The organism is Pinirhizobacter soli (assembly GCF_015905305.1).
GTDB lineage: Bacteria > Pseudomonadota > Gammaproteobacteria > Xanthomonadales > Rhodanobacteraceae > Pinirhizobacter > Pinirhizobacter soli.
In genome coordinates, this window is sequence record NZ_JADZLQ010000002.1 from 565,518 (window position 1) to 623,063 (window position 57,546).

Here is a 57,546-nt window from a genome sequence, read left to right on the forward strand (position 1 = left end):
TGATACGGCCACCCGGGGACAGGTTCTGGGTACCGGTGCCATCGACGAGGACGCCCGTGCCGTTGCTGACATGCACTAGTCCGCTGTTGGCCAGCGTGCCGCCGGCCTGCACCATCACGCCCGTGGCCCCGGCACCAGAAAGGTCGACCGTGCCGCTATTGATGAAACTGCCCAGGTTCCGTGCGATGAACCCGGTGGTGCCGGCACCGGCGCCGGTCACCGACGACTGGTTGGTCAGCATGGTCGCTACGGGCGTCCCGACGCTTGCACCGGTCAGGTCCGTCAACTGCCCGTCCACGATGCCTCCCAGCGACGCTGGCCCCGATAACAGCACCGACGACCCGGCGGCCAGCGTCGCCGCGGCGCCGCCGCGCGCCTCCACCGCGGCCGCGCCGTTGCCGGTGACCGTGATCGCGGAGTTGGCAAGGGTGACATTGGTGCCCGTGCCCGATGCAACCAGGGCGCGCGAGGCGTCGCCGGATGCCGTGAGCGTGGAGGCTGCCGACTGGGTAAGCGCGGCGCCATCATCGAGCCGGTAGATGGTGCTGCGCGCGGTGTTGGCGTCAAGCGTCGAAAGCGCGCTGTTGATCATCGAGCCCGCCCCCGCGCCATGGAAGGCGATCTGGTCGGTGTTGCCAAAGGTTGGCGCAACACCGGCAGCCACGTTCAACGTGCCCCCGGCCGCCTCGGCGCCAATCGCGCCCTGGCCGGTCATCTGCAGGGTCGAGCCGGTGTTGAGGTTGACCACGGCCCGCGCGCCCTGGGCAACGGCGCCACGCGTGCGTGCCGCAGTGGAGCCGCCGGCGATGGTGATCTGCCCGGTGTTGTTGGCGGTGGTCGCCGCCGTGGCCCCCGTGGCGTCGGCGCGGATACCGGTGCCACCGTCGGTCACGGAGATATTCCCGCCATTGGTCGCCGTGGCGCCGGTCTGTACCAGGATGCCGGTACTGCCTGCACCGCTGAAGGCGATGTTGCCACTATTGGTGAGCTTGCCGCTGTTGCGTGCGATGTAGCCGGTGAGGCTGGGCGCTGCGGAATTGAGCGCGGCAAGCGTGGTCAGGGTGGTGCTCGCCACGGGCGTGCCTGTGTTCTTGCCGAACAGGTCGTGCTTCTGGCCATCGACGATCGCGGCGACGGCGCCCGTGCCGGTGAGATTCATGGTGGTGGCGGCATCGATGGTGCCGATCGCCCCGCCTTCGACCAGGACACCCGTCGCTCCGGCGCCGTCGACGTTGACGACGGCGTCGCGCGTGTTGACCGTGGTACCCGATGCACCGGTGCCCAGCACCGCGATGCTGTTGGCGCCAGAAGCGCGCACGGTAAGCCCCGTGCCATCGAACGTGGCCCCATTCTCAAGCCGGAAAAGATTCGAGCGCGTCGTGGTGACGTCCAGCAAGGCGCCCGGAGCGACATTGATATGCGCATTGGGACCATAGGCAAAGAAACCGATCTCGTCGGTGCCGGCAAAGGTCGGCACCGACGTGGCGGCCACGTTGACCGTGGCACGCCCGCGCGCATGGATACCGATGGCGCCCGTGCCCAGCAAGTTCACCGCGCCCCCGACACTGGCGGTGGAGGTCCCCGTGCCCTGGCCCTCGGCCCATACGCCGTAATTCCGCGTGCCGCTCCCCGGGTCGGCGCCACCGGCCACGTTGATGGTCCCTGCCGACGATGCGGCCGAAGACGCCACCCCGGTGCTTAGCACCTGGATGCCGATGCCATTGACGCCATTGAGGTTGATCGTGCCGCCATTGGCGATGTCGCCACCGCTACCCGCGCCTGCGTTCGTCACCAGCATGCCCACGTTGAGCCGGGGCACGGTGGCTGCCTTGCCGTTGACGTCGATCACGCCGTCGTTGTGGACGACCGCGGTCGGCGCACCGCTGACGTTCATTGCCGCGGCATTCTGCGTGAGCGTGCCGATGACGATGCGCCCGGCATTGGTGGCATGGGCGTTGGCGTTGACGGTGATTCCGGTGGAGAGCGATTGCTGGTTCAGCGCGATATCCGCGGCAGCGGCGCCTGCGGTGAATTGCGGGGCACGGCCCAGGTAGATCAGCCCGCTGGCCTGGTTGGTAAACGAGCTGGTGGCGTCGTCGATGCGCACGCCCGTCAACGAGCCGTTGGAGCGCGAACCGGTCACGCCAAGGTTCATCGTTCCGCTGTTGGTGGCGCTCGATCCACCGGACACGCGTACGCCGACCGCCGCGCCCGCCCCGTTGGTCGTGCCAAGAGCCAGGTTGAGGACACCCGTATTGGAAAAATCGCTCGCGCCGCTCAAGTCGACGCCGAACCCACTGAAGGAACTGCCCACGGGGGCTGCCGAGCCATTGCGGAACAACCCGTTGTTGAGCACGCCGTTGTTGACGGCATGGCTGGCTGAGGTCACCAGCATCGTGGTGCCGTCGCCTGTGGTGTGCGTAGTGGACAACGCGCCATTGTTGGTAATGGTGGCGCCCTGCTCGGCGCGCATGGCGCCGCCATTGGAATTGACCACTTCCAGCTGTGCGGGCGCCGCGACGATACCGCGGGCCTGAGCGCCCACGGCATGCACGACCACGCGCAGGCCTATGGGCTGGAACACCTCATCGGTGCTGCCGGTGGCCGTGATGCCGTAGTCGATGTTCTGCGTGGTGGAAGATACCGCCTTGTTGAATTCGGTGTTGTAGTTGGCTGGATCCAGGTTACCCGTCTGCAACTGGGCGATCAGGAAGTTGTTATAGGCCTGCAACTGGGTGGCGTTGGTCACCGTATGCGAGGTGGTCGCGCCATCGACGGTCGTTACGTTGAAGGTGCCGCCGTAGGTCACCACGTTGGTCACGGCGAACAGCCGGTCGGCGTCGTTGGGCGTCGCCGCCGTGCCGCCGAAGGTGATGCGATTTATCGAGTTCCAGTTGATCGTACTGGCATTGCCTGCCGTTCCGTCTGCATAGAACATCGACGTCTGCTTGGCGTTGATGGTCCAGCCGTTGGCTGCGGCGGTCGGTCCACTGCTCGTCGTGCCAATGCCCACGTTCATGGTGCCGCCGCCGGATGTGACGGTACCCACCCGCATATTGATGTACTGCCCGCCATTGACCAGCACCACGTCCGGCACGGTCGTGTTGTAGTCCACCGGGGCGATGTTCACCAGGTTCGCGGTGGCAAAGGTCGACACCACGCGATTACCACCGGTGATGGGATCGGGAACGGTCACCCCGAACGACTGTGGCCCGGGGGACAACCGCGCCGCGCCAATCCACTGCGATCCGGAAATGATGCGCCCCGCGTCGCGCAATGTCGCCAGCGTGGCCGATACGCTGCCGTCGGTACCGGCGGCGAAGCGTTGGGGCCCGGACAGGTTTACCGTGGCACCAGCGGCAACGATGGTCGCGCCCACGAGGTTGTCGTTGACCTGCGGATCGTAAGGACCAAGGGTAACGGTCTGCGCCTGCACGACGCCCATGAAACAAAGCGCCACGGCAACGGCCAGGGCGCGACGGGACAGGTAGCGTTCGTTCACGATGAAAACTCCCCACGTGGCATTCACTACCAACCCCGGCCGGCAAGCTGGCCTGTAGGCGAATGTCCCCTGTGGTAAAGCCGGCGGTGAGCGGGCGCCGTGGAGCGAGCGTGATCTGGAAAGAGTGAACTGGATGTGTTTGCAAGTATTTTCTGCGAGGAATGGCAATGCTGCCGATATACTTCGGCCGATGAAGCCCAAGGTCCTGCTGCAATACATCCTTCCCCACCGCGCCCTGTCCCGCATCGTGTACTGGGCGACCCGCTGGACATGGCGTCCGTGGAAGGATTTCCTCATCGGCCGGATCGTCCAGGCCTACCAGGTGGACATGCACGAGGCGGCCCAGCCCGATCCGGGTGCCTACCAGCACTTCAATGCCTTCTTTACCCGCAAGCTGCGCGCCGATGCCCGCTCGGCCGACCCGGACCCCCTGGCCATCCTGAGCCCCGCCGACGGCAGGGTCAGCCAGGCCGGCCGCATCGAGGACGGGCGTATCTTCCAGGCCAAGGGCCAGTCGTATACCGCCGCCGAGCTCCTGGGCGACGAGGCCGCCGCCGAGCCTTATCGCAACGGCAGCTTCGTCACCGTGTACCTGTCGCCACGCGACTACCATCGGGTGCACATGCCCTTCGGCGGCAAGCTTGAGCGCACCGTCCACATCCCCGGCCGCATCTTCAGCGTGGCCCCTTTCGCGGTGCAGGCCATCCCGCGCCTGTTCGCGCGCAACGAGCGACTGGTCTGCCAATTCACCGGCGAGCGCGGCCCCTTCGCTTCGGTGATGGTCGGCGCCATCCTGGTCTCAAGCGTTGCCACTGTATGGGACGGCCTGACCATCCCGCCCTATGCCCACGCGATCAAGGTTCGTGACTGCAAGGGCCGCGGCATCCATCTGGAACGATTCGCCGAGATGGCCCGCTTCAACATGGGCTCCACGGTGATCCTGCTGTTCCCCGAAGGAGTGACGCTGGACAACCTCAATCCGGACCAAGTGCTCCGGGTCGGCCAGCGGATCGGCGGTTATTAAGTAGTGCAATTCCCCAAAACGGGGCAAACGCGTGAAATATGTGACCCGGCTGGTCATCTTGTGACCAATTAGGCGTGCATTTGCCGAAGATGATTGTTATTCTCCGGTTCAGTTAAGTCTCACGCGTACTCGGGGAGCCAAGATGCGACTGATGAACCGGTTGGTAGCCTTCAACCGTGCCATGCGTTTGCGCAGGCAGTTGACGGAAATCCAGAAGCTGATCGACGGCCTGCCACCACGCATGCAGCCTCAGCTGGCCATCCTGGTTCGTCGCGAGCTCGACCTTGCCGGGAAGTGCGAATCCCCCGTCCTCTACGGCACGCCGGAAGACCACCCGCCCGGCGACTTCGGCACCGGTTCGGATGTCGGTCTGGTTCGCGCACGGTCGGAAAGCATGCAGGCCCGGATGCGCGGCATCGCTTTGTGGATCGCCGTGGTGTTCCACGAAAGCCGCGGCTCGAAGGACCCGCAGATGCTCACCCTGCATCGCGGCATCATCACGGTGCTGCGCCAGTTTCGCGAGGTGGAGCAGCCCACCGACGCCACCGTCGCCTGGATGGGCAACGGCAACAGCGTGTCGGTGAACTAAAAAAACGTCGCCGCTTAGCGGCAGGCCGGTACTTTCAGGGTCTGGCCCGGGCTCAGGTGATGGCCCGAAATCCCGTTCATTTTCGCCACTTCTTCCACGTTGGTGCAGTCGAGCTTGCGCACGATGCCGGCAAGCGTGTCGCCGCGGCGCACCTTGTAGCTGCGCGTGCCGTGCGGACGCGAAGCCACCACGGGAGCCGCTGCAGGCGGGTCGATCACCACGGGCTTCACCGCCGTGTGCAGGTCGGTGGCCAGGATCGGCCACGGCCCTGACGTGCAACTGGCCGCATAGGCCTTTTCCAGCGCCACAGGTACCGCCAGGCGCGAGCCGGTGGGCTGGGGCACCTGCGGATCCAGCCGTGGATTGAGGTTGCGCAGGGTGCGGAACCAGCCCTCGTTCATGCCGCCGGCGCCCCCAAGGCAAACCGTCAGCTCGCTGATCGACGCCGGCCGCTGCAGGGTGATGGACCCTGGTACGCCATCGACCTTGGGGAAATTCAGGTGGTAACTCTCCGGGTGCAGGAACAGCCACGCCGCTGCCAGCACCATGGGCACGTATTCGCGCGTTTCAGGCGAGAGCTGGTTGTAGATCTGCGGATCGTAGAAGTCCGCCGAGGGGTATTGCTGGGCCAGCCGGCGCATGCGCCCCTCGCCCGCGTTGTAGGCGCCCAGGGTGAGTTCGAGGTTGTTGTTGAACTGGGCCAGCTGCTCGTCGAGGTAGGCAGCGTTCGCGCGTGCCGCCAGCTGCGGGTCGAAACGCTGGTCGAAACCGTCGGCACTGGAAAGCCCGAAGCGGATACCGGTGGCGTACATGAACTGCAATGGCCCGGACGCACCCGACCGCGATACCGCGTGCACCTTGCCGCCGGATTCCTTGGCCATGATGCCGAAGAGCACGGCCTCGGGAAGGCCAGCCTTCTGGTATTCCGGCCACATCTGGGCGCGCAGGTACTGGTAGTTGACATAGGCATCCATCAATTGTGGGCGCCACTGGGTAAGCCACATCTCCAGCGCCGCCTTCACCGGCCCGTTCATGGCCACCAGGTCCGAAAGCTTTTGCCCGCGCAGCATGGTGACGCTGCGCTGCACCTGCGGAATCGCCGTACTGATCGGCGAGTTACCAAGCCCTGTTTGCGTATCAGGGGTCTCGGCGATGGTGTCGTCTTCCTCCCCGGCGATGAAATTGGCATCTTTCAGGCGCAACAGGCGATCGTAGACGCTGAGCACTCGCTGCGGATCGCAAGCAGATGCCGGCGTGCAGCGCGCGGCGATGTCCTTGAGCGCATTCATCGAGGCGTCCAGGGTGCGCGCGGAGCCCGCGTTGTCGCCCTGGCGGGATTGCTCGATGGCTGTCTCGTAGCCCTTGCTGGCCTGGTCGAGCTGGGCGTAAAGCGCATCGACGGCGGCTGGCGCGCCAGCCTTGGGTGCCGGGCTGCCCGCGCAACCGGCCAGGACAACGATGGCCGCGGCGAGCGGCAGCAGGGAAAGCGAACTCAACGACTTCGACGGCACAAGCACAACCCGCGGCAAGGATGCGGGCACCTTACGCGCCTGCACGGCTAGAATCCACCGCAGCCACGGGAGAAATGCCATGTCGGGAATATTCATCGGCCGCAACGCCACCGCCAGCATCGCGCTGGACCCCCGCTATGGCAATCGCCACGGCATGATCGCCGGGGCCACCGGCACCGGCAAATCGGTCAGCCTGATGCTGATGGCCGAGGGATTCTCCAAACTGGGCGTGCCCTGCTTCCTGGCCGACGCCAAGGGCGACCTTGCGGGGCTCTCGCAGGCAGCGGCGCCCGCGGGCGACAAGCTCAAGGCGCGCCTGGACAAGCTCGACCTGGCCGGCTGGCAGCCGGGCGCGAACCCGGTGGTGTTCTGGGACCTCTTCGGCAAGCTCGGCCACCCGGTGCGGGCCACCGTGTCGGAGATGGGCCCTACCCTGCTCGGCCGCATCCTGGAACTGAACGACACCCAGCAAGGCGTGCTGGAGATCGCCTTCCGCCTGGCCGACGAACAGGGCCTGTTGCTGCTGGACATGGACGACCTGCGCGCGCTGCTCGGATTCACGGCAGAGCACGCGGCGGAGATCTCCACCAAGTACGGGTTGGTGAGCAAGCAGAGCGTGGGTGCCATCACACGGTCGCTGCTCAAGCTCGAGCAAGCCGGCGCCAATCATTTCTTCGGTGAACCGGCGCTGGAACTGGCCGACCTGATGCGCCAGGACATGAGCGGCCGCGGCGTGATCAACGTGCTGGCCGCGCAAGACCTGATCCTTAACCCCAAGCTTTATTCCACCTTCCTGCTGTGGCTGTTGTCCGAACTCTTCGAAGCGCTGCCGGAAGCCGGCGACCTGGACAAGCCCAAGCTGGTGTTCTTTTTCGACGAAGCACACCTGCTGTTCGATGACGCGCCGCCAGCGCTGCGTCAAAGGGTGGAACAAGTGGTGCGTCTGATCCGTTCGAAGGGCGTGGGCGTGTACTTCTGTTCGCAGAACCCCGATGACGTGCCCGGCGACATCCTCGGCCAGCTTGGCAACCGAGTGCAGCATGCGCTGCGCGCCTTTACCCCGCGCGACCAGAAAGCGGTGAAGGCCGCGGCGGAGACTTTCGTTGCCAACCCGAAGCTCGATGTCGTGGCAGCTATCGGCGGGCTGGGCGTGGGCGAGGCGCTGGCCTCGACACTCGGCGAAGGCGGCGTACCCTGCCCGGTGCAGCAGATCCTGGTGAGCACGCCCACCTGCCGCATCGGCGCGATCACCGACGACGAACGCGCCCAGGTGAAGTCGCGCTCGCCGGTAAGCGGGAAGTACGACACCACGGTGAACCGCGATTCGGCCTCCGAAATGCTCGCCCGCCGGGCCAGTGAAAAGGCCGCCGAGGCACCGCCGGTGGCGGCGCCTTCCGGCAAGGCGGGCGCGCCAGCGCAAGGGGGAAGCGACTGGGGCGGCATGATCCGCGATGCGATGCTCGGTACCGGCCGCCGCCAGGGCATGATCGAAACCATGGCCAAATCGGTGGTGCGCACGGCGGGCTCGAAGGTGGGGCAGCAGATCGTCCGCGGCATCCTGGGCGGCATCTTCGGCGGCAAGCGCTGATGCCGGTCCAGCCGACGATCGAAGCGGGCGCACGGTTCTCCGAACGCTTCCCCGCCGCCTTCGCCTATCCGTTGCAACCGGCCGCGCTCACCACCGTGGTGGCGGTGGCCTTCGCCCAATACCTCACCTTGCTCCCGGTGTTTGGCCTGGTGTTCTCGCTGCTGTGCTGGGGGGCGCTGTACAAGTATTCCTTCGCCTGCCTTCGCCATACCGCCGACGGTTATGCCCTGCCCCCGGAATTTGCCGGCGATGCCGGGGGCGGCGCGGCGGCGGTGCTGATCGGCGTGCAAGTGGTGACAGTGCTTTACCTGCTGATGATGCCCACGTTCTGGGGCCCCGGCGCCCTGGTGCTGGGCGTGGTGCTGGTGTTCTTCCTGCCGGCGATCTCGATGTCGCTCGCCTTCGGCGACGGCGCGCTGTCGGCGTTGAACCCATTGCAATGGCTGGCTACGGTGAACCGTTTCGGCGCGCCGTATTTCCTGATGGCGGGGATCTATCTGGCCATCGCCGCGATACAGGTGATGTTGCAGCTCACGGTGGTGGGGATCTTGCCAAAGATTGTCTCGATCCTTCCGTTTTACCTGGTGGCCAACTACGCCACGGTGCTCAACTTCCACCTGATGGGCGCGTTGATGTACGCGCACGCCGATCGCCTGGGACATTCGCCGCAAGCGGATGTGTTGAACCGGGCCATGGGCAAGGGTGCCGACGAGGAACTGCTAGATCGCGCCGATACGCTGGCCTCGACCGACCTCGCCGCGGCCACGGGCATGCTTACCGAACGCATCCAGGAAGGCGGCGCACCGACCTTCCTGCACACGCGTTACCGCGAGTTCCTGGGCCGGGCTGGACGCCGCCCGGAGTTGATGGTGCATGGGCAGATCTGGATAGCCCAGTTGATTGCCGCAGGCGACCTCACCAAGGCCCTGGGCGTGGTGCAGGATTGCCAGGCGGTGGATCCTTCATTTATGCCGGACGATCCGCGTACCGCCGGCCCGCTGGCCGACAAGGCTGGCCAGCTGGGCATGCCTCGCCTTGCCCGCCAGCTGGCGATGGGCTACGTGCGCCTGTGGCCGAAAGATTACGAAGCACCGTGGTATGCCCTGTTGGCTGCCAGGATGATGTTGCGCCTGGAAGAAACCTCCACCGCGCGCGGCCTGTTGCTGCGCACCCGCGCCGAATGGCCCGACCACCCGATGCTGCCGCAGGTGGATGAACTGCTTGCCGACATCGACGGCCTGCCTGCCCTGCCCCGGGGCGACAAGGCATGACGCGTTGGCGACCGCCTGCCCCGCGCTCCACGGCCATCATCACGCGCGAAGGTTTCGAACGGCTCAAAAGCGAACTCGACCACCTGTGGCATACGGTGCGACCAGAAGTGGTCAAGGCCCTGGCCGCAGCTGCAGCCGAGGGCGACCGGTCGGAGAACGCCGAGTACATCTACCGGAAAAAGCAGCTCGGTGAGATCGACCGTCGGGCGCGATATTTGTCCAAGCGCATACCGGTGTTGCAAGTGGCCGAAAGCGGTCCGACCGACCGCAGTGCCGTGTTCTTCGGCGCCACGGTGACGCTGGAGAACGAGGCCACCGGCGAGATGGTCGTGTATCGCATCGTCGGCCCGGATGAAACCGATGCCAAGCGCGGCTGGATCAGCGTGGATTCGCCGATGGCCACGGCACTTTTGAAAAAACACGTCGACGACGACTTCGAGGCGCAACTGCCGGCCGGTCCCACGCGCTTTTGCGTGGTATCCATCGGCTACTCGTAGGCCAACGCCAGGGCCGGTGGATAGATCCTTTCAGCGCGCCGGGGCTGGAAGCATGGCGTGACGCGGTAGAAGTCGGCGGCATCGCCGTCGTCATGCCAACCCGGCAATCCGCTGAGCGGGAAAGGCCGCAATTCCTGTGGATCGTCGAGCGCATGACCGCCGTCGATCGCGGAGGCGCATGCATCGAGGGCGTCGCCCGAATCGCCAAGAAACACCATGGCCTTGCCCACCAGCAGCTTGGCCGGCGTGAGCGCGTGTTCAAGCAAGGCGTGGCCGAACACGTGCACCGTGGCATCGCCGTCAAGCCACGCTTGGCGATGACCACGGAACAGCGTTTCCCAATCGTGCGCATTCCAGGCGCCGATCATCGCAGCGTCACGCAAGCGAACCACGATGCCTGCCTCATCGAAATGGGTGAGCGCGCATTGCGGCCGCGAGCGCTCGCGGCGCCCCATCACCGCGATCTCGGCGACCTGCCGCAGGTTCAATGCCTGCTTGATGGCCGGGTAGCGCATCCATACCAGGGCATTGAACAGATCGTGCCAATTGCACTCGCGCGTGGCGATGGCGCCGGTGGTGGCGATGCGCTCTTCATAATGCAGGCCATCAGCCAGGAGCTGAGGAGTCTGCGCCACGAAGCGCTGCGACATCGACTTAGGACGATGCGCATTGAGTACCTCGATCGAGGGCCAGGAGGCACCTCCGAGGAAACCGTAGGCCTGCGACCAGGTATCGAGCGGATGACGCCCAAGCGCGCGCGCATCGAGTGCTTCGCGCGTGGGCGCCACGTAACGCATCGGCTAGGCGAGATGACCGAAGAGGTCGTGTTCGTCGGCGTCGTCGATGACCACATCGACGAACTGCCCGGCCTTCAGGCGGCTCCCGTCTTCGATGCGAACCGTGCCGTCGATCTCCGGTGCATCGGCCGCCGAGCGCGCCACCGCGCCATCGGCGTCGGCGCTGTCCACCAGCACCTTGAGCGTGCGGCCGATCTTTCGCTGCAGCTTGGCGGCCGAGATTTCAGCCTGCACCGCCATGAACTGCTCCAGGCGGTCTTCCTTCAATTCTTCCGAAACCGGATTGGGCAACTCGTTGGCGCGCGCACCGTCCACCGGGGAATAGGCGAATGCGCCGACGCGATCGAGTTCGGCCTCACGCAGGAAATCCAGGAGTTCATTGAACTCGGCATCTGTTTCGCCGGGGAAGCCGACGATGAAGGTGCTGCGGATGGTGAGGTCGGGACAGAGCTTGCGCCAGTTGTTGATGCGCTCGAGCGTGCGGTCGACGTTGCCTGGGCGTTTCATCAGTTTCAGGATGCGGGGGCTTGCATGCTGGAAAGGGATATCCAGGTAGGGCAGCACCTTGCCCGCCGCCATCAGCGGCATCACTTCGTCCACGTGCGGATACGGGTACACGTAGTGCAGCCGCGTCCAGGCGTCGAGTTCGGACAGGCCCTCGCACAGTTCCGTCATGCGCGTGCGGTACGACTTGCCGCGCCATTCGCGCTCGGCGTAACGTACATCCACGCCGTAGGCGCTGGTGTCCTGCGACACTACCAGCAACTCCTTCACCCCGCCGCGGACGAGTTTCTCCGCTTCCATCAGCACTTCGTCCACCGGGCGACTAACCAGGTCGCCGCGCATCGAGGGGATGATGCAGAAGCTGCAGCGGTGATTGCAGCCTTCGGAGATCTTCAGGTAGGCGTAGTGCTTGGGCGTGAGCTTCACGCCGATGTCGGGTACGAGGTCGAAGAACTTGTTGCGTGATGGCGGCAGGGCCTGGTGCACCGCACTCATCACGGATGCGTAATCCTGCGGGCCGCTGATGGCCAGTACCTCTGGATACGCTTCGCGGATCAGCTCGGAGCGTTTGCCCAGGCATCCGGTGACGATCACCTTGCCGTTCTCGTGCAGCGCCTCGCCGATGGCGTCCAGCGATTCCTGCACGGCAGCGTCGATGAAACCGCAGGTGTTGACCACCACGGCATCGGCCTCGCCGTAGCTGGGTACGATCTCATAGCCCTCGACCTTCAGCTGGGTGAGGATGCGTTCGGAATCCACCAGCGCCTTGGGACAGCCGAGGCTGACGAAGCCGATTTTCTGGGTCGCCTGGGTCATGGCGCAAGTACCTGCAAGATGAGCGTAAACGGGTGATTATACGCCAGCTTTCCCGTCACTTCCGGCGGGTTAAGCTAGGGAGAGTCCCCTCACAGGAATTCCCACCATGGGTAAGCACGTCAAACTCGATACGTCCTCCTTCAAGGAAATAGGCGCGTACCTCGCCACGCCGAAGGGCAAGCCCAAGGGCGGCATCGTGGTGATCCAGGAGATCTTCGGCGTCAACGCTCACATCCGCAGCATCGTGGACCGCTACGCCGAGGCCGGGTACACGGCGATCGCCCCGGCCGTCTTCGACCACGTGGAACGGGATGTGGAACTGGGTTACGACCAGGCCGGCATGGACAAGGGTGTCAAGCTGATCAGCGAACTGGGCCTGTTACGGGCGCTCTACGACGTGGAAGTTGCCGCCAGCACGATTTCCGAAGCCGGCAAGATCGGCACTGTTGGCTATTGCTGGGGCGGCACCATCGCACTGATGGCGGCTTTGCGCCTGGGCCTGCCTTCGGCCAGCTACTACGGCTCGCGCAACGTGCCTTTCCTCAGTGAAAAGCCGCAGGCGCCGGTGATCTTCCACTTCGGCGAGAAAGACCATTCCATCCCCCCGGAAATGGTGGCAAAGCACCGCGAACTGATGCCACAGATGGACACCTACGTGTACCCCGCCGACCACGGCTTCAACTGCGACGCGCGCGGCAGCTACGACGCTCCCAGCGCCAAGCTGGCCTGGGACCGCACCCTGGCGTTCTTCGAGAAGAACCTGGCGTGAGCCTGGTGCTCGATCCGCGGCTGGCTGCCGACACGGTGCCCGTGGCGGAGCTTGCGCTATGCAGCGTGCGCCTGATGGACGACGCGCGCTTCGGCTGGCTGGTGCTGGTGCCGCGGCAGGAAGGCCTCGTGGAAGTCACCGACCTCCCCGCCGACGAGCGCGAGCTGATGTGGCAGGAGGTGGAACTGGCAGGCGAAGCCCTGCGCGAGGTCTTTCCCTGCGACAAGCTCAATATCGGCGCGCTCGGCAACATCGTGCGGCAATTGCATGTGCATGTGGTAGCGCGGCGCGAAGGCGATGCCGCATGGCCGGGGCCGGTCTGGGGCAGTGGCGTAGCTGAGCCCTATACGCCGGCCGAACGCCAGGCTCGCGTGGCCGAACTCGCCGCCGTGCTTTCTTCGGCTGCCGGCGGATCCTGACGGCAACCCATGAAAAAGGCGGCGGCCATTCCTGGCCGCCGCCCCTTCATCCGTTCATGCGCGATCAGTAGCCGCGCTGCTGGCCGGAGTTCTGCGGATCGTAGCCACCACTGCTGGCTTCCTTGCCCTTCATTTCGTCAGGCAACGGGGCGCGCTGATGGGTATCTTCCAGGGCACGGGCTTTTTCTTCCACGGCGTTCAAGCGAACCAGTTCGCCCTTTTTGTCGTAGTAGACGGTGAAGCCGTAGTCCAGCTGCATACGGGCCATGAAGCCCAGGTGCGCATCGCGGACTTTCGAATCGTCGCTGGGTACCAGCAGGATGGTCTTGGGCAGGCGGCCCTGGTCCTTCAGGTAGGCGTAGTGGCTGCCGGTATCGGCGGCCGAGAGCACGGCGCCATCCACGACGAACTGGCCGCTTTTATAGGCCTTGATGGTTTCGTCGAACTGGCCCTGCGTGGTGAGCACCGCGTCGGGTTTGGATTTGCCGAAGCAGCCGGTAAGCGCCAGTGCGCTGCCCAGCACGGCCAGGCCCACGACGCGTGCGAACAGGGAAGGAACACGGGACATCGAAAACTCCTGCGTGGTGCGATGGATGGTGGACGACCAAGTGTAACGCCGATCGCCGGGCCGGTCGCCGTGGCCCGGCCTCACGTTCAGAAAAACGCGAATTTCACGCGTGCGGCAGCGTAACCCCGCGCTGGCCCTGGTATTTTCCGCCGCGGTCGGCGTAGCTGGTTTCGCAGACTTCGTCCGATTCCAGGAACAACATCTGCGCCACGCCCTCGTTGGCGTAGATCTTCGCCGGAAGCGTGGTGGTGTTTGAAAACTCCAGGGTGACGTGTCCTTCCCATTCCGGCTCAAGCGGGGTGACGTTCACGATGATGCCGCAGCGGGCATAGGTGCTCTTGCCCAGGCAAATGGTGAGCACGCTGCGCGGGATGCGGAAGTACTCCACCGTGCGCGCCAGGGCGAAGGAATTGGGCGGGATGATGCAGACGTCGGATGTGACGTCGATGAAGCTGCGCTCGTCGAAGGCTTTCGGATCGACGATGGTGGAGTTGATGTTGGTGAACACCTTGAACTCGTCGGCGCAGCGCACGTCGTAGCCATAGCTGGACGTGCCATACGACACCAGCCGCGACCCGTTGCGTTCACGCACCTGTCCGGGCTCGAACGGGTCGATCATGCCGTGCTGCTCGGCCATGCGGCGGATCCATTTATCGGATTTGATGCTCACGAAAGACTCCGGTCAGGTGTTCTGGACAACGATACTTGGAAAGGCAATGGCCTTGTTACGGGCCGTCAACGACAAGGCGCCGGCCATGCGGCGGGCGATGGCCCTATAACGCGCGGTGAGGTCGCCATCGGGCTCGGCCACCACGGTTGGCACGCCGCCGTCGGCCTGCTCGCGGATGCGGATGTCCAGCGGGATGTCGCCAAGCAGGGGCACGCCGTAATCGGCCGCCATGCGGGCACCCCCGCCGGCACCGAAGATGTGTTCCTCGTGGCCGCAATTCGAGCAAATGTGCGTGGACATGTTTTCCACTATCCCCAAGGTGGGGATGCCCACCTTCTCGAACATCTTCAGTGCTTTCCGTGCATCGAGCAGGGCGATGTCCTGCGGCGTAGTGACGATCACCGCGCCCGATACCGGCACCTTCTGGCTCAAGGTGAGCTGGATGTCGCCGGTGCCGGGCGGAAGGTCGATGATGAGGTAGTCCACCGCCTCCCAGCGCGTATCGGTGAGCAATTGCATCAACGCCTGGGTCACCATCGGGCCGCGCCAGATCATCGGGGCGTCTTCGTCCACCAGCACGCCGATCGACATCGCCTGGAGACCATGCGCGCGCATCGGGGTGATGCTTTTGCCGTCCGGCGAGCCGGGCTTGCCTGAAAGCCCCAGCATGCGCGGCTGGCTGGGCCCGTAGATGTCGGCATCGAGGATGGCCACGGAGGCGCCTTCGGCGGCCAGGGCCAGCGCCAGGTTCACCGACACCGTGGATTTGCCCACGCCGCCCTTGCCCGAGGCCACGGCGATGATGTTCTTCACCCCGGGCAACGGCGCAAGCTGGCCCTGGACCTTGTGCGAATGCACGCGCCAGGCGACCGAGACCGACGCTGCGGCAATCGACGGATCGGCCAGCAGTGCGTCGCGCACCCGGGCTTCGACCACGGCGATGTGGCCGGCGGCTGGGTAACCCAGCTGGAGGTCCACCGAGACACGGTCGCCGTCCACGCCCACAGCGCGGATGGCGGCCATGGGCTGGCCGGTGTTCGGATCAGTCAGTTCGCCGACCAGGCGGCGAACCAGGGCTTCATCAGGGTGTGGCATGGCAACGGCAAGGTGGAAAGACCCGCCATTATGCCAGTGGCGCGGTGCAGCTTGACGGGCGACCCCGCGCTGGTCAGTCTCGGCCTCCATACCAACGCGTACGGAGGGAATCCATGAAAGCACTGTTCCGCGCCGCCTTCGCCCTGGCCCTGGTGGCCGGGCCCGTGGCGGCCTTTGCCGCCGAGCTCACCACGCCGGTGGGCACCTGGAAGACCATCGACGACAAGACCGGCGAAGCCAAGGCCCTGGTGCAGATCACCGATTCCGGCGGCAAGCTGGAAGGCAAGATCATCAAGATACTCAAGTCCGACGACGGCCCGAACCCCGTCTGCAAGGAGTGCGACGGCGAACGGAAGAACAAGCCCGTGGAAGGCATGACCATCCTGTGGGGGCTGGCGAAGGATGGCGATGAGTGGAACGGCGGGCAGATCCTGGATCCGAAGAACGGCAAGATCTACAAGGCAAAGTTGAGCCTCGACGACGGCGGCCGCAAGCTCAACGTGCGTGGTTACATCGGCTTCTCGCTGATGGGCCGCAGCCAGGTCTGGCAGCGCCAGGAATAACACCGCAAATCCAGGCCCGGCGACTGCAAGGGTCGCCGGGCACATGCCATAATCACCGGTCACTCCCCGCCCGGTCCCGACATGGCGCGCATTCTCGTCACGAACGCCCTTCCCTACGCCAATGGCCCGTTGCACCTGGGCCATATGCTGGGCTATATCCAGGCCGACATCTGGGCACGTTCGCAGCGCATGAGCGGCCACGAGGTCTACTACGTGGCGGCTGACGACGCGCACGGCACGCCGATCATGCTGGCGGCGGAAAAGGCAGGCGTTACGCCGGAGGCCTTCATCACGGCCATCCGCGAAGGCCACGAAGCGGATTTTCGCGATTTCAGCTTCAGCTACGACTACTACCACACCACGCATTCGAGCGAGAACCAGGAACTGGCCTCGCTGATCTACACGCGCCTGCGCGATGGCGGCTTCATCGCCCGCCGCGATATCAAGCAGCTGTACGATCCCGAGCGCGGCATGTTCCTGCCCGACCGCTACATCAAGGGCACCTGCCCGGTCTGCGGCACCGCCGACCAGTACGGCGACAACTGCGAAAACTGCGGCGCCACCTATGCACCGACCGACCTGATCGAGCCGTACTCGGTGATGTCCGGCGCCAAGCCGGTGCTCCGCGATTCGGAGCACTACTTCTTCGAACTGGGCAAGTTCGAAGTGTTGCTGCGCGACTGGTTCGCAGGAAAGACCACCCACGGTGCCGCAGTGGCAAACCCGGGTGTGGTCGCCAAGCTGATGGAATGGCTCGACGGCGGCCTGCGCGACTGGGACATCTCCCGCGACGCGCCCTACTTCGGCTTTCCCATTCCGGACGCACCGGGCAAGTATTTCTATGTCTGGCTGGATGCGCCGGTGGGGTACCTGGCCAGCTTCAAGGCGCTGTGCAACGAGAAAGGCATCGACTTCGACGCCTACCTCGCTGAAGGCAGCGACGCGGAACTGCATCATTTCATCGGCAAGGACATCATCAATTTCCACGGCCTCTTCTGGCCGGCGATGCTGCACGGGGCGAAGATGCGCACGCCCACGGCGCTGCACGTGAATGGCTATCTCACCGTCAACGGCGGGAAGATGTCCAAGTCGCGCGGCACCTTCATCCAGGCGCGCACCTACCTGGAATCGGGCCTGCACCCGGAAGTGCTGCGTTACTACTTCGCCACGCTGCTTGGCCCCGCGCCGGTGGATGTCGACCTGGACCTGAAAGCCTTCGAGGAGCGCGTGAACTCGCACCTGGTGGGCAAGTGGGTGAACATCGCCAGCCGTACGGCGGGTTTCGTGCACAAGTTCTTCGACGGAAAACTTAGCTTAGGCCTGGCGCCCACCGAGGCTGCACTGTGGGAGGAACTGCTGGCCCTCTACAAGCCCGTAGCCCAGCTCTACCGCGACGACGAACTGGCGGAAGTCACGCGCCGTTTCGTGGCCATGGCCGACATCGTCAACGGCCATATCGCCGCCACCGCGCCGTGGACCATGGCCAAGGACGAAAGCCAGCGCGAAGCCCTGCACCAGGTATGCAGCTTCGCCGTGCAGGCATTCCGTCTGCTCGCCGGCATGATCAAGCCGATCATGCCGCTCACGGTGGACGCCGCGGAAATTTTCCTGCGCGCACCCATTGCCCATTTCGACGACGCGCGCCGCGCGCTTGCCGACCATGCCATCGGTCCCTTCGAGGCGTTGCTCTCGCGCATCGACGGCAAGCACATCACCGCGATGGTCGAGGCATCGAAAGATTCCCTCGCCCCGAGCGAAGCCCCCAAGCCCACCAAGAAGGCTGCCCCGCCCAAGCCCATGACCGATACGACCAACACCAACGACGCCGCCGTCATCTCCATGGACGACTTCGCCAAACTCGACTTGCGCATTGGCAAGGTATTGGCGTGCGAATTCGTCGAGGGCTCGGACAAGCTCCTGCGTTTCGAACTGGATGCGGGCGTGCTGGGCAAGCGGCAGATCTTCTCGGGCATCCGCGCCGCCTACGGCGAGCCTGAGAAACTGGTTGGCCGCAACGTGGTGTTCATCGCCAACCTCGCGCCCCGCAAGATGCGCTTCGGCGTATCGGAGGGAATGATCCTCTCCGCAGGTTCAGGTGGCAGCGATCTCTTCCTGCTCGACGCCGACCAGGGCGCAGTGGCAGGCGCCACCGTCCGCTAACTTCCCGATGCACACGCTCGCCGACCGGATCGACGCGGTACTGCCGCAGACCCAGTGCGAGCAATGCGGCTTCCACGGTTGCCGGCCTTATGCCGAGGCGATCGCCGCGGGCGCGGCGCCCATCAATCGCTGCCCGCCGGGTGGTAAAACGGGTATCGATATCCTGGCAGCACTACTGGGAGTACCCGCACTGGCGCTCGATACAGCGCATGGCGTGGAGAAACCCCGCTTGCTTGCGCGCATCATCGAGGCCGACTGCATCGGCTGCACCAAGTGCATCGCGGCATGCCCGGTGGACGCCATCATCGGTTCGGGCAAGCTGATGCACACCGTGATCGCCAACGACTGCACCGGGTGCGAGCTATGCGTACCGGCCTGCCCGGTCGACTGCATCGTGCTCGAGCCGATGCCGGCGACGCAACTGGACATCGAACACGCCGACCACGCACGCACGCATTTCAATCGCCGGGAGGCCCGCCTTGACTCGCTCCGACAGGCGCACGAGCACGAGCTCGCCGGTCGCAAGACAGCCACCGCGATGAGCCCTGTCGAAGCCGCACTGGCTCGAGCCCGAGCCCGCAAGCAGGAAGGATCACCATGAAGAAGGCCGACGTGTCGGAGATGTTCTCGCGCCTGCGCGAGATGAATCCCCACCCGACCACCGAGCTTGAGTACTCCACGCCTTTCGAATTGCTCATCGCCGTGGCGCTCTCCGCGCAATCTACCGACGTCGGCGTGAACAAGGCCACGCGCAAATTATTCCCCGTGGCCAATACGCCGGCGAAACTGGTGAAGCTGGGCGAAGAGAAGCTCAAGAAGTACATCAGCACGATCGGCTTGTTCAACACCAAGGCGAAGAACGTGATCGCCCTGTCCAGGATCCTGATCGAGCAGTACGACAGCCAGGTGCCGCACAACCGCGAGGCACTGGAGTCGCTTCCCGGCGTGGGCCGCAAGACGGCCAACGTGGTGCTGAACACGGCCTTTGGCGAGCCTACGTTGGCCGTGGACACGCACATCTTTCGCGTCGCCAATCGCACGGGGCTCGCACCGGGCGCCAACGTGCGCGTGGTGGAAGACAAGCTGGTGAAGGTGATACCGGCGGAGTTCCTCCACGACGCTCACCACTGGCTGATCCTGCATGGCCGCTATGTGTGCAAGGCGCGCAAGCCCGATTGTCCGCAGTGCGTGATCAACGATCTTTGCAGGTACAAGCACAAGACCCAGGCGACGGAGCCGAAGTAGAGAACTTCGGCTCCGTCAGCCGGCCGCACTATGCCGCCTGGCGACCTTCGACCCTTTCGTCGAGCTGTTTCCAGTCCAGTACCACCTCGATGCCGCGCGATTGCGCATTGCGCTCCCACTCGCGGAGGAGTTCCAGCGAGGCGTGGTCCACATGGCTGAGCTCGTCGATGTTTATCGTCACTTTTGTATTCGCCGGCACCGTCTCGAGCTTGCGTGCCATCGCCGGCACCTGCAGGAAGGTGGCCGATCCTTTCAACGCGAACGTGGCATGGCCCGGCTCGTCGTGCTGGCGCAGCTGCGCATTGAGCCTGGACGAAAGCAATGCCAGGCGAAACAACGACAGGCCGAAGCCGATGATCACGCCTTCGAGCAGATCCGTGGCAACGATGGCCACGGTAGTTGCCACATAGACGGCCGCGGTGCCCTTGCCATAGGCGGCAAGCTCCTTCACCTGGCGGATCTTCACCATCTTGATGCCGGTGAACACCAGGATACCGGCCAGGCATGCGACGGGTGTCATGTTCAGCAGCCACGGCAGCAGCATGGCGAACACCAGCAGCCAGGCGCCGTGCAGTATCGCCGCGCCGCGCGTTGCCGAACCTGCCTGCACATTGGCGGCGCTGCGTACGATCACGCCGGTCATCGGCAGGGCGCCCAGGAAACCGCACAGCATGTTGCCAACGCCTTGTGCGGTGAGTTCGCGGTCATAGTGGGTACGCTCACCATCGTGCATGCGATCGACCGCCGCCGCCGAAAGCAGTGTCTCGGCACTGGCGATAAAGGCGAAGGTGACGGCCGCCACCAGGAGGTTTTCATCGAGCAGCCCACGCAGGCTATCCATGCTTGGCAAGGTGACCGCAGATGCGAGGCTCTCGGGCACGTTGACCAGGTGCACGGGAATACCGAAGAACTGCACGGTGGCCGTGACCGCCACCACGGCGAGCAGCGCCCCCGGCACGAACCGTAGCTTGGCCGGACGCAGTTTTTCCCAGCCCACCATGATGGCGATGGTGGCAAGGCCCACGCACAGTGCCGCCAGGCCCGGTCCCTGGATGGCATGGATCAGGGCACCCGGCAACGCGGCGAAATTTTCCAGCCCCCGCGCCAACGGTTTGGCGTCGAGCATCACGTGAGCCTGCGAGGCCACGATCAGGATGCCGATGCCCGAGAGCATTCCGGACACCACCGCCGGTGAGGTCATACGGAACCAGATGCCGACCCGGCACAGTCCCGCGGCGACCTGGATCAGGCCCGCCAGCAGCACCACCGGGCCCAGCGCCGCCACGCCATAGCGCTGGACCAGTTCGAACACCAGCACCGCCAGGCCCGCGGCAGGGCCACTTACCTGCAACGGCGAACCGGCAAAGACGCCCACGACCAGGCCGCCGATGATGCCCGTGATCAAGCCCGTGGCTGGCGGCATGCCCGAGGCGATGGCGATGCCCATGCACAGCGGTAATGCGACCAGGAAGACCACGATGGAGCCCAGAAGGTCGCGTCCGAAGAGGCCCTGGGAAAAATACGCTTTCATGGTTCGCTCCTTCAAGCCGCGCTGGCGACGTTCTGGGCGAACCGTGCCATCGGCGTGGCCTGTGGTACCGGGTGGCCGCTCGTTGGCATGTCCACGAAGCGGCCACTGCCACCGTCGAATACGCAGATGCCGGCCTCGCCGATATCGTAGATCCAGCCGTGGATGCTCAAGCTCCCGTTGGCCATGGCCGCGGCGACAGCCGGTAGCGTGCGCAGGTGTTCGAGTTGGCCCACCACGTTTTCCTCAGTGAGGCAGCGCAGGCGCGCCGCTGCATCGAGGCCCGATGTGTTCTCCGCCACCACATGCCGTGCGACGTCGGCATGCTTGAGCCAATCGGCCACCGACGGCATGCCTTTGAGCTGGGAGGGGTCGAGCAAGGCCTTCATCGCGCCGCAATCGGAGTGTCCGCAGATCACTACGTGCTGGACCTTGAGCACCTTCACCGCGTACTCCACCGCCGCGACCACACCGCTGACGTGCTGGGCATAGGGCGGCACGATGTTGCCCACGTTTCTGTAAACGAACAGGTCGCCCGGCTGGGCGCAGAAGATCATCTCGGGCATGACACGCGAATCGGCGCAGGTAATGAACATCGTGTGCGGGCTCTGGCCGCTGGCCAGGCGATCGAACAGCGCGCGCTGCTCTGGGTAAATGTCACGGCGAAACTCTTCGAAACCCTTGATCATGCGTTCCATGGAAAAACTCCGGCAAAAGGCGGCTCTCCGACAGCAGATCGGAAGGCACGGTAGGTGGTCGCTGCATGGCAGCGCGAGGGAAAGGCGAAAATGGAGCGGCGAGGACGACGCTGCAATCAGGCGTTGGGAGGCCGCGGATCGGTGTCCAGGAGGATGCTGGCCAGCGGATGGTGGCCACTCCCAGTGGAGCTGTGCAAGCAGGGCGTGGCTTGCCAGTGGTGTCCGGCTGAAGGCAGCGGCGTGTCATCGCCTACACCATCGCAAGCTAGCGGGCCCTGTATCGCCAAGGCCTCGCCTTGTTGGCCATCGAGCACCTGGGCGCCCGCGGGAGCAGCCGATGCCGTGGCGGACAGGATCGATGAAGAAGTCGCAGTAACCTGGTTCAGACCCAGCAGCACCAGCAGCAGGCCTGCCAGGACGGCGCGGAGCAGATGGTGTCGATGACGGTACGGCAAACTCATGAGTTCAAACTACGCATGTCGGACTTCGATGACAAGTGTTGCAGTGCAGGAAAGCGAAACTACACGACGATTTCTAATTGCATTGGAGCATCGTGCAGTACTGACCGTCACCTCGCCACAAGAGTTCAACATCGACACAAAAGAAAAACGGCGGGCTTGCGCCCGCCGTTTGATTCGTCCTTGAGTAAGACTCCGTTACGATATTCGATCAGAAGGACAGCATGCCCCAGAAGCCGATTTCGTTGGTCTTGTAGGTGTAGGCATCGACCGGACCATCGAGCTGGTTGTGCTTATAGGCCAGCGCCAGGCGCAGGTTCTTCAGCACGTCGTACGACACACCGGCGTTGTAGTACTTGTCGTTCAACTTACGCTGCAGGTTGGCGACCGTGTAGTACTTGTAGTCCAGCTTGTCGTAGCGGGCGATCATCGCGTCGCCGCGGGTCGCATCACGCGTCGGGGCACCGTTCTCCACGTCGTTGCCGCGCTTGCCCTGGTAACCGCCAACCGCGATCACCATGTTCTCGATCGGGCTGTAGCCGAAGCGGCCTTCCGTGTCGACGTTGTTGGAACGCGTCAGGTTCTTGTAGCCGCGACCGTTAACCACCGACAACTGGTAGTTGATCGAGTTGTCGCCGGTGTTCGCGCCTAGGGCATGGATACCCCAGTCGGACGAGTTGCCGAACGCGCCGGACGCAGTTTTTCCCGGCCCACCATGATGGCGATGGTGGCAAGGCCCACGCACAGTGTCACATCAACAACGCCACGAGCATTGCCAGGGACCGACGCCTTGAGGTCAGAACAAACGACATCGGACAAAATTACTCAGATCGAATCACGATGACAAGTGTTGCAGTGCACGAATGACGGACGGGATTCAGGTAGATTCGACGCTTCCTAACCGCGTTCGGAAGACTTGAGCCGGACTCGGGCCATCGTCGTACCATGCATCGCGTCCGTCCCCGTGGCGGCGTAAGCTCCCTTTAAGCTTCCGCCTTGATCCTTCCGTTTCCGGCACCGCCATCGAGTCCATCAACGTGCATATCGTGCTTGTCGAAGACGACGAACAACTGGGCCAAGCGATCCACCACGCCCTGCTGCAGCAGTCTTATGCGGTGACATGGCTACGGACTGGTCGCGAGGCCGCCGAGGCGCTGCGCGATCGATCGGCCGATCTTGTGCTGCTGGACCTTGGGCTACCCGACCGCGATGGGCTGGAAGTGTTGGCCCAGGCACGCCGCACCGGCATTCGCACCCCCGTTCTGGTGATGACGGCCCGCGACGCACTCCAGACGCGCGTACGCGGCCTGGACCTGGGCGCCGATGATTACCTCATCAAGCCCTTCCACCTGGAGGAGCTGGCGGCGCGCATACGCTCACTTACCCGGCGCGCCCAGGGTCTGGCCGACAGCTTCGTGGAAGCCGGCGAGTTGCGCTTGAACCTTGCCTCCGCCGAAGTGAGCTTCCACGGCCACCCTGTCACCCTCACCCGCCGCGAGTTCGCCCTGCTCCGCGTGTTGATGGAGCGCGCCGGGCGCATCGTGCGCCGGGAGACGCTGGAGAATGCCTTGTATGGTCTTGAACCGAGCATCGACAGTAACGCCCTTGAGGTCCAGGTGCACTGGCTTAGGCGCAAACTCAGTCCGGAAGTGATCCACACCGTGCGTGGCGTCGGTTACATGGTGCCGCGGGAGCCGCGATGAAATCCCTTGGGCTGGGTGCACGGTTAACGCTGTTGAACATCGCGGTGATGGTGGTCGTACTCATTCCGCTAGGCGTCATCAGCTACCAGCGCGAAAGCCGTGAAATGAACCAACTGCTCGACGGCCGCCTGGCACAGGCGGGGCGCACCCTGGGCAACCTGATCGAACACGGCGAGGAAATGACCGCGCATGCACCAGGACTGCCATCATCCCTGTCCACGGGCGTGGCCCCGGCGGTGGTCGTTGCGGTACGCCGGCACAACTACGAGCCGGAAGTGGGTTTCCAGGCTTATGACCCCCACGGCACGCCCATCGCCGCGACCGAGAACCTGGCCGACCTTCCTGCCCCTACGGACGCGGATCTGGGATTTCACGACCTAAGGCATGACGATCACGCGTGGCGTCTGTTCACCCTGCGAAATCGTGCTGGTCTGTTGATCCGCATCGGCGAGCGATCGGACAACCGGCAGGACATTACGCGTGGCCTGGTGCTTGAACACAGCCTGCCACTGTTGATCGGCCTGCCGCTGCTGGCCGTCCTGATCGGGCTAGCCGTGCGCCATGGCCTCACGCCGCTGCGCGCGCTTACCTCGCAGCTGGATGAGCGCACACCCGGCAGCCGCCAACCGGTCGAGATAGCCGAACCCACGCCCGAACTGCGTCCCCTGGTCGAAACCTTGAACCAGCAATTCGAACGACTCGAAAATGCGCTGGAACGCGAGCGCCGTTTCAACGCCGACGTTGCCCATGAATTACGCACGCCGCTAACAGCCACGATGATCCATCTGGAAAGCGCGATGATCGCCAGTGGTGCTTCGATGGCCACGGGATCGGCACTTTCCAGTGCGCAACAAAGCCTGCAGCGCCTGGCCCGCCGTATCGAGCAGATCCTTGCACTGGCCCGGATCGAGGCAGGCGCCGCCGCCAGCGAACGCGAAAGGGTTGACCTGGTCGCGCTTGCCAAGGACGTCATCGAGGAACTCGCGCCGCTGATCGTGGAAAAGGATATCGCCATGAGCCTTGCCACGAGCGAGCCGGGCATGGTGCTGGCCGCTTACGAGGCGGCCATGACGGCGATGCTTCGCAATGTGATCGAGAACGCACTGCGTTACGCACCCGTGGGCGGGAAGGTCGATATCGACATCAACGCTGGCCCGGACCTGATGGTGATCGATGTCCGCGACAACGGGCCGGGCATACCGCCTGAGCGTCGCGCGGCCGTATTCGACCGATTCCTGCGCGGCGCGAACGAACCGACGTCCGGCTTCGGGCTCGGCCTGAGCATCGTCAAACGCGCCGCCGAACTGCACGATGCCCGGGTGGACCTGCGAGAACCGCCCGAGGGCACGGGACTGCACGTGCACATCCGCCTGCCCCGCCGACCCTAGGCCCAGCCTGGTTCGGCATGGAAGGCCAACCCTTGGACTGGCCAAAAGGTTGACATAAGGTTCGGCCCCCATCCTGCGGACAGCCCCAAAAGGGGCACCACCGTCCCAGGAGTCGTTTCATGCTTGCACTCGTCCGCATCGCGCTGTCACGACCGTATACGTTCGTGGTGCTTGCGCTGGCGATCCTGATCGCGGGACTACTGGCCTCGGCTCGCACGCCGACGGACATCTTCCCGGACATCGGCATTCCGGTGATCAGCGTGGTGTGGACGTACAACGGCCTGCCGCCGGACCAGATGTCAGGCCGCGTCATCTACTACTACGAACGCCAGCTGACGACCTCGGTGAACAACATCGAGCATATCGAATCACAATCGCTGCCGGGTGCCGGCATCGTGAAGATCTTCTTCCAGCCCGGTGTGGACATCCGCACCGCGACCGCCCAGGTAACCTCCATCTCGCAAACGGTCGTCAAGCAGATGCCACCGGGCATCACCCCGCCCCTGATCCTCAACTACAACGCTTCGACCGTACCCGTGCTGCAAATGGCGCTGTCCAGTGCCACGATTCGTGAATCGACGATTCGCGACCTTGCGCAGAACTCCATCCGCCCGACGCTGGTATCGGTGGCGGGTGTGGCCATCCCCACGCCTTATGGTGGCAAGCAGCGACAGGTGACGCTGGATCTCGACCCACAGGCGCTGCATGCGAAGGGGCTCTCGGCCCAGGACGTAGCTAACGCGCTGGCCGCGCAGAACCAGATCATTCCCGTGGGCACAGCCAAGATCGGCACCTTCGAATACCACGTGCAGTTGAACAACAGCCCCAGGGCGATCGAGGCGCTTAACGCGTTGCCGATCAAATCGGCCGATGGCGCCACCATCACCATCGGCGAAGTGGCCCACGTGCGCGACGGCTCGCCGCCGCAGAACAACGTGGTACGCGTGGACGGCAAGCGCGCGGTACTGATGCCGGATCTAAAAACCGGCGACGCGTCCACGCTCTCGGTGGTGGCAGGCATCAAGAAGCTGCTACCGCTGATCGAGGAAACCATGCCCTCGGGCCTGAAGATCGATCTGCTTAACGACCAGTCGGTATTCGTCAAGTCGGCTATTTCCTCGGTGGCGCGCGAAGGCATCATCGCCGCCCTGCTGACCTCGGTGATGATCCTGGTGTTCCTGGGTAGCTGGCGATCGACCGTGATCATCGCGGTGTCGATCCCGCTGGCCATCCTCTCGGCCATCGCGCTGCTTTCCCTTTTCGGACAAACGCTCAACGTGATGACCCTGGGCGGGCTGGCACTGGCGGTGGGCATCCTGGTGGACGACGCCACGGTGACCATCGAGAACATCAACTGGCACCTGGAACAGGGCAAAAGCGTGCTGGACGCCATCATGGACGGCGCCAAGCAGATCGTCGGGCCGGCGTTCGTATCCCTGTTGTGCATTTGCATCGTGTTCGTACCGATGTTCATGCTCGAAGGCATTGCCGGCTTCCTGTTCCGCCCGATGGCCCTGGCGGTGATCTTCGCCATGGCCTCGTCGTTCGTGCTTTCGCGCACGCTTGTGCCGACGATGGCGATGTATTTGCTCAAGCCCCACGTAACGGAGAAAGGTGCCGGCGATCATCCGGAAGATATTTTCATCAATCACCACGAAGGCGACCAGGTTATCGCGCAGTCGAAATGGATGTCCGACCCCTCGCGCGTGGCTGGAGATGACCCGACATCCCGCGCCCCGCGGCGTGGCATGTCCCTGCTGCGTCACGCGATGGCCTTCCAGAGCGCCTTCGAGCACCGCTTCGCCAACCTGCGCGACGGCTACTACGCGATGCTTGCCGTCGCGCTGGGCCGCCGCAAGGCCTTTGTGCTTGGCTTCCTTGGCTTCATCCTTGCCTCGTTCGTACTCTTGCCGTTCCTTGGCACGGATTTCTTCCCTCCCACCGATGCCGAGTCGATCGCCCTGCATGTGCGCGCACCGATGGGTACCCGCGTGGAAGAGACCGCCGCCGAATTCGATCGTATCGAAGCGGCCATCCGACATGTGATTCCGCCAAAAGACCTGGGTACGGTGGTGGACAACATCGGCTTGCCGCTGTCGAGCGTGAACCTGGTCTATAGCAACACCGGCAGCATCGGACCGCAGGATGGCGACATCCAGATCGCACTGAAGGAAGGCCACGCTCCCGCCGCCGACTACGTGAAGAAGCTGCGGGAGCTGCTGCCACGCCAGTTCCCCGGCAGCGATTTCGCCTTCCTGCCGGCCGATATGACCGACCAGATCCTGAACTTCGGCGCGCCTGCACCGTTGGACGTCTCCGTCACCGGTCGTGACAGCGCCGCCAACCAGGCCTATGCCATGAACATCATGCGCAAGTTGAAGGCCATCCCAGGTATTGCTGACGTTCGCCTGCAGCAAAGCACCAGCTACCCGCAGTTGAATGTCGCCGTCGACCGCACGCGCGCCGACCAGCTGGGCATCTCCGAGCGCGATGTCACCAATTCAATGGTCGCCTCGCTCGCGGGAAGCAGCCAAGTGGCTCCGGCGTTCTGGCTTAACCCCAAGAATGGCGTGTCATACGCCATCGTCGCCGCAACGCCTCAGTACCGCATGGATTCGATGGCGGACCTTGCCAGCCTTCCGGTCACCGCCGGCAACGACAAGGCCACGCAAATGCTGGGTGGCCTTGCCACGTTCACCCGCGCGCCCAGCGCCGCGGTGGTGTCGCATTACAACATCCTGCCCGCGTTTGACATCTATGCCGCGGTGCAGGGCCGCGACCTGGGCGCCGTAGCCCACGACGTCAATACCGTGCTCGCCAGCTTCGCCAAGGAACGTCCCAAGGGCACGCTCGTCACTCTGCGGGGCCAGGCCGATACCATGGCCACCGCCTTCAGCGGACTGGAGTTCGGTCTGATTGGTGCGGTGCTGATGATCTACTTGCTTACCGTCGTCAACTTCCAGTCTTGGCTCGATCCATTCGTGATCATCACGGCGCTTCCGGCGGCCCTGGCCGGCATCGTCTGGATGTTGTTCCTGACCCACACCACGCTTTCGGTGCCTGCGCTTACCGGCGCCATCATGTGCATGGGCGTAGCCACCGCCAACTCGATCCTGGTGGTGAGCTTCTGCCGCGAACGCCTTGCCGTGCACGGCGACGCCGTCAAGGCAGCGATGGAAGCCGGCTTCACGCGCTTCCGACCGGTTTGCATGACGGCGCTGGCGATGGTGATCGGCATGCTGCCGATGGCCATCAGCCATGAGCAGAATTCGCCTCTGGGCCGCGCCGTCATCGGCGGCCTGATCTTTGCCACTTTTGCCACGTTGCTCTTCGTGCCGGTGATCTTCTCGATCGTCCATGGCCGCACGCAACCGGCTTCGAATCCTGCCCTTTTCCCTGGAGAACCGTCCCATGTCGCATGATGCCGGCTCGACGCCCGTGAGTCCGATGCGGCTGCGCCCCGTGATCGCCATCGGCCTGGCCATCGCCATCGTGGCCGTGGCCGGCGGCCTGACGTTTCGCGCCCACGAGTACCACGAGCTTACGCACTGGACCGATGCCCAGCAGGTACCGACGGTGCAACTTGCGCCGATGGCCACCATCGACGGTAACGACCACCACCTGAGCCTGCCTGGCCACGTGGAGGCCTGGATCAGTGCGCCGATCCACGCCCGCGTGGGGGGCTACCTGAGGACCTGGACACGCGACATCGGCAGCACCGTGCATGCCGGCGACGTGCTGGGTACCATCGACACGCCCGAGATCGACCAGCAGCTCCACCAGGCAACGGCCGGGCTGGCGCGCGCGCAAGCCGATCTCCGCCTCGCCTCGCTCACCAGCAAGCGCTGGCAGAACCTCCTCGCCAGCAATTCGGTGTCCAAGCAGGAAGCCGACGAGAAGCTCGGTGAAGCGGAAGTGGCCAAGGCCAATGTCGCCTCGGCCCAGGCCGATGTTGATCGCCTCCAGGCGCTGGAATCGTTCAAGCAGATCACCGCGCCGTTCGACGGAACGATCACTGCTCGCAACACGGACATTGGCGACCTGATCTCCGCCACCAATGCCAACGAGGAGCCTCTGTTCACAGTGTCCGACACACGGCGCATGCGCCTGTATGTCAGCATCCCCCAGGGCTACGCCTCGACCATACACCCGGGCATGCACGTCAAGGTCAACGTAATGGAACACCCGGACAAGGCCTTCGACGCCGTATTGATCGGTTCGTCCGGTGCCATTGCCAAAGCTTCGGGCACCCTTCTGGCCCAGTTCGAACTGGCAAACCCCAATGGTGAACTCCTGCCGGGCGATTACGCGCAGGTAAGCCTGCCGGTGGACAGCAACGCCCATGTCGTGAACGTGCCAGCCACGGCGCTCATCTTCCGCGCGGCAGGGCCGCAGCTGGCAGTGCTGGGCGCCAATAACACGATCCAGCTGCGCGACGTGCACATCGGCATGGACATGGGCGACATCCTGCAAATCGATCGTGGCGTGACATCGATGGATCGCATCGTTGATCATCCGCCCGACTCGATCATGGCCGGTGACAAAGTCACGGTGGCCACCGCAGCGGCCCCGAAGGGTAAAGGTTGAGCGTCATGCGCACACCCCGTCTCACGCGCACCGCCCTGGCCACGGCGCTGGTGATCGCCATGTCCGGCTGTTCGCTAGCCCCCACCTACAAGGTACCCACAGTCGAGGTCCCGGCCAGCTGGCACGAGGGCGACACGTCGTGGCACCGCGCGGTGCCCGCCGACAACCTGCAGCGCGGCGCTTGGTGGAACAGCTTCGGTGACGCCACGCTGGACAAACTCGAAGGGCAGCTGGAGAGCGGCAACCTGACGCTCGCCATCGCCGCCTCGCGCCATGACCAGGCGCTCGCCTTCCAGGCGCAAGTTCACTCGGCCACGTTGCCCGACGTCGGCATCTCCGGTAGTGCGGACAACAGCCGCCAGTCGGACAACCGTCCACTTCGCGGCAATGGCCAGCCCAACGAATATGACGCCAACGATCTGCACTTGGGCACCGGCTATGAACTGGACTTCTGGGGCAAGGTGCGCAACGAAGTCGCGCAGGCCACGGCCGAGGCGCAGGCCTCGGGCGCGGACCTGGCCACTGCACGCCTGAGCTTGCAGGCACGGCTGGCCGATCTTTACTTCCAGTTGCGCGACCTTGATGTTCAGGCCGACATCCTTGCGCAAACGCTCAAGGGCTATGACCAGGCACTGGTCACCACCCGCAACCGTGTCCACGAAGGTATCGACTCCGGGCTCGCCGAAGCCCGCGCCCGTACCCAGCTGGCCGACGCCCGGGCCCAGGCCGACGAGAACGATGCCCAACGCGCACTGACCGAGCACGCCATCGCCGTCTTGGTGGGCCAGTCGCCCAGCAGCTTCCGTATTCCGGCTGAAGCAGCGACCCCGTCCCTGCCTCCGGTACCCTCCAGCGTGCCCTCATCGATCCTGCAACGCCGCCCCGACATTGCGGCGGCCGAGCGGCGCACCTTCGCAGCCAACGCCGGCATCGGCGTGACGCGTGCGGCTTTTTTCCCGGATTTCAGCCTGACAGCACTGGCTGGCTTTCAGAACACCGACACCAACCCCTTTTTCGCCTACGGCAATCGCCTTTGGGCGGTTGGGCCTGCCTTGTCGCTAAGCCTCTTCGACGGCGGCCTGCGCCGTGCCCGGGAGCGTGCGGCGCGCGACGAATTCGACCAGGCCTCCTCGCAGTACAAACTCACCGTTCTCAAGGCCTTCCAGGAAGTTGAAGACAATCTGGCCCTGCTCGACCGCCTGGGCCGCGAGGCGGCCAACGAACAGGAGGCCGTGGCCGCCGCCGCGGAATCACAGCGCATTGCGCAGAACCGCTATGACGAGGGCGTGGTCAATTACCTGGAAGTGGTAACGGCGCAAAGCGCCTTCCTGCAGGCCAAGCGCAGCGCGGCGACGATCGACACCCGCAGGCTGCAGGCCAGCGTCAACCTGGTGCGCGCGCTGGGTGGCGGCTGGGATGCAAGCGAGTTGGCCCAGCGCTAGGCAGAGTTTTCGACCAGCAAAAAAAACGGCGGGGAAATTCCCCGCCGTCCTTGTTTTCCTGGAACGGTATAACTTAGAACGGGTAGTAACGCAGGCTCGTGAACAGCATGTTGTCGTTGGCCGAGGGGGCGCCGCCGACGCCGTCGAACGCCTTGCGCTCGGTGTGCGATGCCTGGGCACCGAACTGCACCTTGCCGTACTTGCCCTGGTAGAAGCGCCACCAGAAGCCAAGGGTACCCTGCGAGATTTTCTGGGTGTTGCCCACGCAGGTAAGCGGCGAACCTTCGATGTTGCAACCTGAGTTGACGTAAAGCGGGTTGCCATAGCCGTAGGGCGTGTTGCCGACGTTGAAGGCTTCCTTCTGCTGGCGTTCCTGGCCGCCGAAGGCATAGATGTCCACGTCGCTGCCGGCATGCAGGGTGAGGCCACCGAGCAGCATGGTTTCCTTGATCGGGGCCAGGCTGCCATCCGGACGGAAGGTCACGTCGGAAAGGCCGGCGGTACCGTAGCGGCCGATACCCTTGCCGCTCATGCCGCTGAACTGGAAGTCGAGGATCTTCGGCACCAGGGGCAGGATCATGCCCAGGCCGAAACCACCACCGTGCTCGGTGTGGTTGGTGCCGCCGAAGCGGTTGTAGAACTCGCGGCTGATGCCGAACACTTCGTAATGGCCCCAACCCGGATCAAGCGCGGCCTTCAGGATCACGTCCGGCGTCTGGTTGAGCGAGATGTTGTTGGCGGAGTTGAAACCCGAGCCGCCGACCTGGTTATACGTCACGCCAGCCGGCACCTTGGTGGTGGCGAAGGTCGTCTGCGGATTTTCCAGCGACAGGCCCAGCCAGAACACCTTGCCCCAGTCCTTCACGATACGGATCTGGTTCTGGCGCGCCCAGGTGAAGCCCGGGACGTACTGCGCGTCGATCGACGGCGGCAGCTGCTCGGTGCGCGGAGTGATGCCCTTGGCATTGAGCGTAAGCAGCGACCAGCTGTCGCCGGCCAAGAGGTGCAAGCCAGCGCTATCCCAATCCAGCGCGGCGTAGACGTTACGCGTGCGCGGTGTGAACGAGTTGCTCTGGTTCTGGTTGGCGGTTTGCGCAGCGCCGAGGAAGTCACCCTCGTAGTAGCCGCTGACATGCACGTCCGGGTTGATGTCGGCCGTGGCCAGCAGCGACAGGCGGCTCTGACGCTCGCTGAATCGCGTTTCGTGCGTATGCGCGGTCGAGGTCTGCTTGTAGGGGATCGAGAAAGTCGACGCCATGTCGGCGCCCAGATCCTTGGAACGGTAGATCGAAGCGGCTTCGAGGAAGCCGCCGAGCGTCAGCTGGACACCCTTGTAATCAAGCTTGCCGGCCTTGGCATCGTCCACGTACTTCTGGGTAGCGGCGATCTGCTTCTGGGTGGCTTCGGTAGCCTGGCCCTGGCTGACATTGATATCGGACTGGGCGTCGGTGCGCTCCTGCAGCGCGCTGACCTGGGCAGCCTGCGCATTCAGCTGAGCCTGGAGGGCGGCCAGCTGCGACTTGAGCATCTCGATCTCGGCCTTGTCCGATGCCGAGGAGGAGGTGGTGCGATGCGTACGAACGGGCTTGGAGGTCGACGCATCGGTCGAGTCCTGCGCGAACGCGACATGGCTAATGAGGCCCAGGGCGGAAGCAACGGCTACCGCGAGCACTTTGGAACGCATGGATTCTCTCCGCTAGGAATAATAGACATCTGTTGGCCCCCCTATCCGCCAGAAACTGTGCGGCAGGAATAGGCGCAGGATGGCGGCGGCCTTTGACGGTTAGATGGACGTTATGTGACAAAACGACTACACCGGTGTCGGCGGCCCGGCTGATATGCTGGATGGATGGATAACGCACCCAACAATGCCGCCACGCGCATGGCCCAGCGTTTCCGCGGTTTCCTACCCGTTGTCGTGGACGTGGAAACCGGCGGATTCAACGCCGAAACCGACGCCTTGCTCGAAATAGCGGTGATCGCCATCGGTATGGACAACGACGGCTTCGTGCACCCGCAACCGGCCGTGTCGGCCCATGTCGATCCCTTTCCCGGCGCCAATATCGATCCCCGCTCGCTGGAGATCACCGGCATCGACCCGTCACACCCCTTCCGCGGCGCCCTGCCCGAGCGCGCGGCGCTGGACCACGTATTCGCCGCCGTACGCCAGGCCCTGCGCAACAGCGATTGCCAGCGCGCCATCCTGGTAGGGCATAACGCCGCGTTCGACCTGGGATTTTTAAACGCAGCCGTGCGCCGGACCGGCCACAAGCGGAACCCCTTCCACCCCTTCTCAAGCTTCGATACGGCCACGCTGGGCGGCCTGGCCTACGGGCAGACGGTGCTTTCCAAGGCGGTGCTTGCCGCGGGACTGGAGTTCGACCTCCGGGAGGCCCACTCGGCGATCTACGACGCCGAACGCACGGCGCAATTGTTCTGCCGCATCTGTAATCGCTGGCGCGAGCTGGAGCAGTACGAACGCGATACCGTCGGCCTGCCCTTCGCTTGAGCGACTGACCCCGGATCCCGGCCACCGGCCGCTGGATCGCAAGAAACCGCGATTCGGTGTGAAAGGGAAGTCGTTGTTCGCGTTAAAGAAGCGCGCCGTGTCATACGGCTGAAACATTCGAATCATCTCATTGCAACACGCCACCCCTGAAATGCCGGGAGCGGGCCCATTGTCCGCCCACCCAAAACAGAGGACTCACCGTGTTCGCCAAATCACGCATCGCCGCCATCATCGCGGCATCGCTGTTTAGCCTCGCAGCCCAAGCGACCGACATCACGGGCGCGGGTTCGAGCTTCGTCTATCCTGTCCTGTCCAAGTGGTCGGCCACCTACGCTGAAAAAACCGGCAACAAGCTTAACTACCAGTCGGTGGGTTCGGGCGCTGGTATCGCCCAGATCAAGGAAGGCACCATCGACTTCGGCGCCTCCGACGCCCCGCTCAAGGCTGAAGACCTCGCCCAGTTCGGCCTGGGCCAGTTCCCGGTCGTGGTCGGCGGCATCGTGCCGGTGGTCAACATCACCGGCCTCACCCCGGGCCAGCTCAAGCTCGACGGACCGACGCTCGCTGCCATTTTCATGGGCAAGATCGTTCGCTGGGAAGACCCGGCGATCGCAGCCCTGAACCCGGGCCTGAAAATTCCTTCCGGCAAGATCACCGTTGTTCACCGCTCGGACGGCTCGGGCACCTCGTTCAACTTCACCAACTACCTGTCGAAGGTCAGCCCCGAGTGGGCCGCGCAGGTGAAGTTCGGCACGGCAGTGGATTGGCCGACCGGCGTGGGCGGCAAGGGTAATGAAGGCGTGTCGCAGTACGTGCGCCAGATCCCCGGCTCCATCGGCTACGTCGAGTATGCCTATGCGATCAAGAACAAGATCACCTGGACGCAGCTGAAGAACGCCGCTGGCAACTTCCTGCAGCCGGACGCCAAGGGCTTTGCCGCCGCGGCCGCCACGGCCGACTGGAAGAGCTCCAAGGACTTCAACCTGATCATGACCAACGCCCCGGGCGCCGACGCCTGGCCGATCACCGCCACCACCTGGGTGATCATGTACAAGAAGCCGAAGAACGCCGAGCACACCAAGGTCGCCTTCGACTTCTTCAAGTGGTCGCTGGAACAGGGCCAGGCCCAGGCCGCCTCGCTCGACTACGTTGCGCTGCCGGCACCGCTGGTCCAGCAGATCGAAGCCTACTGGGCTTCGGATTTCGCGACCAAGTAAGCAATAGGGGACAGGCCTTCGGGCCTTGTCCTACCAACCGACGGCCACCGCGCTCGCAAGAGTCGGTGGCCGCTTCGGCATCTTGAAGACAGCTTAAGGACGCCGCGCCCCATGTCATCGCCATCCATGGTGAACGCTCCGACGTTGACGGCCGACATGGCCGCCCGCAACCGCCGCGACGCGCGGAACGACCGCCTGTTCGCCTGGCTGTTGGCTGCTTGCGGCATGATCGTACTGGTGACCCTGGTGGGCGCCGCCGGTTCCACCCTGTGGGGCGGCCGCGAGGCCTTCGCCAAGTTCGGCTGGCACTTCCTGGTCAGCACCGAGTGGGATCCGGGCACCGATACTTACGGCGCACTGGTGCCGATCTTCGGTACCGTGGTCACCGCACTGATCGCGTTGGTGATAGCCGTGCCGGTGAGTTTCGGCATTTCCCTTTTCCTGACCGAGGTGGCGCCCAATTGGTTGCGCAGCCCGGTGGGTTCGGCCATTGAACTGTTGGCCGGCATTCCCTCGATCATCTACGGCATGTGGGGGCTTTTCATCTTCTCGCCCTTCATGTCGGCACACGTGAAACCCTGGCTCGTGAACTACATGAGCACCCAGCCTGATGATGGCAAGGTGGCGTGGATTCCCGCGCACGTGCCCTTCATCGGCAAGGTCTTCACCAGCCAGTACCCGTTCGGCGGCGGCGTGCTCACCGCCGGCATCGTGCTGGCGATCATGGTGATCCCGTTCATCTCCTCGGTCATGCGCGAAGTGTTCCAGACAGTGCCCACGCGCCTGAAGGAATCGGCCTATGCATTGGGCTCGAGTACCTGGGAAGTGGTGTGGGACATCGTGTTGCCCTATACCCGCTCGGCGGTGATCGGCGGCGTGTTCCTGGGGTTGGGCCGTGCCCTGGGTGAAACCATGGCCGTGGCCTTCGTGCTGGGTAACGCGTTCCAGCTGTCGGCATCGCTGCTTGAGCCAGGCAGCTCCATCGCCTCGGCGATCGCCAACCAGTTCTCCGAGGCCGTCGGCCTGCAGAAATCCGCGCTGATGGCGCTGGCCTTCCTGCTGTTCGTGGTCACCTTCATCGTGTTGCTGATCGCCCGGCTGATGCTGCGGCGACTGGCCAGCAAGGAGGGCCGTTAAAATGGCCGGCAACAACGCCCTTTACGTTCGTCGTCGCATCGCCAATATCGTGGCGCTGCTGCTGTCTTCCCTCGCCACGCTGATTGGCCTGTTCTTCCTGGCCTGGATTTTGTGGGAAACGCTTAAGCAGGGCATCAGCGCCCTCAGCCCCACGCTGTTCACCAAGATCACCGCCTATGGCGAGGATGGCGGCCTTGCCAACGCCATGGTCGGCAGCCTGCTGATCAACTTCATCGGCATCGCCATTGCCACGCCCATCGGCGTGATGGCCGGCATGTGGCTGGCCGAGTACGCCAACCGCTCCAAGCTGGGCGCCTCGGTGCGTTTCCTCAACGACATCCTGCTTTCCGCGCCGTCCATCGTGCTGGGCCTGTTCGTCTACACCATCGTGGTGTTGCCGATGAAAAACCTCACCGACGGCGCGATTACCTTCTCGGGGCTGGCCGGCGGCATCGCGCTGTCACTGATCGCCCTGCCGGTGGTGGTGCGCACCACCGACGAAATGCTGCGCCTGGTGCCTTCCACCCTGCGCGAGGCAGCCCTGTCGCTGGGCGTGCCGCAGTGGAAGCTGACCATGCAGATCCTGGTGCGGTCGGCACGCTCGGGCATCATCACCGGCGTACTGCTGGCACTGGCCCGCATCAGCGGCGAAACCGCTCCGTTGTTGTTCACGGCCTTCGGCAACAACTACATGTCACTGAACCCGATCGACAAGATGGCGAGCCTGCCGCAGGTGATCTACCAGTATGCCAACGATCCGGGCGAAGGCCTGCACGCCATCGCCTGGGCCGGCGCCTTCGTCGTCACCATGTTCGTCCTGCTGCTGAGCCTGGGCTCGCGGCTCCTCTTCGCCCGTTCCAAGGTGTCCAATGACTGATCCGGCCTTCTCCCCCGCCCCCGCCGCCGAGGCCGCCATGGTCCACGCCGGCAACGGCACCCCGGCACCGGCCAAGATCACGGTGCGCGACCTCAACTTCTTCTACAACGGCTTCCATGCGCTCAAGGGCATCAGCATGGACATCCCGGAGAAGCAGGTTACCGCCATCATCGGCCCATCCGGCTGCGGCAAGTCCACCTTGCTGCGCATCTTCAACCGCATCTACAACATCTATCCCAAGCTCGAGGCGAAGGGTGAGATCGTGCTGGACGGGGAGAACATCCTCGATCCGAAGTACTCGCTCAACCGCCTGCGTTCGAAGGTGGGCATGGTGTTCCAGAAGCCGGTGCCCTTCCCCATGACCATCTTCGAGAACGTGGCCTACGGCATCCGCCACCACGAGCGGCTGGGCCGCGCGGAGATGGAAAACCGCGTGGAACAGGCCCTGCGCAGCGCCGCCTTGTGGGACGAGGTCAAGGACAAGCTCAAGCAGAACGCCCTGGGCCTTTCCGGCGGCCAGCAACAGCGCCTGTGCATCGCGCGCGGCATTGCGCTCAAACCCGAGGTATTGTTGCTCGACGAGCCCACCTCGGCGCTGGACCCGATCGCCACCAGCCGCATCGAGCAGCTGGTGGAGGAACTGAAAGCCGATTTCACCATCGTCATCGTGACCCACAACATGCAGCAGGCGGCGCGTTGTTCGGACCAGACGGCCTTCATGTACCTGGGCGAGCTGATCGAGTTCGACAAGACAGAGAAGATCTTCACCAAGCCGAACAAGAAACAGACCGAGGACTACATCACCGGGCGTTTCGGTTAAATCAAGGCACAAGGAATACACATGAGCACGCCGCGCGAACACATCATCAAGAGCTACGACGACGAACTCACCCGGCTGACCGGCGAGATCGTCCGCATGGGCGAACTTGCCGTCACCCAGCTGGAAGCTGCCATCGACGTCATCGAACGCCGTGACGAGCGCGCCGCCCAGCGCGTGGTGATCAACGACGACGCCATCGACCACATGGAGCAGGAGATCAGCCACGACGTGGTGCGCCTGCTTGCCCTGCGCGCGCCGATCGCCGGCGACCTGCGCAACGTGTTCGCGGCATTGCGCATCGCCGCGGACATCGAGCGCATCGGCGACTACGCGGCGAACGTGGCCAAGCGTTCGATCCCTCTCAGCATGGTGGCACCGGTAACTCCCACGCGCAGCCTGGGCCACCTGGCCGAGCTTGCCGCCGCCGAAGTGCGCTCGGTACTCAAGGCCTACCAGGAACGCGATGCGGAAGCGGCCTACAAGGTGTGGAAGGACGACGCCGACCTCGACGACGCCTATACCGCCCTGTTCCGCCAGCTGCTCACGTACATGATGGAAGATCCGCGCAACATCACCCCGTGCACGCATCTTTTGTTCATGGCCAAGAACATCGAGCGCATCGGCGACCACGCCACCAACATCGCCGAGAACGTGTGGTTCCTCGTGCACGGCGAGCCGCTGACCAAGCAGCGGGTTAAGCGCGACCTTACCTCCAGCCCGGACATGGAACCGCCGGTCTGAACGAAGTCCCGGCCACGCGATACCGTGGCCGGGAAGCTAGAGGCTAGGCGGTGAGCTTCAGCCCCGCCACGCCCGCGCCGATCAAGAGCACGCACGCGATCCGCGCAACCGTCACCGGTTCGTTGAACAGTACGATGCCGAGCGCCACCGCGCCGATCACGCCGATGCCCGTCCACACCGCGTAGGCGGTTCCAAGCGGCAGGGTCTTTGCTGCCATGGCAAGAAGTACCACGCTCAACGCCATGGCAATCGCAGTACCGACGCTTGGCCACAGCCGGGTAAAGCCTTCGGAATATTTAAGGCCCACGGCCCAACCGATTTCGAACAGGCCGGCGAGGAAAAGATAGATCCAGCTCATGAAGGCGACTCCTTCAATGGCAGGGTCGTCCCTGCTGAAGGTGTACGCCGACAGGGTCGTCCCTGCCAGGCCGGCGGTGCATTGCGCGCCGCCGGTTCGTGCATTGTATCAAGCGTCTGGGAAGGGACCTGAATGCCCGTTCTGTTTCATCCGCACGCCCTTCGCGATGCCGTAGGCGGCAATGGCGAACCAGGCCAGCTCCTGGACGAAGGCCGCCAGGTTGAAATTGCCGAAGGTGAGGGAAAGCAGGATGCCGATCGCACCGATCAGGTTCATCAGCTGGTAGGTAAGTCCGTTGCCGTGCAGCTTGTGGGCCTGCAATAGCGCAAACGCGCCCAGCATCAACAACACGCCCAACAGACCCGCCCAGTCGTGCCAGTAGAAGCCGCTCATCACTTGCCTCCGCGTTGGCGTAATGCTTCGAACAACACGATGCCGGTGGCGACCGACACGTTCAGGCTTTCCATGGAGCCAGGCATGGGAATCTTCGCCACGAAATCACAGGTCTCGCGGGTAAGGCGACGCATGCCCTCGCCTTCGCTGCCCAGCACCAGTGCGATGGGACCCTTCAGGTCCATCGCATAGATCGACTGGTCGGTGTCACCGGCAAGGCCGGTAAGCCAGACGCCTGCATCCTTCAATTCACGCAGGGTGCGCGCGAGGTTGGTAGCCGCCACCAGCGGTACCAGATCCGCACCGCCCGCCGAGGCGCGGCGCACGGTGGGCGTCAGGCCCACGGCGCGATCCTTGGGCACGATCACCGCGGTAACCTTCGCCGCCGCGGCGCTGCGCAGGCACGCGCCGAGGTTATGCGGATCGGTGACGCCATCGAGCACCAGGAACAAAGCACCGCCGCCGGCTTTTTCGATCAGGTCGGGGAGCTCGTTTTCGGTGAACAATGGCGGCGTGTCGTAAAGCGCGATGGCACCCTGGTGGCGCTCTTCGCCACCGGCCCGCTCCAGGGCCTCCTTCGACGCTTCCTTGACCACGATCTTCAGCTTGCGTGCCAGTTCGGCGATCGCGGTGACTCGCGCATTGCGCGAGCCCCGCTCCACCATCACTTCGCGCACGCGCTCCGGGTCATTCGCCAGCGCACCCTCAACCGGGTTGATGCCGACGATCCATGTTTCGCTCATGCCTTGCCCTTTCCTCTTGGACCGCGGGGAGATTTCTTGGTGGAGGGCGCAGGGCCCTGTCCGCGCTGGCCGCCAGATGACTTACCTGGCGCCGCCTGCTGGCCGCCGCGACCGCCGCCGGGTGCCTTGTCACCCTGTGCAGCGCGACCACCACCTTGCGGGCTGGCTTTCGCACCGGCCTTGACCGGGCCCGCCTGGCGACGGCCCGGGGCCTGTGCGGCACCGCGACCGCCCTCGCCCTGCCCGCGCGGCGTGCCGCCGTACTGCGGGCCGTACTTGTTGCCCGTTTCCTTGGTGGTTGCGGACTTCTGGGGAGCGTGGCGCGGCTGCGGCTTGGGCAACGACGGTTCCTCGGCCTTCTTGCGACCGAACACCTTGCCCACGGCCTTGCCGATGGCCGCACCGGCCGAAGCGATGCGCGAAGTCTTCTTCGCAGGCAACGCCACCGGTTCCGGGCGATGCTCGTGCTTCACCACGGGTTTGGCTTGCGGCGCCTTCACCCCTGGCACCAGACGGAAGTCGATCTTGCGGTCTTCAAGGCTGGCGCGCAGTACCTGCACGCGAGCAAAGTCGCCCAGGCGGAAGCGGTTGCCGGTGCGCTCGCCTTCCAGCAGATGACGGGTGGGCTCGAAGCGGTAGTAATCGTTGGGCAGTTGCGAGATGTGCACCAGGCCCGACACGCGCGATTCGGTCAGTTCGACGAACAGGCCAAACGAAGTGACGCCGGTCACCACGCCGTCGAATTCCGAACCGACGTGTTTTTCCATCCAGGCGCACTTGAAACGCTCGTCGACGTCGCGCTCGGCTTCCTCGGCACGGCGCTCGCGTTGCGAACAATGCACCGCCATGCTCGCCATCGCCTTGTCGGTATAGGCGTACTCACCAGCAGCGCCGCGGCCAATGGCGTAGCGAATGGCACGGTGAACCAGGAGGTCCGGATAACGACGGATGGGCGAAGTGAAATGCGCGTACGCATCCAGCGCCAGGCCAAAATGGCCGAGGTTTTCCGGCGAATAGATGGCCATGCTCTGCGAACGCAGCAGTACCGACTGCACCAGGCTTTCTTCCGGCTTGCCGCGCACCTTTTTAAGCAAGGCTGAGAAATCGGCCGGGGTGACCTCCGACGCCGGCGGCATGCGCAGCTTGAACTCGGCGAGGAATTTCTGCAGGTCTTCGTATTTTTCTTCCGGCGGCGCCGGATGCGCGCGGTAGAGCGCTGGCACCTTTTTCTTCGACAGGAACCTGGCCGCCTGCACGTTGGCGGCGATCATGCATTCCTCGATCAGCTTGTGGGCGTCGTTGCGCTCCTCCGCACCCATGGAGACCACTTCGCCCGAGGGTGCCAGGCGGAATTTCACCTCGGGTGTTTCGAAGTCGATGGCGCCGCGGCGCTTGCGCGCCTTGGACAGCAGCTTGTAGAGCTGGTGCAGGTGTTCAAGTTGCGGCAACACGTTGACCAGTTCGTGGCGGGCGTCGGCGTCTTTCTCGCCGATGGCCTGCCATACGCGGTTATAGGTGCAGCGCGCGTGCGACAGCATCACCGCGTCGTAGAACTTGGACTTCGTGACCTCGCCCTCGGTGTCCACCGTCATGTCGCAGACCATGCACAGGCGCTCGACCTTCGGATTGAGCGAGCAGATGCCGTTGGAGAGGGTCTCCGGCAGCATCGGCACGACGAAACCCGGGAAATAGGTGGACGTGCTGCGCTCGTACGCTTCACGGTCGAGCGGCGAGCCGATCGGCACGTAGTGCGAGACATCGGCAATGGCCACGATCAGGCGGAAACCACCGGTCTTCAGCGGCTCGGCGTAAACCGCGTCGTCGAAGTCGCGGGCGTCCGCGCCATCGATGGTCACCAGCGGCAGCTTGCGAAGATCGGTGCGGCCCTGGCGCTCGGCGGCGGTTACCTGGGGCTCCACTTCCTCGGCCTGGCGCGTAACGTCCACCGGCCATTCAGTGGGCAGGTCGTGGCTGGCGATGGCCATTTCCACCACCAAAGACGGCTGCAGGCGTTCGCCAAGCACGGCCACGACACGGCCCAGCGGGCCACGATGGACGGTGGGTGGATCGGTGATCTCGGTGATCACGATCTGCCCCTGCCGGGCGCTGTTTTCCTGGCCCGCGGGAATCATGATGTCCTGGTGCAGGCGGCGGTCGTCCGGAGTGACCAGGGTCACGCCGTTTTCGCATACCACCCGGCCCACCAGGCGCGAGGAGCGCCGCTGCAGCACTTCCACGATGGCGCCCTGGCGGCGGCCGCGGCGGTCGATGCCGACGACGCTGGCCAGCACGCGGTCGCCATGGAGCACCGCTCGCATCTGCTGCGGTGAGAGGTAAAGGTCGTCGCCACCTTCATCGGGGCGCAGGAAGCCGTAACCTTCGGCGTTGGCCAGCACCAGGCCCGGGATCAGGTGCAGCTTCTGCACCGGCGCATAGCCCAGGCGGCGGTTCTGCAGCAACTGGCCGTCGCGGACCATGGCGTGCAGGCGCTTGCCCAGGGCGTTGATTTCATATTCCGAATGCAGGGAAAGCGCCGAGGCGATGTCCTCGGCGGAGAGCACTTCGCCGCGCTCGGAAAGCAGCGCCAGGATGGCCTCGCGGCTGGCGATCGGCTGGTCGTAGAGCGCGGCCTCGCGCTCGGCGTGGGGGTCGGCGAAACCGGCCTTGGCCTTGCCCTTCGGCGGGCCCTTGCGGCCACGCGGCGCACCGGGCGCGTTGGAGGGGCGGGCGCCAGGGCCCTGGCCGGAGGTGTCTTTTTTACGGGTCACTTAACTACCTTGTTGGATGATGCGCGGGATTGTCGCATCGTTTCGCGAGCCCTGTTGACAAGATGTCAACAGGTACTTAATCTACGCGGCTCCACCTGCCCAGGTGGCGGAATTGGTAGACGCACTAGTTTCAGGTACTAGCGGGTAAAACCGTGGAGGTTCGAGTCCTCTCCTGGGCACCAAGTTTAGCGAAACCCGCAGAGATGCGGGTTTTTGCGTTTCTGGGGGAGTGGCAGGGGTTGCCTGCCGGGTGCTGCCACTAGTCTACGGCATGCACGAAAGACCATTTCCCCTTCCTGAAGAAGTAGACGTCGGCCGCGCCCTCCAGTTCGCCGAACCAGAAGCCATCGCGCGGGCTCACGATATGCTCGACGGAGCCATGCTCGGGCGAGAACGCATAAGCATCGGTGTGGGCATAGGGGCCTGCGTAGGCCAAATCAACATACATGTTGTCGACAGATTCCTTCCGTATCAGTAGCGAGGTCACGCTGTACCCCGATGGTTTACCCAGCACAACGACCAGGCGATAAGTCGTCGCAGTCTTTCCAGGGAGAAGTATCGCGAGGTCAGGATGCCCGTTGCCATCGAAATCGGCACTCGCCACAAGCACACACGAATTGCCTCGACTGGCCGCATGCCGGCGACTGTCCTCGTTTGTGTCCGTGGAAACCGGAAGCCGCTCATGGGGAAACCGGTGCTCGAGCACTCGCGCAAGATCATTCGGGACGAGCTTGACGCAGGGATCTACCATCGCCGACTGGGGCGAAGCCGTGGCAAGTTGCGCAACCAGAAGTCCCGACAAACAGCTAATGATCTTTGTTAAGCGCATTGCACACCCTACCCGGCCTGCCTCGTCCTTAGCTTATCTGTCCACGTGTCCGCCGCGCGGTGTCCGCGGACGGCCCAGTGTGCTCCTGATGGCTTTCGATAGCCCGGATTTAAAGAACATCACGAAGGCGACAAAGGTGGCACGCGCGTTGCAGTGCACATGGTTGAGTGTGCCCTCGGTAGGCGCCAGCGTCCGTCGGCGCCTTCGATTCCTGCATCAGGGAATATCAAATGTTTGCGTACTACTTGCAACTCGGTTTGCGCAGCCTTCGCCGCAACCCGGCGCTTACTGCGCTGATGGTGATCGCCATTGGCGTGGGCGTAGCCACTTCGATGACCAGCTACTCGATCTTCCGCGCCGTGTCGGGAAATCCCATACCGCAGAAATCCAGCCAGCTGTTCGTCGTGCAGGTAGACAACTACGGGCCGCAGAAGAACGATAACGGCGAACCGCCACAAGAAATCGACTACACCGACGCCATGGCGCTGTTCCGTGCCCAAAAGGCGCCCAGGCAGACCGTACTCTATCCCGCACTGCTTTCCTTGCTGCCCGGCGAACCCGGCGCTACGCCAATACGCCCCGCCGGCTACGCGGTGTACGCCGATGCGTTTTCGATGTTCGAGATCCCATTCCTCTACGGCGGACCGTGGTCCGCGTCGGACGACCAGAACCGCGCCACGGTGGCCGTGATCGGACGCGAACTCAACGAGCGCCTGTTTCACGGCGCCAACAGCGTAGGGCGGCAGGTCAGGCTCAACGGCCATGACTACACGATCACTGGCGTCATCGATACCTGGAACCCGACACCGCGCTATTTCGATCCGATCAGCAGCGGCCCTTTCGGCGACGCGATCGAGGTGTTCATACCGATGAGCCGCGCCGTGGATCAACAACTGATCACCCGCGGCAACACCAACTGTCCGGGCGAGAACTATGGCAATGGCTGGGACGCTTTCCTGCGCTCGGGCTGCACGTGGCTGCTCTATTGGGTGGAGCTGCCCAGCGCCGCCGAGGCTACCGCTTACCGCCAGTACCTGCACGGCTATGCCCAGGACCAGCAACGCGCCGGCCGCTTTGGTTGGGCGCCCAACGTTCGCTTGCGCAACGTGTCGCAGTGGCTGGACTACCAGCGGGTGATACCGCCGGAGACCACGCTTTCGCTCTACGTCTCGCTCGGCTTCCTGCTGATCTGCCTGGTCAACACGGTCGGCCTGCTGCTGGCGAAGTTCATGCGGCGCGCCTCTGAGATAAGCGTGCGGCGCGCGCTTGGAGCCTCGCGTCGCGACATCCACGCGCAATTCCTGGTCGAGGGAGGCGCAGTCGGCCTGGCCGGCGGCCTGTTGGGCGTGCTGCTGACCGGCGTCGGCGTATGGAGCATCGACCTGCTGTTCGACCCGCAGATCGCCCGCCTGGCTACGCTGGACGTATCGCTGGTGGCCTGGACCGTGGGCGCCGCGGTCCTCGCCGCCGTGCTTGCGTCGTTCTATCCCACCTGGCGAGCCGCGCAGATCCAGCCCGCCTGGCAACTGAAGAGCAACTGAGGGCACGCGCATGCTGCATATCAAGCCCATCCTGTCCGCCTTGAAACGCCACAAGGTCGGCACCTTGCTGATCGGCTGCCAGATCGCCCTGACGCTGGCGATCATCTGCAATGCGCTTTCCATCGTCCACCAGCGCATCACGCACTTGAACCGCCCCAGCGGCGTGGTCGAGAGCAACCTGCTGGTCATACGCAACGACTGGAGCGATGCCGTCGGTGCCGCCATCGCGCCATTGATCCGGACCGATCTTTCAACCCTCCGCCAGCTTCCGGGCGTGCAGGTCGCGGGAATCAGCTATGGCTATCCCCTGCGTGGCGGTGGCTGGAACTCGGCCATCAGTACCAAGCCCAACGACACCAGCGAATCCCTGGTGGGCTCGCGCATGTTCGCCGACGACCAGGTGCTGCCCGCCCTTGGCGCCACGCTCGTTGCCGGGAGGAATTTCCGCGCGGACGAGGTGAAGATGACCGACTCCCACACCATCGGGGCGCCCGCCGTCATCATTCTCACGCAGTCCCTTGCCGCCAAGCTGTATCCCGACGGATCCGCCCTGGGGAAGCCGGTCTACGTCGGCGATTCGCCCACGCCCAGCACGGTGATCGGTATCGTGCGCTACCTCGCAGGAGTCTCTGCCGGAAGCTGGGCCGACTCGACCTACGACTACGTGATGCTCGAGCCCACCGTGTTGATGGACAAGGGAAATGCCTACCTGGTCCGCAGCAAGGAGGGCCAGCTCGACGCGCTGGCCAAAGCGGGGCCTGCAGCGCTCTTCAAAGCCAATCCGCAGCGGATCATTCCCTCGGGCAAAGGCGAGGACGCCGGCGTCCGCACGTTCTCCGAAGTCCGTGCGCAGGGCTACAAGGGCGACCGCGGCCTGGCGATCATGATGACGGCGATGAGCGCGATCCTGCTCGTCATCACCGCGGCCGGCATCGTGGGGCTGACCAGCTTCTGGGTTGCCCAGCGGCGCAAGCAGATCGGCGTGCGGCGCGCGCTTGGTGCCACCCGCCATGACATCGTGTCGTATTTCCTGACCGAGAATTTCCTGATCAGCGCCGGCGGCCTGGCGGTTGGAGCCGTGCTTGCCTTGCTGCTGAGCCAATGGCTGGTGGCTCGATTCGAAATGCATCAGCTCTCGGCGCTTTACCTGCTGTATGGCGCCATGACAGTCATGCTGTTGGGCCAGGCCGCCACCCTGGTGCCGGCGCTACGTGCTTCGCGCGTCTCCCCGGTGGAGGCCACGCGGTCGGGCTAGCCAATAAGCCTCCCGAACTTGCTGCGAATGACGTCGAGCGTCTCAGTTGGCACGCAGGCCTCCTATCTCCGCTGCTGGAATATCAGCGTGTTGCCGCTTGGGTCGTCGATATAGACCTCTCGCGTCCCCCAGGTCTGGTCCAGGGGAGCTTCGTGCACGGGCGATTCAGGACGTACGGGAATGGTAAGTCCTCTGGCCCGGAACGATTCGAAAAGCGCATCTACATCGTCGCAGAGCACCATCGCCGAACCTCGCCCGTGACGATCGGCTTGCGGTGCCAAGGTGAGGTGCATTTCGTCTCCGCCGCGTACCAGGCCGGCGTAAATGGGCTTCTCATCAGGCCAGGCAAATGCGATCTGGAAATCGAGCACACCGGAGTAGAAGGCGATGGCCTCGGCCACGTCCCGAACACTCAATATCGGAATCAGCATGGAAATACCGTCCCTACCTTGGATCACCACAGTGTAAGGACTAAGAGCGGGTGACGACCATGGGTGCCCCGCCGATCAAGCAGGCCTTGCGTCAGTTCGTGCAGGATCGCCACCTGACGCCTCTACCGAAGGCCGCCATCCTTGCCCACCCCATTCCCTCCGACGCACAACGTCATCGCAGCGGCACCGGGGTAACCGAACTCCCCCAAATAGTTAACGTTGCCATGGGGCGGCACTCGAAGCATGTGTATTCGTTGCTTGGGTTCATGCCGCTGCTGGATATTCTGCGCAAGTCGCGTTCCAATCCCAGTCGATTGAACTTCGAAAACTAGGGCTTCAGCCCGAGCTTGGAAAACAGTGCCGAAATACCGTCGACTGCATCGTCTTTCGGATGCTGCGCGCAATACGCATCCATCCAGTCGGACAGCGTGTCGACATCAAGGTCCTTGAGTAAATCGACAGAGCCACTCGCCGATGCGTTTACCCCTGTGGCATAGCCGGCGAGCCAACTCACGTCTGCCGTTCGAGCGAGAGAATTTGCGAACTGATCCGGAGTGGCTGCCTTTCCAGGTACATGCTCCAGCCAAGATTTACATCTTCTTAGCCCAAAAGTCGTAAATGTTCTTGTCGAAACGGTGGTGCTTGCGTGTGCGGCCGGAGCCAGAAACGTCGCAACCGACACGGTAGCCAAGTATCCTGCGCCAATGAGAATGGCTCGGAGCGCTGACTTCTTCATGGCCGAACGAACTCCTTCGACCATCCGTACTCCCACTCCTGCGCCACTGCGTTAAGGATTATCAAACACGCGACAATAATTACCAATGAAGGCACAAGAATATCGGATAGCCCCATATCAGACATCATCGACCAAAGTAGATACTCCGAATATCCGCCGAGCGCGAGCATCGGAATAGTAATTGCGAGCACAATCATCGATCTCGAAATCGAGAGAATTGATTTTGTAACTATTCGGAGAACGTACTCCTCCCGGGCTTTAAGCACCTTTGCGTTCCACCGAGCGACCGGTGCAAGTGAGCGAAGAGGAAAGAAATTGAGCAAATGTGGAAATGTTTCTTGGTAGTTATCGCAGCCATGTATCAGCGCAAGCTCGCGCTTTCGCGTGAGGTAAAGCGAGGCTACCTTCGAATTCGCCACCCAGCAAAGTGGTTGATTGATTGGCTGATGCCCGCAGTATTGACGGTTCTGTCGACCGCAGCCGTATTCTTCCTCGCCAGGCCTGGCGCAATCGCCGGGCCTTCGGGCCTCATCGATCGCCTCGCACTGGTTTCGTCGATCCTGCCAGGATTTTACATCGCAGCTCTGGCCGCGATTTCGACATTCAACCGACCAGACATTGACGAGATCATGCCTGCGCCGACGCCCACCCTTCGCATTGCGATGGGCGGCGCGCATAACGTTGTCGATCTCACGAGGCGGCGGTTCTTAGCATACCTTTTCGGATTCCTTTGCTGGGAAAGCATTGCGCTTTTGGTGTTCTGCGTTTTCAGTGGCGTCGTGGCAGACGGCGCGATGCGCCATCTTGGAGGCGCCGCCCAGATCGGAAAGGGCGTCTTTTTAGCCGCGACGTTTATGTTGTTTTGGCAGTTGATATGCGCGACCTGCCTAGGCATTTATTATTTGGCTGATCGACTCAACCGCCCGACGTATTAAGCGAAGTCCGATGTATTGCGACGACACCTCTTGTAGGTGGTCCGTCGGTCACATCTGACGGCTGGCTTACCTAATTGACTCCGCGCACGTCCTGACTCGTTTCGGTAGGCAAGCCGGCCCGCCGAGGCCATTCCTTTAGCTTCCAAGATGGCAACGTCCTCCGCCCGCCGTTGTACCCCGCTTTCGACGATCGAATTGCAATCTTGTCCATGTGAGATTGCGTTCGCATCATCGCTAGCGAGAGTCAGCAAATGCGAACGACTGTGTAACCGCCACCCGCTCAAGAAGAATTTGCACCCAATGTGGAGCAGCGGCGCACTCTTCGCGCATGCGCGCGATCTCGGAGGTCCATCGTCCAAGCTTGTCGCGCGACTGGGCGACCTTCAGCACCTCGTGCACCAGGTCGTTGCGCCGTTCGCGGATGCGTTTCAGGCGGCCGAGCCAGCGGCGGAATTCCACAAGGCGGGTGTCGCGCCGGTCGAAGAGGCCCCGCGTCAGTTCGTACAGGATCGCCACCTGGCTGGTGAAGTTCAGGCGGCGAAGGACCGGCTTGGAGGCGATTGGATCGGCAGGGGGAAGGCAGGCCGCGATGCACGATTCAAGGCTGCCTTCGATGCGTGCGGACAGCACCATGACTTCGCCGACCACGGCGTAGATTTCGCTTTCTTCCATGACTGACATCGACAACTCCGGGCGGTGCGCCACCCTCACGATGAGGGTGGCGGCGTGCCGGGTTCGAAAAGCCGCATACACGAGACGGCCCGGGATAAACCCGCACCGACACGCCGCCAGAGGCAACGCACGGACGCCGCGAAGTCCTCGCGGCGTCCGTCGTGTATAAAGACGGGTTTTCGAAGCCCGGTCACCTCAATTGAGGCAACCCTGAAATGGTGCCCGCCGCGACGCTGACAGTCGATAGTAAGCGTCGCAAAGTTCACCGACGCTTGCTATCGAAGCTTGCTCAATCCACACCCATTGCCAGCGCCGCTGCGTTGGCAGGGGAGGCAGTGGGGTGTCGTTTTCGGAACGCTTCCGCAGGAGGGCAAAGCCCGACGAGGACTTAGTGAAGAAAATGACACCCCACTGCCTCCCCCTCCCTCACCCTAAGCGCGCTCCAACATCCGATGCCTCACTGCCCAGCCGCCGACATCGATGGCGGCGCATCGTGCGGATCAGCACCCCAGGTCTTGTTGGGCGTCGGCCCCATCGTGAGCACCAACGTGGCACCGTTCGCGATGTCCGCATGGCTGAACCACGGCTTGGTCCACGGCTTGCCATTGAGTGTCGCCGACTGGATATACATGTTCTTCGCCGAATTGTTGCGGGCGTCGATCTCGAACACCTTGCCGTTGCCCATGCTCAGGCGAACCTTGTCGAAGATCGGACTGCCGATGATGTAGTCCGGGGTGGCAGGATCGACAGGATAGAAGCCCATCGCACTCAGCACATACCACGAAGACGTGGAACCCTGGTCGTCCATGCCCGGATACGCATTGCCGCTGGCATCGCTGCCGTACAGGTCTTGAAGGATGCGACGTGTCAATGCCTGTGTCTTCCAGGGCTGACCGCCCCAAGCGTACAGGTACGCCGCCTGCTGGTCAGGCTGGTTGCCCTGCACGTATTGGCCGATGAGACCCGTGCAGTCGCGGCAGATGCCCTTGGCTGTGTAAGGGGTAGAGAAGAACGTATCGAGCTTGGCATTGAAGGCGTCGCGGCCACCGAGCAGGTCGATCAGACCCTGCACGTCATGCGGTACAAGCCACAGCGTGGACCAGCCGGAGCCTTCCTTCATCATGAAGTTGTAGTACGGCTCGCCTGGATCGAACGGTGAAATCCATTTGCCGTCTTCGGTGCGGCCGCGGATGAAGCCCACCGACTTGTCAAACACGTTGCGGTAGTTCGCAGCGCGCTTCTCAAACATCGCGGCGTCGTCCGCCTTGCCCAGGCGACGGGCGACATCGGCCAGGGCATGGTCGTCCCAGGCGTATTCGAGGGTAGTGGCGGCACCGGCCTTGCCGGCGGCGTACGGCGGGCTGGGATTGCCCGGCGGGACGATGTCGGAGATCCAGCCGTTCTTCATGTACTCGGCGAGGTAACCCCGCGGGCCCTTGGGATCGGTGGCGTTCTTGCGCAGGTATTCGTAGGCGGCGGCATAGTCGAACTCGATGCCGCGTTGCCAGGCGCCATCGTAGAGGAACACCGCGTGGTCGCCGTGGAAGGACGTATTCATGTACCCGCGTTCGCGCGCGGCGTCCAGTTCGGACTGCATGATGTCCTGCACCACCTTCGGCGCTAGCAGCATCAGCAAGGTGATCTGGTTGCGGCCGGTATCCCAGAACGGCACAGGACCATAGCGATCGTAGCTGGCGATCTGGTCCTTGCCGTCGGCGTTGGTGAAATGCTGGCCTTTATGCGCCAGCAGGCGCGGGCTTGCGAACGTGTGGTACAGCGTGGAGTAGAACAACATGCGCTGCTTCGGCGTGCCGCCGCTCACCTGCACGCGATCGAACAGCTGCGCCCATTCCGCGCGCGCCTGCTCGCGTGCGTGGTCGAAGTTCGCATCCGTGCCGTCGGCCTTCAGCCGATCTTCGGCCTCGGCGGCGCTGCGGCCATGGGCCACCCGCACCAGCACCTGGTCGCCCGCCTTGGTGTCGAAGGTGACGTACGCGCCCGCGTAGCTGCCCGATACTGTGCGCCGGTCAGCCTGCACATCGGAGGTACCCAGCAAGCCGTGGCTGTGGCCCGCCTCGCCGGGGTTGGCGTAGAAACTGCCGAATTGGGCGAACGGCCGGGAGAATTCGGCAATGAAATAACGACCGTCGGAGTCGCGCTCAGGCCGGGGGCCAGCGGCGGCCATGCCGCGAATGGTGTGATCGCCCACCACTTCCACGTCACCACCCATGCGACGTAGATTCACCACCACGTTCGAGCGATGGTTGGCCGGGAAGGTAAAGCGCAACATGCTGCTCCACCGTGTCGCCGTCAGTTCGACCTTGGTATGAAAGGTGGCCAGGTCCACTGTGTAGTAGCCCGGCGAAGCCTTCTCGGTGGCTTTGTCGTAGTACGACGCCTTGTAGTCGGGCGGCACCGTCCAGTCGCCCACCACGGGGGAGATCATCGGCGCCGCGCGTGCGCCATAGGTTGCTCCGCCGCCAGTGAAACCAAACATCGTCGGCTGGCCGTAGAAGTAGGACGTGTCCACGCCCGCGGGGTAACTCAAGTCCGCGTTGACGTTGACGGGGGCTGCCTCGGTGGAGCTTTGCGGCAGGCTGGCACCCGGGGATGTCATGCCCGAATACAACAACTCGCCCGGAGGGGGCGAGTTACCGATCCATTCCTGCCGATCCAGTGGCGCCGTACCGACCAGCGGATTGGCAAGGTCCACCGTGGACTTCGCCGATGGTTGCGGCTTGGCATCCTTGGCATGGCCCGGATCAAGACTTACCACGGCGGCGATCGCCAGGATGGATGCAATCGCGGCAGGCCAGCCGCGTTTCAGGGAACGAAGGCGGCGAAAGCGTGCCGTGCTTGGGGTCATGATCGGGTTCCTGATTAAACCAAAAAGTGCTTGAAGCAGCGGGGCCAGGCAGGATGCCCGGCCCCGCTCATCCTCTATCAGCCACCATCTCCGAACTTGTACGTGATGCCCACGTAGTACTGGCGCCCGGCGTATTCGAGTTCGTACAGCCGCGCGGTGGTGTCGCCGCCGAGGTACTGGCGGGCCGTGGATTTGGTCAGGTTGATCACCGACGCGGTCAGCATCAGGTGCTTGTTGAACTCGTAGTCACCGTTCAGATCAAGCTGGTGGTACGGCCGCGTGTAGATCGGCAGACCGGACGAAAGACCTTGCATGGTGCGGCCCGTCCAGTTGTTGGTGACGCGCAGAAGCAACCCGTTCTTTTCATAGAACAGCGACACGTTGGCCGCGTATTTGGCGCTGCCGATCAGCTCGGATTTACCCACTGCCGTGTCGCCGAGCGTAACGGGCGTTTCGTTGGTCTTGTTGAGCGTGTAGTTGGCGATGTAGCCAAAGCCCCAGTCGTAAGTGTGCTGCGTGTAGAGCTCGATGCCCTTGGAGGTGCCCGAACGGCCATTGGCATTGGTGCTGTACTGCAGGAAGTTCTGCTCGGTGCCGCCGACATCCACGTTGATGTTGTTGACGGTGACCGGGACGACGAAGTTCTTCACCTTCTTCTGGAACAGGTCCAGGCCGATCACCGATTCAGGCGCGTAGTACCACTCGCCTGCCAGGTCGAACTGGGTGGCCGTGAAGGGCTTGAGGTCCGCGTTGGCGCCGCTACCGTACCAACCCGGCGGCGGTGCGCCGAACTGCTTGCGGTCGTTGTAGTAGTCCACCGTGTTGTTGGTGAGGCTACCCAGCTGGGCAAGGTCGGTGTAGTTGGCGCGGGCCAGTGCCTGCGAGCCTGCGGCACGCACCACGAAGTCGTTCGGGAGCGTCCAGGCAACGTTGAAGCTCGGCAGCAGCTTGTTGTACCGCTTGCTGGTGGTGGCGTTGGAGAACGTCTGGATCACCGACTGTTCGCGCGGCAGGTACTGGAAGTCACCCGGAGCGCACGGGCCGCCGGCGATGTTCAGGCCGGTGGTCGGGCAGATCAGGATGTTGCCGCCCGTATCGTGGTAGTACACCGCGTTGTTGGTGGTGATTTCGTCGGCAACGGTCAGGTTCTGCTTCGTGCTGACAAAACGCAGGCCCACATTGCCGCGCAAGGTGTCGGTCTGGAAATTCGCCTGTACGTAGGCTGCCGAGATCTTTTCCTGGATCGAGGATTTATCTTCGGGATGGTTGTAGAGCACCCGGTCGTAGGTTGAATTGAGATAGTTGTAGTAGGCCGGGAAATTGATCGCCGGGAAGATGGCGTCGTTGTAGACCTCGGTGTGGCCACCGAGCGGGCTGGATTCCAGGAAGCCCGCAGGCAGCTGGCCGGCGTTTGGATCGCAGGTCTGGAACTGAAGCTGGGTGCCCTTGCAGTACCAGCGCAGTTCGTTGTTCACCTGCGAGGCATTGCTGTCGCGGTACTTCACACCGAACTGCAACGACTGCATCCAGCTGTCATCGAAGGCCCAGGTGAAGTCCGCCTGCGCGAAGTTCTGCGAGTCGGTGGTATTGACCATGTTCGAGCCGGTGGAACCAAGATCCACCTGCCCCGCGCCGGCCAGCATGTTCTGCAGCACGTTGGGCGAGGCATTGATGGTCGGCTTGCCGTTGAGCGTCCAGGATGCCCCGTTGCTACCGTCCACCCACTGGCCGTCGACGAAGTTGCGCGGCTTGGCAGCCATGCCCAGTTCCACCGACGGACCACCCGTGGACCACGTGCGGCCGACGTTGAACGTACCGCTGAGATCGCCGCCGTTATCCCACTCGCCTTCCAGGTTGATGGTCTGGGAGGTGGCCTTTTCGACCGAGTAGTTGCCGTTGAGCCACGGAATTTCGGTGGAGCATACGTCCACCGTCTGCCGCTGCGCGCCGGTGGAGGGATTGGTCGTGGAGTTACAACCTACCCCGGCGGGCGGAAGGACGTAGTTCGCACCAGTGACCACGGTGTGCGACGGGTCGAACGTCAGGCCATTGGCAGCGAGCAACCTGCCCTGCTGGTCGGTGAAGTTCGCGTTGCTGGGCAGCCCCCACTCGGGCACTTCCAGGGTATTGGTGATCTGGGTCTGTTCGCGCTGGAAGCGGAAGTAATTTCCCGTCAGCAGGAAATGGTCGCTGGGCTTGAACTGCAAGGTGGCCTGGGCGCTCTTGGACTTCAGGTCCAGCTGGTTCCGGCTGGTGGCGAACTGCTGCGGCATCCAGTAACCGGAATAGCCGTTGCCGGCCTGGTCGACCACGCCGCCACCGGGCCACAGAGCCAGGTTGGGCGCCACGTCGGGGCCATACTGCTGGCCATGCACGTTCGTCGGCTGATGGGTACATGTGGCCGTATCGACGCAGTCGTTGTCCCACCAGTGCCAGCTGGAAGCATTGGCCGTGTAGTCGATATCGCGGCGCTTGAGGTAGGTGCCGGCGACAAGGACGCCGAAGGTCTCGTCCTTGTTCTTCCAGGACCACAACGCTGAGGCCTGGGGGTCTTTCTTGCTGCTGTTGTCCGAGCCGGTGCCATTGAAGGAGATGAAGCCGTCATTGGCCTTCATTTCCAGCGGACGACGGGTGTGCAGGTCGACGTTGCCGCCGATGCCGCCCTCATCCAGGCGCGCTTCCAGGCTCTTGTAGAGCTTGATGTCCGAAAACATGTTGGCTGGAATCAACGTGTAGTTGAACGAACGCGTGAGGCCCGCCGAAGTGTCGGCCGAGGCCACGTAGTTGCCGTTGAGCTCGGTCAGCGTGAGTTCGGGCGCAAGGCCGCGGATGCTGACCGTCTTGCCCTCGCCGGACTCGCGGGTGATGACCACGCCTGGCACGTGCGCCAGGGCGTCGGCGATGTTCTTGGCGGGAAACTGCGAGATGTTCTGAGCGTTGATCACCTCGACGATGGAATTGGAATCCCGCTTGTCCTGCATGTTCTGGTCGACCGACTGGCGGAAGCTGGTGACGACGACCGTTTGCAGGTCTGTTACGTCGCCTTTCTTCCCCTTGTCATCCTTCTTGACTGCGGTGCTGTCGGATGTTTGCGGCGACGGCGCAGTTGAGGAAGCAGCGGGCGCATCGGCCTGCGCAAAGGCTATGGCAGGCATTGCCAGGCAACCCATGGACAAAGTCGCCAGGGCGAGCGCGGTACACAACGGCTTTCGTGAAAACACGTGCGGCAAATGTGTCATTTTTCGTGATTCCCTACTTTCGTTATGCGCCTTCAAGTTGGCGCAGTAATCCCCGTTTAATCACGTACTGCGGATTGGCGACTTGTCGCCTCGATTCCTCCCTCTCAAGTTGGATCGATCCAAAATTTTCGGTATCCGACACCACTCCCCATCAACAGCGGATGCTTTGACTCACTGGAATGCTGGAGCGGACCTCTTTCCCGTCAACCTGTCTGGCTTGAGGTAGCGACACGTCGGAATGGGCCCGACGCCAACATCCTCGACCCTGCGCGTGCCATCCCTATCGAAATCCCTCGTCACCCTGCGTGACCCGACCGCCTTTATTTGGATCGGTCTAAATCCCGCTGTTGCAGATTAAGACGCCGAAAACGCAAGCTGTCACGCTGCAATGCAAAAAACGTCATCTGGCCGAAGCTTTTCGGCGCTATGCGGGGCGCGGAGTGGCCGCGCGAGGAGTGCCGCCGCCATTGAAGTTCCGAAGAACTAAACTTTCTCATTCACCCTTGCTTTGCGTGTTCACCCTTGCTCAGTCCCGCTCCGGCGCGTTGCGGGAAGGTGTTGCACCTTCATCTTTTCGCGCTTCAGCAAGGCCTGAGTTTTCGATCAAGCGTTCAGCCAACGCTTTGTAGACAGGCTTCGGGCACACCAATGCGGATACGCCGCGCGCGATAAGGCAGGTTGCCAAGATAGGGATGGCCATTTGCCGGTTGGCTGTCAGTTCCATGGAAATAACGGCGGCCGTAAGAGGCGCCTGGGTAACGCCCGCCAGATACGCTGCCATGCCTAGCAGCACCACGGCCGAGGTGTCGCTTCCCGGCAAAAGCGCGGCAATGTTGTTTCCGAACCCCGCGCCCACGGCAAGCGCGGGCGAAAAGATGCCGCCGGGAATACCCGCCCAGTACGACGCAATATTCCCCATCAATTTCAGCACGCCATAACCGCTTCCGGTCGTGCTTGTTTGGGTCAGGATATCTTTTGCCTGGTCATAGCCGGTTCCATACAGCCCGTCATGGCTGAGCAGGCTTAGCAACACCAGCGCCAGCCCACAGCCGCCGGCAAACAGCACGGGCGCCTTCGCGCGAAGCTGGTTGACCCTCCCGAGGATGCCAGTGTCTGCAGGCAGGATTAGCCGGGCGAAGAGACCGCCGGCGAAGCCACAGACAACACCGTCCAGCAACACCGCAATCCAGGCGCGACCGAGCGGAAGCATGGCGGTGATGGAGCCGAAATAGGCGTAGTTGCCGAGAATGCCAAGCGATACGACGCCTGCGATGATGACGGCGGTCAACAGGATGCCGCTCATCCGGTGCTCGAACGCCCCGGACATTTCCTCGATGGCGAAGACGATGCCCGCCAGCGGCGTATTGAAGGCGGCCGCCAGCCCCGCCGCAGACCCAGCCAGGATGAAGCGTCCTGCGGACGTGGCATCGGAAAATCCGAAACGCTTTCCGAGTGAATACAGGAGGCTTGCGCCAACGTGGACGGTCGGGCCTTCACGACCCACCGATGCACCGCCAAGCAGTGCCGCCAGGGTCAGGGCCATTTTGCCCGCTGCAATCTTCAGCCCAAGCAGCTTTCGGCGAAATGCCTCGTCTTCCACGTGCATGGCGGCAATGGCCTGGGGAATGCCCGAACCCTTGGTGGCATTCAAGGTTCCGGTCGTAAGCCACGCAAGCAGCGCGAACACCGCGGGGGTTACCAGGAACGGCGACCACCAGGCCAAATGCCGAAGCTGCTGGAACAGATGGAAGGCGTAGTCAGCCGCCTTGGCGAAGACGATAGCCGCAAGCCCCACGAGTACCGCGCCAAGCCAGAAGAGAAGGCGCCGCCGCCACTGGCCCGCGGAAAGCAACTCGTGCGATGTCACGAGTCGCCACCAGGCCCATGACTTTCGATTGCCCTCGGACATCCGGCCTTTACCGTGCTTGCGATCAAGCACTATAGCATCGCCCGCCGGAGGCCTTGCTGGTTTACCGATTCAACGATTGCCGCGAGTTCGCCGGTGAATCGAGCACGATCGGTGTACATGAGGCCATGCGGCGCACCTTCATAGACGATCAACTCCGCATCCGGAAGGATGCGCGCAT

The 57,546-nt window shown here is 63.5% G+C and carries 50 protein-coding genes and 1 tRNA gene (2 of these 51 running past the window's edge); 27 read left to right on the plus strand and 24 right to left on the minus strand.

The genetic code is table 11. The features are described from left to right. Nucleotides 1–3,502, minus strand: the 5' portion of a protein-coding gene (locus tag NDK18_RS19420; RefSeq protein WP_250627934.1) for an autotransporter outer membrane beta-barrel domain-containing protein. 2,729 nt of this gene lie to the left of the window's left edge; only the first 3,502 of its 6,231 coding nucleotides appear in the window; the start codon lies at nt 3,500–3,502; its stop codon lies off the left edge, out of view. Nucleotides 3,503–3,692: 190 nt separating this feature from the next. Between NDK18_RS19420 and asd the strand changes: the two genes are divergently transcribed. Both asd and NDK18_RS12430 read left to right on the plus strand, forming a co-directional pair. Continuing rightward, nucleotides 3,693–4,526 carry an archaetidylserine decarboxylase gene (gene asd / locus NDK18_RS12425; RefSeq protein WP_250623842.1) on the plus strand — a complete coding sequence of 278 codons (834 nt, stop codon included), beginning with the start codon at nt 3,693–3,695 and terminating at the stop codon, nt 4,524–4,526. Nucleotides 4,527–4,677: 151 nt separating this feature from the next. Continuing rightward, nucleotides 4,678–5,115: a hypothetical protein gene (locus NDK18_RS12430; RefSeq protein WP_250627935.1), complete on the plus strand. Its 438-nt coding sequence runs from the start codon at nt 4,678–4,680 to the stop codon at nt 5,113–5,115. Nucleotides 5,116–5,129: 14 nt separating this feature from the next. Here the strand turns inward: NDK18_RS12430 and NDK18_RS12435 are convergent, their stop codons facing one another. Continuing rightward, a complete protein-coding gene (locus tag NDK18_RS12435; RefSeq protein WP_250624433.1) occupies nt 5,130–6,626 on the minus strand; it encodes a transglycosylase SLT domain-containing protein in 1,497 nt (498 codons plus the stop codon). Nucleotides 6,627–6,705: 79 nt separating this feature from the next. On the opposite strand from NDK18_RS12435, the gene NDK18_RS12440 reads away from it, so the two are divergent. From NDK18_RS12440 to greB, 3 genes are read left to right on the plus strand one after another with little or no spacing between them, the layout of a single operon-like run. Beyond that, complete coding sequence (locus NDK18_RS12440) at nt 6,706–8,214, plus strand: helicase HerA-like domain-containing protein (RefSeq protein WP_250627936.1); 1,509 nt, start codon at nt 6,706–6,708, stop codon at nt 8,212–8,214. After that, nucleotides 8,214–9,485, plus strand: coding sequence for a hypothetical protein (locus NDK18_RS12445; RefSeq protein WP_250627937.1), 1,272 nt, complete (start codon nt 8,214–8,216; stop codon nt 9,483–9,485). The genes NDK18_RS12440 and NDK18_RS12445 overlap by 1 nt, the downstream gene beginning before the upstream one ends. After that, nucleotides 9,482–9,982 (plus strand): transcription elongation factor GreB, encoded by a 501-nt coding sequence (greB, locus tag NDK18_RS12450; protein WP_250627938.1) that lies wholly within the window; start codon nt 9,482–9,484, stop codon nt 9,980–9,982. Before NDK18_RS12445 ends, greB begins: the two co-directional genes overlap by 4 nt. Here greB and NDK18_RS12455 read toward each other — a convergent pair. Both NDK18_RS12455 and rimO read right to left on the minus strand, forming a co-directional pair. Beyond that, nucleotides 9,973–10,779 (minus strand): DUF3025 domain-containing protein, encoded by an 807-nt coding sequence (locus NDK18_RS12455; RefSeq protein WP_250627939.1) that lies wholly within the window; start codon nt 10,777–10,779, stop codon nt 9,973–9,975. The genes greB and NDK18_RS12455 overlap by 10 nt on opposite strands. Before the next feature lie 3 nt (nt 10,780–10,782). Next, a complete protein-coding gene (rimO, locus tag NDK18_RS12460) occupies nt 10,783–12,099 on the minus strand; it encodes a 30S ribosomal protein S12 methylthiotransferase RimO (RefSeq protein WP_250623848.1) in 1,317 nt (438 codons plus the stop codon). 106 nt (nt 12,100–12,205) lie between these two features. Between rimO and NDK18_RS12465 the strand changes: the two genes are divergently transcribed. Further along, entirely contained in the window at nt 12,206–12,868 is a 663-nt protein-coding gene (locus NDK18_RS12465; protein WP_250623849.1) for a dienelactone hydrolase family protein, read from the plus strand. Beyond that, nucleotides 12,865–13,287: an HIT domain-containing protein gene (locus NDK18_RS12470; protein ID WP_250627940.1), complete on the plus strand. Its 423-nt coding sequence runs from the start codon at nt 12,865–12,867 to the stop codon at nt 13,285–13,287. The genes NDK18_RS12465 and NDK18_RS12470 overlap by 4 nt, the downstream gene beginning before the upstream one ends. A 64-nt stretch (nt 13,288–13,351) precedes the next feature. On the opposite strand, the gene NDK18_RS12475 is transcribed toward NDK18_RS12470, so the two are convergent. From NDK18_RS12475 to apbC, 3 genes are all read right to left on the minus strand, one after another. Next, nucleotides 13,352–13,855, minus strand: a complete 504-nt coding sequence (locus NDK18_RS12475; RefSeq protein ID WP_250623851.1) for a hypothetical protein — start codon at nt 13,853–13,855, stop codon at nt 13,352–13,354. Nucleotides 13,856–13,958: 103 nt separating this feature from the next. Then, the gene (gene dcd, locus NDK18_RS12480; protein ID WP_250627941.1) at nt 13,959–14,525 is read right to left on the minus strand and encodes a dCTP deaminase; all 567 of its coding nucleotides are present in this window, start codon (nt 14,523–14,525) and stop codon (nt 13,959–13,961) included. Between the two features lie 12 nt (nt 14,526–14,537). Then, on the minus strand, nt 14,538–15,620 hold the full coding sequence (apbC, locus tag NDK18_RS12485) for an iron-sulfur cluster carrier protein ApbC (protein WP_250623853.1): 1,083 nt from the start codon (nt 15,618–15,620) through the stop codon (nt 14,538–14,540). A 113-nt stretch (nt 15,621–15,733) separates the two neighbouring features. On the opposite strand from apbC, the gene NDK18_RS12490 reads away from it, so the two are divergent. The 4 genes from NDK18_RS12490 (at nt 15,734) to nth (ending at nt 19,588) form a co-directional block, all read left to right on the plus strand. After that, entirely contained in the window at nt 15,734–16,183 is a 450-nt protein-coding gene (locus NDK18_RS12490) for a DUF2147 domain-containing protein (protein WP_250623854.1), read from the plus strand. A gap of 81 nt (nt 16,184–16,264) precedes the next feature. Next, nucleotides 16,265–18,343 (plus strand): methionine--tRNA ligase, encoded by a 2,079-nt coding sequence (metG, locus tag NDK18_RS12495; protein WP_250627942.1) that lies wholly within the window; start codon nt 16,265–16,267, stop codon nt 18,341–18,343. 7 nt (nt 18,344–18,350) lie between these two features. After that, nucleotides 18,351–18,944, plus strand: a complete 594-nt coding sequence (locus tag NDK18_RS12500) for an RnfABCDGE type electron transport complex subunit B (RefSeq protein WP_250627943.1) — start codon at nt 18,351–18,353, stop codon at nt 18,942–18,944. Continuing rightward, nucleotides 18,941–19,588, plus strand: coding sequence for an endonuclease III (nth, locus tag NDK18_RS12505; protein WP_250623857.1), 648 nt, complete (start codon nt 18,941–18,943; stop codon nt 19,586–19,588). The genes NDK18_RS12500 and nth overlap by 4 nt, the downstream gene beginning before the upstream one ends. 28 nt (nt 19,589–19,616) lie before the next feature. On the opposite strand, the gene NDK18_RS12510 is transcribed toward nth, so the two are convergent. From NDK18_RS12510 to NDK18_RS12525, 4 genes are all read right to left on the minus strand, one after another. Further along, entirely contained in the window at nt 19,617–21,119 is a 1,503-nt protein-coding gene (locus NDK18_RS12510) for a SulP family inorganic anion transporter (RefSeq protein WP_250627944.1), read from the minus strand. Between the two features lie 11 nt (nt 21,120–21,130). Beyond that, complete coding sequence (locus NDK18_RS12515) at nt 21,131–21,814, minus strand: carbonic anhydrase (RefSeq protein ID WP_250623859.1); 684 nt, start codon at nt 21,812–21,814, stop codon at nt 21,131–21,133. Between the two features lie 116 nt (nt 21,815–21,930). Continuing rightward, nucleotides 21,931–22,275 (minus strand): hypothetical protein, encoded by a 345-nt coding sequence (locus NDK18_RS12520; RefSeq protein ID WP_250623860.1) that lies wholly within the window; start codon nt 22,273–22,275, stop codon nt 21,931–21,933. A 208-nt stretch (nt 22,276–22,483) separates the two neighbouring features. Further along, the gene (locus NDK18_RS12525; RefSeq protein WP_250627945.1) at nt 22,484–23,017 is read right to left on the minus strand and encodes a hypothetical protein; all 534 of its coding nucleotides are present in this window, start codon (nt 23,015–23,017) and stop codon (nt 22,484–22,486) included. A gap of 292 nt (nt 23,018–23,309) precedes the next feature. On the opposite strand from NDK18_RS12525, the gene NDK18_RS12530 reads away from it, so the two are divergent. The 5 genes from NDK18_RS12530 (at nt 23,310) to NDK18_RS12550 (ending at nt 31,392) form a co-directional block, all read left to right on the plus strand. Beyond that, nucleotides 23,310–23,975 (plus strand): response regulator, encoded by a 666-nt coding sequence (locus tag NDK18_RS12530; RefSeq protein ID WP_250627946.1) that lies wholly within the window; start codon nt 23,310–23,312, stop codon nt 23,973–23,975. Beyond that, on the plus strand, nt 23,972–25,363 hold the full coding sequence (locus NDK18_RS12535) for a sensor histidine kinase (RefSeq protein WP_250627947.1): 1,392 nt from the start codon (nt 23,972–23,974) through the stop codon (nt 25,361–25,363). The genes NDK18_RS12530 and NDK18_RS12535 overlap by 4 nt, the downstream gene beginning before the upstream one ends. A gap of 119 nt (nt 25,364–25,482) precedes the next feature. Next, complete coding sequence (locus tag NDK18_RS12540; protein ID WP_250627948.1) at nt 25,483–28,785, plus strand: efflux RND transporter permease subunit; 3,303 nt, start codon at nt 25,483–25,485, stop codon at nt 28,783–28,785. Further along, nucleotides 28,775–29,950: an efflux RND transporter periplasmic adaptor subunit gene (locus tag NDK18_RS12545; protein ID WP_250627949.1), complete on the plus strand. Its 1,176-nt coding sequence runs from the start codon at nt 28,775–28,777 to the stop codon at nt 29,948–29,950. The genes NDK18_RS12540 and NDK18_RS12545 overlap by 11 nt, the downstream gene beginning before the upstream one ends. 5 nt (nt 29,951–29,955) lie before the next feature. Beyond that, a complete protein-coding gene (locus NDK18_RS12550) occupies nt 29,956–31,392 on the plus strand; it encodes an efflux transporter outer membrane subunit (protein ID WP_250627950.1) in 1,437 nt (478 codons plus the stop codon). A 73-nt stretch (nt 31,393–31,465) separates the two neighbouring features. On the opposite strand, the gene NDK18_RS12555 is transcribed toward NDK18_RS12550, so the two are convergent. Further along, entirely contained in the window at nt 31,466–33,076 is a 1,611-nt protein-coding gene (locus NDK18_RS12555) for a hypothetical protein (RefSeq protein ID WP_250627951.1), read from the minus strand. A gap of 165 nt (nt 33,077–33,241) precedes the next feature. Here NDK18_RS12555 and rnt point away from each other — a divergent pair, with 165 nt between their 5' ends. The 6 genes from rnt (at nt 33,242) to phoU (ending at nt 38,693) form a co-directional block, all read left to right on the plus strand. Then, nucleotides 33,242–33,901, plus strand: a complete 660-nt coding sequence (rnt, locus tag NDK18_RS12560; protein WP_250627952.1) for a ribonuclease T — start codon at nt 33,242–33,244, stop codon at nt 33,899–33,901. 200 nt (nt 33,902–34,101) lie between these two features. Further along, nucleotides 34,102–35,118, plus strand: a complete 1,017-nt coding sequence (gene pstS, locus NDK18_RS12565; protein WP_250627953.1) for a phosphate ABC transporter substrate-binding protein PstS — start codon at nt 34,102–34,104, stop codon at nt 35,116–35,118. Between the two features lie 111 nt (nt 35,119–35,229). Next, nucleotides 35,230–36,255 (plus strand): phosphate ABC transporter permease subunit PstC, encoded by a 1,026-nt coding sequence (pstC, locus tag NDK18_RS12570; protein ID WP_425502691.1) that lies wholly within the window; start codon nt 35,230–35,232, stop codon nt 36,253–36,255. Nucleotide 36,256: 1 nt separating this feature from the next. Continuing rightward, entirely contained in the window at nt 36,257–37,132 is an 876-nt protein-coding gene (pstA, locus tag NDK18_RS12575) for a phosphate ABC transporter permease PstA (protein ID WP_250623864.1), read from the plus strand. 37 nt (nt 37,133–37,169) lie between these two features. Beyond that, nucleotides 37,170–37,952, plus strand: coding sequence for a phosphate ABC transporter ATP-binding protein PstB (pstB, locus tag NDK18_RS12580; RefSeq protein ID WP_250624435.1), 783 nt, complete (start codon nt 37,170–37,172; stop codon nt 37,950–37,952). Between the two features lie 21 nt (nt 37,953–37,973). Continuing rightward, a complete protein-coding gene (gene phoU / locus NDK18_RS12585; RefSeq protein ID WP_250623865.1) occupies nt 37,974–38,693 on the plus strand; it encodes a phosphate signaling complex protein PhoU in 720 nt (239 codons plus the stop codon). Between the two features lie 43 nt (nt 38,694–38,736). On the opposite strand, the gene NDK18_RS12590 is transcribed toward phoU, so the two are convergent. The 4 genes from NDK18_RS12590 to rnr form a co-directional block, all read right to left on the minus strand. After that, nucleotides 38,737–39,051 (minus strand): DMT family transporter, encoded by a 315-nt coding sequence (locus NDK18_RS12590; RefSeq protein WP_250623866.1) that lies wholly within the window; start codon nt 39,049–39,051, stop codon nt 38,737–38,739. Nucleotides 39,052–39,159: 108 nt separating this feature from the next. Continuing rightward, a complete protein-coding gene (locus NDK18_RS12595) occupies nt 39,160–39,444 on the minus strand; it encodes a CBU_0592 family membrane protein (RefSeq protein ID WP_250627954.1) in 285 nt (94 codons plus the stop codon). Next, on the minus strand, nt 39,444–40,187 hold the full coding sequence (gene rlmB / locus NDK18_RS12600; protein WP_250627955.1) for a 23S rRNA (guanosine(2251)-2'-O)-methyltransferase RlmB: 744 nt from the start codon (nt 40,185–40,187) through the stop codon (nt 39,444–39,446). The genes NDK18_RS12595 and rlmB overlap by 1 nt, the downstream gene beginning before the upstream one ends. Continuing rightward, nucleotides 40,184–42,955, minus strand: a complete 2,772-nt coding sequence (rnr, locus tag NDK18_RS12605; RefSeq protein WP_250627956.1) for a ribonuclease R — start codon at nt 42,953–42,955, stop codon at nt 40,184–40,186. The genes rlmB and rnr overlap by 4 nt, the downstream gene beginning before the upstream one ends. Nucleotides 42,956–43,052: 97 nt before the next feature. Here rnr and NDK18_RS12610 point away from each other — a divergent pair. Further along, nucleotides 43,053–43,137, plus strand: a tRNA-Leu gene (locus tag NDK18_RS12610). A 77-nt stretch (nt 43,138–43,214) separates the two neighbouring features. Here NDK18_RS12610 and NDK18_RS12615 read toward each other — a convergent pair. Then, nucleotides 43,215–43,403 carry a hypothetical protein gene (locus NDK18_RS12615; RefSeq protein WP_250623870.1) on the minus strand — a complete coding sequence of 63 codons (189 nt, stop codon included), beginning with the start codon at nt 43,401–43,403 and terminating at the stop codon, nt 43,215–43,217. A 611-nt stretch (nt 43,404–44,014) separates the two neighbouring features. On the opposite strand from NDK18_RS12615, the gene NDK18_RS12620 reads away from it, so the two are divergent. Both NDK18_RS12620 and NDK18_RS12625 read left to right on the plus strand, forming a co-directional pair. Continuing rightward, nucleotides 44,015–45,325, plus strand: a complete 1,311-nt coding sequence (locus NDK18_RS12620) for an ABC transporter permease (RefSeq protein ID WP_250627957.1) — start codon at nt 44,015–44,017, stop codon at nt 45,323–45,325. A 10-nt stretch (nt 45,326–45,335) separates the two neighbouring features. Next, a complete protein-coding gene (locus tag NDK18_RS12625) occupies nt 45,336–46,580 on the plus strand; it encodes an ABC transporter permease (protein WP_250627958.1) in 1,245 nt (414 codons plus the stop codon). 62 nt (nt 46,581–46,642) lie between these two features. On the opposite strand, the gene NDK18_RS12630 is transcribed toward NDK18_RS12625, so the two are convergent. Beyond that, nucleotides 46,643–47,011, minus strand: coding sequence for a bleomycin resistance protein (locus NDK18_RS12630; protein ID WP_250627959.1), 369 nt, complete (start codon nt 47,009–47,011; stop codon nt 46,643–46,645). A gap of 59 nt (nt 47,012–47,070) precedes the next feature. Here NDK18_RS12630 and NDK18_RS12635 point away from each other — a divergent pair, with 59 nt between their 5' ends. Further along, nucleotides 47,071–47,343 (plus strand): hypothetical protein, encoded by a 273-nt coding sequence (locus NDK18_RS12635; RefSeq protein ID WP_250627960.1) that lies wholly within the window; start codon nt 47,071–47,073, stop codon nt 47,341–47,343. Here NDK18_RS12635 and NDK18_RS12640 read toward each other — a convergent pair. Beyond that, nucleotides 47,340–47,747 carry a hypothetical protein gene (locus NDK18_RS12640; protein ID WP_250627961.1) on the minus strand — a complete coding sequence of 136 codons (408 nt, stop codon included), beginning with the start codon at nt 47,745–47,747 and terminating at the stop codon, nt 47,340–47,342. The two genes, NDK18_RS12635 and NDK18_RS12640, sit on opposite strands and share 4 nt — an antisense overlap. 338 nt (nt 47,748–48,085) lie before the next feature. Between NDK18_RS12640 and NDK18_RS12645 the strand changes: the two genes are divergently transcribed. Continuing rightward, nucleotides 48,086–48,682, plus strand: a complete 597-nt coding sequence (locus NDK18_RS12645) for a hypothetical protein (RefSeq protein WP_250627962.1) — start codon at nt 48,086–48,088, stop codon at nt 48,680–48,682. A gap of 234 nt (nt 48,683–48,916) precedes the next feature. On the opposite strand, the gene NDK18_RS12650 is transcribed toward NDK18_RS12645, so the two are convergent. The 5 genes from NDK18_RS12650 to NDK18_RS12670 all read right to left on the minus strand — a co-directional run. Next, complete coding sequence (locus NDK18_RS12650; protein ID WP_250627963.1) at nt 48,917–49,363, minus strand: hypothetical protein; 447 nt, start codon at nt 49,361–49,363, stop codon at nt 48,917–48,919. A 448-nt stretch (nt 49,364–49,811) separates the two neighbouring features. Then, nucleotides 49,812–52,220, minus strand: coding sequence for a GH92 family glycosyl hydrolase (locus NDK18_RS12655; protein WP_250627964.1), 2,409 nt, complete (start codon nt 52,218–52,220; stop codon nt 49,812–49,814). Between the two features lie 77 nt (nt 52,221–52,297). Then, the gene (locus NDK18_RS12660; RefSeq protein WP_250627965.1) at nt 52,298–55,375 is read right to left on the minus strand and encodes a TonB-dependent receptor; all 3,078 of its coding nucleotides are present in this window, start codon (nt 55,373–55,375) and stop codon (nt 52,298–52,300) included. A 610-nt stretch (nt 55,376–55,985) separates the two neighbouring features. Then, nucleotides 55,986–57,368, minus strand: coding sequence for a chloride channel protein (locus NDK18_RS12665; RefSeq protein WP_250628041.1), 1,383 nt, complete (start codon nt 57,366–57,368; stop codon nt 55,986–55,988). 29 nt (nt 57,369–57,397) lie between these two features. Next, nucleotides 57,398–57,546, minus strand: the 3' portion of a protein-coding gene (locus NDK18_RS12670; protein ID WP_250623878.1) for an alpha/beta fold hydrolase. Its footprint extends 736 nt past the window's final position; only the last 149 of its 885 coding nucleotides appear in the window; its start codon lies off the right edge, out of view — the gene reads right to left on this strand; its stop codon occupies nt 57,398–57,400.

What these genes read in the sequence shown, in the direction of transcription:
- NDK18_RS12650 (WP_250627963.1), bottom strand. Translation starts at nt 49,363, where the DNA reads ATGTCAGTCATGGAAGAAAGCGAAATCTACGCCGTGGTCGGCGAAGTC.
- pstB (WP_250624435.1), top strand. Translation starts at nt 37,170, where the DNA reads ATGGTCCACGCCGGCAACGGCACCCCGGCACCGGCCAAGATCACGGTG.
- NDK18_RS12620 (WP_250627957.1), top strand. Translation starts at nt 44,015, where the DNA reads ATGTTTGCGTACTACTTGCAACTCGGTTTGCGCAGCCTTCGCCGCAAC.
- NDK18_RS12590 (WP_250623866.1), bottom strand. Translation starts at nt 39,051, where the DNA reads ATGAGCTGGATCTATCTTTTCCTCGCCGGCCTGTTCGAAATCGGTTGG.
- NDK18_RS12515 (WP_250623859.1), bottom strand. Translation starts at nt 21,814, where the DNA reads ATGGAACGCATGATCAAGGGTTTCGAAGAGTTTCGCCGTGACATTTAC.
- NDK18_RS12500 (WP_250627943.1), top strand. Translation starts at nt 18,351, where the DNA reads ATGCACACGCTCGCCGACCGGATCGACGCGGTACTGCCGCAGACCCAG.
- NDK18_RS12660 (WP_250627965.1), bottom strand. Translation starts at nt 55,375, where the DNA reads ATGCCTGCCATAGCCTTTGCGCAGGCCGATGCGCCCGCTGCTTCCTCA.
- NDK18_RS12465 (WP_250623849.1), top strand. Translation starts at nt 12,206, where the DNA reads ATGGGTAAGCACGTCAAACTCGATACGTCCTCCTTCAAGGAAATAGGC.
- NDK18_RS12545 (WP_250627949.1), top strand. Translation starts at nt 28,775, where the DNA reads ATGTCGCATGATGCCGGCTCGACGCCCGTGAGTCCGATGCGGCTGCGC.
- greB (WP_250627938.1), top strand. Translation starts at nt 9,482, where the DNA reads ATGACGCGTTGGCGACCGCCTGCCCCGCGCTCCACGGCCATCATCACG.
- NDK18_RS12640 (WP_250627961.1), bottom strand. Translation starts at nt 47,747, where the DNA reads ATGAAGAAGTCAGCGCTCCGAGCCATTCTCATTGGCGCAGGATACTTG.
- metG (WP_250627942.1), top strand. Translation starts at nt 16,265, where the DNA reads ATGGCGCGCATTCTCGTCACGAACGCCCTTCCCTACGCCAATGGCCCG.
- NDK18_RS12595 (WP_250627954.1), bottom strand. Translation starts at nt 39,444, where the DNA reads ATGAGCGGCTTCTACTGGCACGACTGGGCGGGTCTGTTGGGCGTGTTG.
- NDK18_RS12445 (WP_250627937.1), top strand. Translation starts at nt 8,214, where the DNA reads ATGCCGGTCCAGCCGACGATCGAAGCGGGCGCACGGTTCTCCGAACGC.
- rlmB (WP_250627955.1), bottom strand. Translation starts at nt 40,187, where the DNA reads ATGAGCGAAACATGGATCGTCGGCATCAACCCGGTTGAGGGTGCGCTG.
- NDK18_RS12440 (WP_250627936.1), top strand. Translation starts at nt 6,706, where the DNA reads ATGTCGGGAATATTCATCGGCCGCAACGCCACCGCCAGCATCGCGCTG.
- NDK18_RS12550 (WP_250627950.1), top strand. Translation starts at nt 29,956, where the DNA reads ATGCGCACACCCCGTCTCACGCGCACCGCCCTGGCCACGGCGCTGGTG.
- pstA (WP_250623864.1), top strand. Translation starts at nt 36,257, where the DNA reads ATGGCCGGCAACAACGCCCTTTACGTTCGTCGTCGCATCGCCAATATC.
- pstC (WP_425502691.1), top strand. Translation starts at nt 35,230, where the DNA reads ATGTCATCGCCATCCATGGTGAACGCTCCGACGTTGACGGCCGACATG.
- NDK18_RS12490 (WP_250623854.1), top strand. Translation starts at nt 15,734, where the DNA reads ATGAAAGCACTGTTCCGCGCCGCCTTCGCCCTGGCCCTGGTGGCCGGG.
- NDK18_RS12520 (WP_250623860.1), bottom strand. Translation starts at nt 22,275, where the DNA reads ATGAGTTTGCCGTACCGTCATCGACACCATCTGCTCCGCGCCGTCCTG.
- NDK18_RS12455 (WP_250627939.1), bottom strand. Translation starts at nt 10,779, where the DNA reads ATGCGTTACGTGGCGCCCACGCGCGAAGCACTCGATGCGCGCGCGCTT.
- NDK18_RS12655 (WP_250627964.1), bottom strand. Translation starts at nt 52,220, where the DNA reads ATGACCCCAAGCACGGCACGCTTTCGCCGCCTTCGTTCCCTGAAACGC.
- rimO (WP_250623848.1), bottom strand. Translation starts at nt 12,099, where the DNA reads ATGACCCAGGCGACCCAGAAAATCGGCTTCGTCAGCCTCGGCTGTCCC.
- NDK18_RS12615 (WP_250623870.1), bottom strand. Translation starts at nt 43,403, where the DNA reads ATGTATGTTGATTTGGCCTACGCAGGCCCCTATGCCCACACCGATGCT.
- NDK18_RS12535 (WP_250627947.1), top strand. Translation starts at nt 23,972, where the DNA reads ATGAAATCCCTTGGGCTGGGTGCACGGTTAACGCTGTTGAACATCGCG.
- NDK18_RS12475 (WP_250623851.1), bottom strand. Translation starts at nt 13,855, where the DNA reads ATGTCCCGTGTTCCTTCCCTGTTCGCACGCGTCGTGGGCCTGGCCGTG.
- asd (WP_250623842.1), top strand. Translation starts at nt 3,693, where the DNA reads ATGAAGCCCAAGGTCCTGCTGCAATACATCCTTCCCCACCGCGCCCTG.
- NDK18_RS12625 (WP_250627958.1), top strand. Translation starts at nt 45,336, where the DNA reads ATGCTGCATATCAAGCCCATCCTGTCCGCCTTGAAACGCCACAAGGTC.
- NDK18_RS12540 (WP_250627948.1), top strand. Translation starts at nt 25,483, where the DNA reads ATGCTTGCACTCGTCCGCATCGCGCTGTCACGACCGTATACGTTCGTG.
- apbC (WP_250623853.1), bottom strand. Translation starts at nt 15,620, where the DNA reads ATGCCACACCCTGATGAAGCCCTGGTTCGCCGCCTGGTCGGCGAACTG.
- phoU (WP_250623865.1), top strand. Translation starts at nt 37,974, where the DNA reads ATGAGCACGCCGCGCGAACACATCATCAAGAGCTACGACGACGAACTC.
- nth (WP_250623857.1), top strand. Translation starts at nt 18,941, where the DNA reads ATGAAGAAGGCCGACGTGTCGGAGATGTTCTCGCGCCTGCGCGAGATG.
- NDK18_RS12665 (WP_250628041.1), bottom strand. Translation starts at nt 57,368, where the DNA reads ATGTCCGAGGGCAATCGAAAGTCATGGGCCTGGTGGCGACTCGTGACA.
- NDK18_RS12430 (WP_250627935.1), top strand. Translation starts at nt 4,678, where the DNA reads ATGAACCGGTTGGTAGCCTTCAACCGTGCCATGCGTTTGCGCAGGCAG.
- NDK18_RS12510 (WP_250627944.1), bottom strand. Translation starts at nt 21,119, where the DNA reads ATGAAAGCGTATTTTTCCCAGGGCCTCTTCGGACGCGACCTTCTGGGC.
- rnt (WP_250627952.1), top strand. Translation starts at nt 33,242, where the DNA reads ATGGATAACGCACCCAACAATGCCGCCACGCGCATGGCCCAGCGTTTC.
- NDK18_RS12630 (WP_250627959.1), bottom strand. Translation starts at nt 47,011, where the DNA reads ATGCTGATTCCGATATTGAGTGTTCGGGACGTGGCCGAGGCCATCGCC.
- NDK18_RS12635 (WP_250627960.1), top strand. Translation starts at nt 47,071, where the DNA reads ATGGGTGCCCCGCCGATCAAGCAGGCCTTGCGTCAGTTCGTGCAGGAT.
- NDK18_RS12555 (WP_250627951.1), bottom strand. Translation starts at nt 33,076, where the DNA reads ATGCGTTCCAAAGTGCTCGCGGTAGCCGTTGCTTCCGCCCTGGGCCTC.